Here is a 57,671-nt window from a genome sequence, read left to right on the forward strand (position 1 = left end):
ACCGAGTCGGCCGAGGACGTCGCGGCCCTGCCGGTCGACATCTCGCCGTCGGCCTCCCCCGGCGCCTCCGCTTCGGCGACGCCTTCGCCCCGAGCCCCGGCACCGCCTGCCCCGGCGCCCGCGCCGGGCGGCACCCTGTGTGGGGCGTCGTTCGCCAACGAGGGTTCCACCTATCGGGACGCGCTTGCCCGTGAGGACGGGCTCTTCGGCGGCCTGGACATGGTTCGGGTCTTCTTCAGCGGCGCACCGCCCGCGTGGCCGGGCAGCCCGGCCGACATCCCCCGGCGCACGGTCAACGTGTCGTTCAAGTTCAACGCCGCCGACGTCATCGCGGGCAAACACGATGCGGCGATGCGCACCTGGTTCGCCGGCGTGCCACGCACCATCGACGTCTACTGGACCTACTACCACGAGCCGGAAGACAACATCCGCGACGGCGAGTTCACGGCGGCCCAATACCGCTCGGCGTGGCAGCGGTTGCGCGGCCTGGCCAACGAAGCGGGCAACGCCCGGCTGCGTTCCGCGCTGGTGCTTATGGAGTGGACCCTGCGCCCGGCTTCGGGACGCAACTGGCGTGACTACTATCCGGGCAACGCCACCATCGACGTGCTCAGCTGGGACGTCTACAACCTTGAGGCCGAAAAGGGCCGCTACACCGCCCCGGCCACCCTGTTCGGGCAGATCGTCACCATCGCCCGCGGCGAAGGCAGGCCCTGGGCGGTGTCGGAGTTCGGGTCACACCTGGCCACCGGCGACACCGGCGCCGCGAGAGCGGCCTGGCTGGCCGATTCCGCCCGGTACCTGACCGAGCAGAAGGCCGTCTTCGCCGCCTACTTCGACCTCGACTGGGAGACCGGCGACTACCGCCTGCGCGACGCCGCCGGCCTGGCCCAGTGGAAGGCCTTCTGTAGCCGGTGACCGGCTCCGCCCGTGCCTAGGGTGGGTTCATCAGCCCCCGCGGCGGCGATCTTCGGCCGAGATCGCCCCCGGCACCGGGGCCGGGCTGGGTTTCAGCGAGGTCGCCGGCAGCATGAACCAATGCCGGTGCACGCAAACGGTTCTCACGAAAGGCTCGCCGCCTTGCGTTGACGGGAGCACGAACCTGTTCAGGACCTCGGCCGGCGCGATGCAGGTGGGATCGGGGCACTCGGTAAATTCCATGGTGGGCCTCCTGGTAAGGGAACTCGCATCCCATTAGGCGGCCCTGGCCCGAAGCCGTCTGTGGCTTACTACGCATAGCGTTCGCACTGTCCCGAACCCGACGCCCGCAGTCCATTGTGGACTGTTGACGCCCACCCCGGAGTGGGATCTCACCTTAGCGTTCGCTAAGGTGAGGGTGGCTCCTCGATCAGGCAGCCCACTTTTCGCCCGGACGGGCAGCCCGAACGGCTGTGCCCCAGCTCCGCGGTCCTTGTCTGACGCTGCTCGGGGGTTCTCTCAGATGTCCGCACCTATGGTCTTCGCCCAACGTTTGCGCGGGGTGGCCAGTTCACCCGTCCGCGACCTGCTTGCCCTGATCAGCCGGCCCGAGGTCATCTCGTTCGCGGGTGGGCTGCCGGCGCCGGAGCTGTTCGACCTGGACGGCCTGCGGGCGGCCTTCGACCGGGTGCTCTCCGCCCCGGACGGACGCCGGCACCTGCAGTACGCCCCTACCGAGGGCAACGTCGATCTGCGGGAGCTGGTCGCCGGACGGATGACCGTGCGCGGTCTTCCCACGGCCGCCGAGGATCTGCTGATCACCACCGGATCGCAGCAGGCGCTCACCCTGATCGCCACCGCGCTGCTCGACCCCGGCGTCGTCGTCGCCGTCGAGGAGCCGACGTATCTGGCTGCGCTGCAATGCTTTCAGCTCGCCGGTGCGCGGATCGTCACGGTGCCCTCCGACGACGACGGCATCGACCCGGCAGCGCTGGAAGCCGTGCTGCGCACCGAATGGCCCCGGATGCTCTACCTGGTGCCGACCTTCGCCAATCCGACCGGCCGTACGCTCACCCCGGCCCGGCGCGCCGAGGTGGCCGATCTGGCCGCCGCCCACGGCACCTGGGTCGTCGAAGACGACCCGTACGGCGAGCTGCGTTACCGCGGCGAGCCGGTGCCCGCCCTGGCCGCACAGCCCGCCGCTGCGGATCGGGTGCTGCACCTTGGCAGCTTCTCCAAAATCGCCGCACCCGGGCTGCGGCTGGGCTGGGTGCGCTCGCCGGCTTCGCTACGGCCCGTGCTGACCGTCGCCAAACAGGCCGCCGACCTGCACACCTCCACCATCGACCAGGCCGCCGCGGCCGAATACCTGGCCACCACCGACTTGGACGCGCACGTGAGCGGCCTGCGCGATGCCTACCGCGCCCGCCGCGACGCGATGATCGCGGCCATGCCGCACACCGCGCCGCCTGGCAGCCGCTGGACAGACCCGGACGGCGGCATGTTCACCTGGCTGCGGCTGCCGGCCGGCTCCGACAGCGCCGCCCTGCTGCCGAAAGCGTTGCAGCGCAACGTGGCCTTCGTGCCGGGTGCCCCCTTCTACGCCACCCAGCCGGACCCAGCCACGCTGCGCCTGTCCTTCACCACCCACACCGCCGAGGAGATCACCGAGGGCATGCGCCGCCTGGCCGAAGCGTTCGCCGCGGCCTGACGGCTAGCTGTTACTTGCTCCGGCAATCAGGTCCACGCCCTGCCAGCTGGTGCCGATCAGCTCGCTGGTGCCGGTGATCCAGCCACCGGACCCATTGCCGCGAATGAGGTACATGTTCTTGTTGCTGGTACGGCGATACACCAGGTCCGCCTTGCCGTCGCCGGAGAAGTCGTCCGGGGTGAGGACCATGTCCATGTCGTAGAAGAGCGTGCCGATCTGCTCACTGGCGCCGGTGATCCAGCCACCGGCACCGTTGCCGCGGATCATGTAGAGGTTCTGGTTGCTGGTCCGGCGATATAGCACGTCCGGCTTGCCGTCACCGGAGAAGTCCGACGACGCGATGATCATATCCATGTCGTACCAGCCGGTGCCGATCTGCTCGCTGGCGCCGGTGATCCAGCCACCGGTTCCGTTGCCCCGCACCATGTACAGGTTCTTGTCGCTGATCCGCCGGTACAGCACGTCCGGCTTACCGTCGCCGGAGAAGTCGCCCGCGGAGGTAAGCATCTCGACGTCCTGCCAGCCCGAACCGATCTGCTGCTGCTGGTTGGTCCAGCCCCCACTGCCATTGCCCGTGATCATGTACAAACCCATGTTGCTGGGCTTGCGGAAGACCAGATCGTTGAGGCCGTCGCCGGAGAAGTCACCGGGCGCGATGAGCAGCTGGGTGTCCTGCCAGCCATTGCCGATCTGAGTGTTCACATATCCCAGCCCCCCGTTGCCATTTCCCTTGTTCAGGTACAGGTTTTGGGTGCTGGCCAGACGGAAGGTGAGATCGCCCAGCCCGTCGCCGCTCAGGTCGGTCCGGTTGGATGGGCACAGGTTCTTGCAGATGCTCGCGCCGTAGAAGTCGAGCGTGTCGATCACATCGGCGTAGTAGATGCGCGACGAGCACTCCCGGGGCAACACCTGGCCTGCGCAGGCGACCGCGTAGTCCCTATCTCCGCCCTGAAAGATGCCCTTGGCGATGACGGTGCCGTTGTCCGGATTGGGCAGCTCGAACACCGGCCCACCGCTGTCCCCCTCGCCGCCGCCGGTGAGACCGTTCACCTGGTCCGCCCGCACCAGCGGAAAATAAGGTCCATTGGAGGCAAGGATCTGCGTCACTCGCAGTCCGCACAGCACGCCGGAAACCGCCCCGGAGGTGCACAGCCAGTTGCCTTCAACGCTCGGCGTAGCCCCACTGACGATCTTGTACTGGGTGCTCAGGTAGGGACCGTCCCACATCCCGCCTTTGCTCCCGCCGTTGGCGTGTATCAGCCCTACATCGCGCGCGACAGATCGCTGTTCGAGGGTGCCGACGTACATGGTGGGGTTCGCGGTCCCGAAGGCGATCTCCTTGACTACCTGTTCGCCATCGTTGAGGGCACAGTGGGCCGCGGAGAGCAGCTTCTCCCGGCCACCCTGTTTGACGGCGAAACCCGTGGTGCACTTGGCTGTCCTCCCCCCGGCCGACCACTTGGCCTTGTCGTCCTGCCGGCTGAACGGGAGGTGAGAGGCAGCCCGATCCGGTCCAAACGAGACCGCGACGCCAAGCTTGCGCACGGTGTCCTGAGCCGCGACCGTGCTGGCCGCGCCCTTGCGCCGGGTGACCGACACCCCGCTCGCATCGGACTGTGGCGCGGCCTCAACGATTTCGGGGTGCTTGCTGAGCGCAAGCACCGCAGCGGCCAGCTCCTGCCTGGTGTACTTGGCGGGCAGGAGCTTCACCGGCACCCGTTGCCGGACCGTCTCGACGGCCGCCAGCACTTGGGACGGGACCTCTCCCTTCCAGTAGATCACCAGCTGCCTGGACTCGGGTGCGGCGATGGCGTTGCCGAACCCGGAGAACGGGGCGGACTGCCCCGCGGCGACGATTTCGGCCAGGCCCTGATTCATCACGCCTTGGTAGGTGAACAGGTCACCCCAGCTGGCGAATCCGCCCGGCACCCGGTCGCGGATGGACTGTTCCTTACCGGAGGGCACGGCTGCCACGGCGGGTGCCGCGAATCCGTGTGATGCGACCAGAAGCGTGGAAATCGCCACAGCTCCTATGAATAGTTTGCGGGCATTCCTGTTGCGTGACATAGCCCGCACCATACGTTTCCGCAACGGCCGCCGCTGCCCCCCGGACGGGGCGATGCTTCCATCCACATTGGATGGTGCGAACGCTAGCCACCATGTGCAGCCCCCTTGATCGCGTGAGAACCTGCGATCGAGCCTGCGCCCGCGCGGCGAACGGCACAGACTTTCCGGACGATCCCGGATGTGCGGGCAACTAGGCGAGCTCGACGAGACGGCGGTCGATGCGGGCCAGCTGGACACCGATCTGGTCGATCTCGGGTTGGCTGCCCAGCTCGGTGTGCAGGGCCAAGGCCCGCCGGTAGTGGTCTCGCGCGGGAATGAGGGCGCCCAGGGTGTGGTGGCTGCGACCCAGGCCGGTGTGGGCGCGTGCCTGCTGGTCACGGTCGCCGATGTCGGCGCTGATCGCGTAGGCCTCGGCGTGGTGGCGAACCGCCTCGACGGCAGAGCCCGCGGCGTGGGCCGCCTCGCCCAGACCGTTGAGCGCGCACGCCTCCCCCTGCGGGTCGTTCATCTCCCGCACGATGGCCAGTGCCTGCCGGTAGTGCTCGGTGGCCTCAGCGGGCCGGCCGAGGCCGACGTGGAAGAGCCCAAGGCTGTCAAGCGTTGCCGCTTCACCGTTCTGGTCCCCCAGTTGCCGGTAAAGGGTCAGCGCCTGCCGGAGGTGGTCGGCGGCCGGCTGGTTGCGGCCGAGCTTGCTCTCGGCGTGGCCGAGCACGTTGAGCGCGGCGGCCTCGCCGATGCGGTCGCCGACCTGCCTGCACAGGGCGAGCGCCTGCTCGAGCAGCTCGACGGCTTCCAGGTGCTGACCCAGCCGCACCTTGATGACGCAGATGTTGGCCAGCGTGGAGGCTTGCGCGACCAGGTCGCCGATCTGCTGGTTGAGGGGCAGGGCGAGTCCGTAATAGTCAAGCGCCGGCAGGTAACGCCCGAGCCGTTCGCTGAGCACGCCCAGGTTGGCCAGCGCGCGGGCCTGGCCGGCCGGGTGATCAGCCCGCCGGAACAGGGGCAGCGCCTGCTCGAAATGCCTGGCCGACAGCTCATAACGGCCGGTCCACATGAAGACGACGCCAAGATTGGTCAGCGCCTGTGCATGGGTGGCCGGGTCGCCGAGCTGCGCGGCGGCGTGCACCGCGTGGCTGTGTACGGCGTGGGCGTCGGTATGGTACCCACCGTTGAGGTAGCGGAAGAGACATTCGGCCAGCCGCGTGGTGTGGGTGGGCCAGCCCTGCGCGGCGGTGTACGCGGCGACGGCGACCAGGCTGGCGCGTTCCACGTCCAGCCACCGGCGGGCGGATTCGGGGTCGGCCACGACCGGAGCCGGATCTGCCGCCACTGCAACAGAAGGCCGGCGGTGCGCCTCGGCCGGATACATGCCGTCCATCGCGGCCGCGGTGGTGGCCAGGTAGTAGTCGAACAGCCGAGTCAGCGCGGCTCGGCGCTCAGAAAGGGAGTCTTCGTCGGCCCCTCGCGTGACGGCATAGCTGCGGACCAGGTCGTGCAACAGGTACCGGCCAGGTGTGCTTCTTTGCAGCAGATGGTTGCGGCACAACGCTTGCAGCCCGGCTTGGGCGGATCGAAGGTCCACACCCGACAGTGCGGCGGCCGCGTAGGCGTCCAGGTCCTGACCCGGGTGCGAGGCCGCCAGCCGGAGCAGCCGTTGCTGAGTGGCCCCAAGGTGTTGGTAGGAAAGGTCGAGGGCCAGCTCGACGGCGGAGTCAAGACGCCGGGCGGCATGGCGCTCGTCGAGCCGATCCGCGTGGTCGGTCAGGGTCCAGCCGGTGGTGGTGCGGATGTGCGCCGCCACCAGCCCCAGCGCCAGCGGCAGGCCACCGCAGCGGTGGGCTATCCGGGCCGGCGCGGTGGGGTCGGTGCCGATGCCGACCTCGGGCGCGGCCGCCTTCAGGAACTCCAGCGCCTCATCGGGGGTGAACACGTCCACCGCCACGTGGGTGGCGCGGGGCAGACCCGTAAGACTGCGGCGGCTGGTGACCAGCACCGGGCAGCCCGCCGTCTCGGGCAGCAGCGGCCGCACCTGGTCGGAGTCGGCGGCATTGTCCAGCACTATCAGGGTCCGGCTGCCCGCGAGCGTCTCCCGGTACAAGGTCTCTCGGGCCTTCAGCGCGTGGGGGATCTGCTGGCCGGGCACGCCCAGCAGGCGCAGGAAACCGTCGAGGACGGCGGCCGGATCGGCCGGCGGCTGAGCCGGGTCGGGATGGAATCCGCGTAGGTTGACAAACAGCACCCGATCGCAGTGATGCTCCTGGGTGATCAGATGTCCGGCGTGGATGGCCAGTTGGGTCTTGCCCACCCCCGCCATCCCCTCGATTGCCGAGATGACAACGGTGCCACCGTCGGAGAAGCCGTGCCGCAGCGCACGCCTTAGCCTGTCCAGCTCGGCGTGGCGGCCGGTGAACTCGGCCAGCCCCCGCGGAAGGCAGTCCTGGACCCGAACCTGTGCCGCCGCAGCGACTTCCCCGCCGATCACCCGCAGCGCCTGCTGCCACTGCGTCACGTAGCCCGTCTCCGGATGCAGCGCCTGCACGACCGCGAGCACCAGCTCGGTGTTGACCCGCCGCCGGCCGGCTTTGAAACAGTCCGCGACCGTGGTCCGCCGGGCCAGCTCACCCTCCGGCCGGCCCGCCTTTCGCCAGGCGTCGTTGATCCGGTCTTTTATCATCTCGTACGAAGGGTCGCCGGCCCAGGTCTTCAACAACCTCAACACCTCGACCAGCTCGTCGAGCGTGCTCGCGGGGCCCGGATCCGGCACCGCCACGAAAGCGCGGCCCGATCGCCATACTGCCATAGCTCAATCACCTAACCACACGATATCGCGCAGGAGGCCGCATGTATCAAGCCTTGCTGCTGATCGGCGTCGGCGGAGTTGGAAAGTCAACAGTGGCTGACGCGATCGGCCGTGTCCTGACCGCCGCGGGCACCGCCGTCGCGGTGGTCGACACCGACGCGCTGGCTCAATTCGGGCCGCCACCGACCAACGCCGGGGTTCCGGTGACCGGCTTTTACGACGGTCTCAAATGCATCAACCTGGCCGCGCTGTGGGCCAACTACAAGGCCATCGGCGCCCGTCACATCGTGGTCTCGGCGGGCATCGACACCGCGGCTTGGCGATCGCGGTTTGCGGCCAGCCTGGCCGGATGCACCGTCCAAGTGGTCCGGCTGGTAGCCGCGCCCGACACCGTTCGCGCACGCCTGCGCGGCCGCGATGGCGGATTGAAACTCGAACGGCACCTGACCGCGCTGACCGAGCACGAAGCCATCCTCGATGCCGCCCGCATCGAAGACTTCGCCGTAGTCAATGAACGCCCGCCCGATGTTGTGGCCACAGAGATAGTCACCCGCGCCGGCTGGATCGGCTCACTGAGCGCCTGATGGGACCGACCTAGTCGAGCATTTACGACAGTGAATTTATGGCGGACACTGTCCATTGTCGACATTCACCCCCGTCATGGAGGACACATGCGTCCTTACCTGGCCAGGCTGTCCGTGGCCTTCGTCGCCACTTGTGGCCTCGTCCTCGGCCTGTCCGGCCCAGCCAACGCGGCAGCCGCCGTCAACTACGTCGCACTCGGAGATTCTTACTCCTCCGGTGTGGGCGCGGGCAACTACATCGCCTCGAGCGGCTCCTGCAAGCGAAGCCCCAATGCCTATCCGGCGCTGTGGGCTTCGGCCAATGCCCCTACTACCTTCACCTCGGTCGCCTGCTCCGGCGCGACCACGGCCACGGTGATCAATTCGCAGCTGTCCGCGCTCTCGGCGACCACCACGTTGGTCAGCATCAGTGTGGGCGGCAACGACGCCGGCTTCTCCAACGTCATGAGCACCTGTGCGCTTCAGGGCGAACAGGCCTGCCTCAGCGCGGTCCAAGCCGGGATCACCTTCGCGCAGAACAGCCTGCCGGGCCTGCTCAACAACACGTATTCGGCCATCCGCGCCCGCGCCCCCTCCGCGCGCGTGGTGGTTCTCAGCTACCCGGTCTTCTACCAGCTCGGGACGTTCTGCATCGGCCTGAGTGAGACTTCCAGATCGAGAATCAACGATGGTATCAACATCGTGGACAACGTCATTCGCGACGCGGCGGGCCGCTATGGCTTCGTGTTCGCCGACGTTCGATCGATCTTCGTCGGGCATCAGTTGTGCAGCGGTGGGACCAAGTGGCTGCACGCCGTGAACTTCCTCGACATCAGCGTCTCCTACCACCCCACCGCAGCCGGACAGTCGGGCGGTTTTCTGCCCACCTTCCGCAACGCGGCAGGCTGAGCCCCAGCCAATCCCCGAATAGTGCGGATCGCGGCAAGAGTGTGCCGCGATCCGCATTGTTTGTGTCGCGTCAGGCGGCGGGCAAGACCTCGTACACGTCGCAGAAACCACTGCTGAAGCGAAGACGCGCGAACTCGCCCAGGTTTGCTGCCGGTTCGCTGATGCTGCGGTCGACGAACAGCCACCGCACGCCGTACTGGTCGCGCAGCCGGCCCAGGGTCTGTGCCGAGGGGGTGATGAACGCCGCATCGTTGACGGCGAGCAGGTCCGGATTCCAGTAGGGGACATAGAAGTGAGAGCTGCCGGACTCTTGCGCGGCCTTCAGTGTCTTGGCCTGGTATCCCCAGCCTTCGATGAGCACCCGCCGCTCGCTGAACGCGGTGGCCGTGAACCTCACGTTGGCGCAGTCTTCTTTGAAAAGACAGTGAGCGTTGGTAGCCACCACGTCCGACGGTGCCGAGTGGTCCCGGATCCACCGGCCCGCTTCGCGAGATCCCTGGCTGACGTGACTTGGCAGATTCGGCTGCCATTGCGTTTCCATGGCCACCTTGACCGGCCTGACCACGCGGTCGTGCAGCGCCGTTTCCAAGCCCATGCCCATACCCATGGCCAGCAGGAGAACCGGTGCGGCGGCGCGGGTGCGCGCGGATCGGAACAGGAAAACGGCCGCGGTGATGACCAGGAGGACAAGCACGAGGTACGGCCAAGCCAGCGCGATCATGACCGATCGGCGGCTGCCCGGCACGTCCATGACCCTAGGCATCACCGAGCTGCCCAACCCGCGCAGGACGAGCACCGCGAACAATCCGGTCGCGGCCGCGATCGAGGCCGGAACCACGAGCCGCCGGCCCAGGCCGGATCTGGTGACCATGGCGGCGAGTCCGACCACGGCGGCGATGCTCAGATATGGCCGCATGCCTTGGAAGAAAGCGTCCTGCGACAGGCCTGGGTGGCTGAACAGCAGCGCGGCTGCTGTCCCGGCCACGCCAATGCCGACGAACATCAGCACCTCTGGTCTCCTGGCCGCGTCGCGTCGAAGACCGATCAGCCCACCCCAGATACCGGCCCAGCACAGCACAGAGATCCCGAGCATCATCACCACGGCCGACGACAGGGGACTCGCTCCCGGGAGCACGCGCGTCGGCGCGGCAAACCCGGTCACGTACAACAGCTGCAGCGGCGGCCAGTAGACCAGGCCGGAAGCTGACCCGCCGAGGAGGACGAGCATCGAAAAGGCCGCGCTCGCCAACGCGATCCCAGTGGCGATCAGCGCCACCCGAGAGACCTTGCGGCGCAGCAGGCCAACCGCGAGCACGCAGCCAAGCCCGGCCAGAAGCAGCGGAATGAAGGTGGCCTTGGCGCCCGAGACCGCCACGAGCAGCACAGTGAGCGCCAGCCACGCCGCGGCGCCGCGGATCTGCGCCCCCAGCAGCTCCACCAGCAGCAGAACGACCGCCGCGAACAGCGCCGCGGCCAGGGTGATCGGGGGACCGAGCCACAACGTGGTGCGCAGCAGTGAGGCGTCCAGGACGCTGTCGAAGCCGATGTCCGAAAGCTGGTTGCTCACCAGCCATTTGAAGGGGTGCGGAGCGAGCACGAAGAAGGTCACGAGCAGCGCCACCGGCCCGGTCCACCAGGCTCGCGTGAGCCTGCGGGTGATGGCGGGAACGAGCAGGGCGAGAACGGCGAAGTAGGGCAGCAGCGAGAGCCGGCGCAGGAGGAGGAACGGTTCGATCCCGGTGATCCAGCTCGCCGCCGCCATGTCGGCGAAGACGAACCAGTGATACTTCAGCGGGCCCTCGGGCGCGTAGGACACCATCGGCGGCATGTGGTGTTTGAGTTCTCCGACAATGGCCAGGTACCAGGCCGAGTCGGTATCGGTGAAGGTGTATCCGACGCTGTCGACGGCGGACTCGCGGAAGAACGACGCCGTGATGTAGACCATGAACAGGCCCAGCAGAAAGCAAATCGCCCACGAGTGCCACATCGGTGCGCGCCCAGCAGAACCGGTGGCGCGCCAATACCGGCGCAGCCCTGGCGCGATCCCAAATGACAGCATCGTCACCAGCGGCCACACGAGCACGAGCAGCGGGACTCCGACGGCGCGAGCCGGGATGTAGGTGAGCACTTCGAGCGCGATGCCCAGCGCCGTGCCCGCGGCCGCCTCCTCACCGAACGCGTGCACGCGCCTGGTGATCGACCGCCAGATCAGCGTGCCGGGAATCGTGACACAAAAGGCAAGGTAAACGACAAACTTCGCAAGGTCCGCGTAGGGAACGCCAAAGTAGTTAAGCGTCACGAGCACGAGGCTCAGCAGCAGCGCAGCAGGCACCCAGCCGGTCCGCCACCAGGGTGGCCTTCCCGCTGAGCTGGGAATCGCGATGCCTGCCGTTCCTCGATCAAGAACAGGAGGAAGCAGTGTCGTGACCAATTCAGGATCCTTTGCCGGGCTTTGCGAGGGATGAGCCGACAGACTGTAGCGCGCCAAGGATCTAGCAAACGTTGCTGCTCAGGTGGCAAAGATCACCATAGTGCGTTGATTATTATTGGTGACTACGTCTGCGATGTCAATTCGGCAGGAAACGGTTCAGCACGGGACTTCGAAGTCCACCCCGATCGTGGACCGGACCGCCACGCCGTTTCCGCTGCGGCCAGGCTTGTCGCTGCGCACCATACGGTCGGAGCGCTTCTTCAACTCGGTCAGGAGCTCTTTGCGTGGGATTTCCGGCCAGAACCCGACTGGATGCACCGAAGTGGCGGTGCCCCATACGTTTTCGTCCTGTGGCAGCACTTCCTCGACGAACTCGACCGGAGTGGCGTTGTGGCTGCCGTGGTGGCCTACCTTGTAGAAGGTGGTGCGTGCCAACAGCTCCCGTGCGTCCGGATCGGACATTGCCGCGTTCCAGGTGCCCCATTGCGCGTCGCCCGGGAAGAGCAGGAACGCTTCCCCGAATTCAAACATAAGCATCAGACTGGTACCGTTGACCGCCTTGTCCAGCGACACCGCCGTGGCAAGGTCGTCATCGCGCATCATCGATACCGCGGCCGCCTTGATCTCCTCTGAAACCCCGCCCTCGTAAACGGATTCATAGTCGGCGGGCGAGAGGGTGAAGCTGCGCGCGAAGGGCCTGTCCGGCGCGGAGCCGGCAGCCGGGCCGCTCCCGTTGCCGAAGCGCAGATACGACTGTCCCGCCGGCGGATCCATGTCGCGGATCACTTCCGGATCGCGTGACGGCCCGAGCACGTGAACGGTCAGGTTCTCGCAGCCCTGCGCGACGATGCTCTTCGTGTTGGTGGTGCTGAGGAAGCGCCGCACCGGGTTGCCGCGGAAGCCGCTGTGCAGGGTCTTCATCGCGGCCTCGTTGCTGAGCGAGTTGGCCGCGAGCGCGCGCAGCGCTTCTATCCGGGTTTTGCCTTCCCGGACCCCACTCCAGCGCTGGTTGAAACCGGGCTGCTGGAAGGCGAGTTGCAGGCCGTGGGCGAGGCGGCTTTGGCGATTGCGAATCACCGCGGCCTGTTTGTCTTTCGGGTCCTCGGTCCACGGCAACCAGACCTCGCCGACGGTGACATCGCGCCACGCCTCGGCCTCGAATCCGCTGACGTGGTCCTGGTGGCGATGGGTGGCGATGACCACGTCCAGGGTCGGATCGCTCCCCTCCTCGGTGATGTCCTCGATGATCTGCGCGACCGCGACTTCGGGTTTCCAGCCTTCGCTCGGATAGCCGGCCTTGTGCGCCCCACAGTCGACCAGGACCCGAAAGGGCGTGTTCTGCTCGCGTGGCAGCTCGAGGAGGAAACAGTCGCCGAAGCCGACGTTGTACATCCTCACCCGCACATGCTCACGCATCGGAACTCCTACGCGAGGGGCGCGCCAGATGCGCTGCGGTGATCTTCGCGCGCCGCGACATTCTTGTGGCGTAATAGTTTTCGTCGCTCCACGGCTGCAGCGCGTCGCGTTCGTCAAGCTCGCCCGCGTAACGCTGGAACTCTTCCACGCGCTGGGCGGCCACAGCCCGATGGGTCTCGTAGGTCAGGTGGGGTCCGGGCAACGGCCGGGCGGCAACGTAACGCACGCTGCCGTCCGCGGCGAAGACGACCGTGGTGCCCGCGCGCAGGACCACACCGCCGATCTCCAGCCGCCGCGGGTCGCCCTCGGGCGGGGTCTGCACCCATTGCGCCACCAGCTCGACCAGCAGCTGGCCGTTCTCGTCGAGGTGGAAGCTCGGGTGGAAACCTTGCAGCGACAGGTTATCGGGCAGGGTGGGATCGAGCTGCAACGCGGCGGCGTTGGCCATCGCGAAATCGTGCAGCTGCAGGTACCCAGATGAAGGACGGCGTTTCCGCTCGCCCCCTTCCACCACGTCGAATTGGCTGGCCAGCACCTCGGTGACGACATCGGCGGGAATGCTCGCGTTTTCCAGCTCCCGGGGCCGTTCCAGCCGCAGCGCCTCCTCGGCGAGCGACGACACCGCCGGGGCGTAGATGCCCCGCACCCGGAAGGCATCGATGAACGACACCCGCCGCTCGAACTCGTCGCGCGGATTGAGCTCGAAGTCGGCGGTGACGATGGCGCGCAGGTAGTCGCCGAACGTCACGTCCACCGGTGGCAGGTATTCGAACGCGCGCAAGCACATCGTGAGCACGTCCTGCGCGGCGTTGGCGGCCTCCCGGGTGGCCAGCGTGACCAGATCAGCCTGCAGCTCGCCCTCGGGCAGGATCCCGGAGCCGCCGGTGACCGCTAGGACCAGTCCGGCGGTGCGATTGCGGTAGATGCGGAAGAAGGCGTCGAAGACCGAAGCGACCAGAATCGATCCGCGATCGTGCGGCTCAAGCACCTCGGTGTACAGCCGCGGGTCGGGCGTGGCCTGGTCGAGCCCGGTGGCCGAGCGCAGCGCCTTGCCCGAGCCGGTGGCATAGCCGAATTGGCGCGCCAGCTCCAGCAGCCGCCCCGGCTTGGACAGGTCGGCGCGGGTGGCCCGGATCTGGTCGTGCAGCACTTCCGGAAAGCTGAAATGCTGGAAGATCGCGACGATGTCGGCGATCGCCTCGTGGAAGGCAAGCACATCGCGGTTGGTCGGCGCGTTGAAGTGCCTGCGGAGCCGATCGATGATGGCGTGCGTGGTTTCGTGCGCCACGATGTCGTGCGACAGGCAGGTGAACACGGTCTGCCCGGGCAGGTTGGGGCCGGGGTCGTCCAGGTCTGCGGTGAAGTAGCCGAAAAGCAAACTAACCGTTTCCGGGTCGTAGAAGGCGTTCTCGCCCTCGAACGCGTGCGGCAGCACGGTGAGCTTCTGCTGACGCCGGAAGGAGAAGGGCCGCCCCAGCGCCCGCTCGAAATTCTCGATCACCTTCATCACCACCGCGTAGACCATCTGCTGATGGAAACGCGGGTCAGAATCGGAGGGATCGAGGCCGCGCTGGATCAGCACATCGGGGTCGTCGAGGTTGATCGGCGGGTAGTAGACGTCATCGGTGGCGTTGTAGTCGACCACCTGCACCAGCCGGCCCTCCGGGCCGGGCTTGACGTCCTCGTTGACGACATCGACGACGGCGAGGTTCCCGGCTGCGCGCCGCAGGCTCGGATCGAAAGCGAATATCTTCAACGGGCGCCGCGCGGGTGGCTGTATCCCCGGGACGAAGCCCTCCAGGGACTCGCGCCCGTACACGGCCTGCTTCTGTTCCACCGGCCCCTCCCCTTCCCTCGCCAAGCTGTCAGCGCGTGCTGGCCGGCTCTGGGTGGCGCGGCAGCACGGTGAGGACCCGCTCGATGTGGTCGCGGAACTCGGCCATGAAGGTGGTCAGGAAGGTCTTGGTGGCCTGGCTGGTGACTTCACCGTTGCCAGGGAACAGCTCTGGCGTGTATTTGAGGTAGGCCTCGGGTGCGGTCATCTGCCGCGCGTTGCAGAAGCTGAGCACGGCGCGCAGGCTCTGCTGGGCCACCGCGGTGCCGATCTCGCCCACCGAGGCGCCGATGACGGCTGCCGGAATGTGGTCGAAGGCGTTTTGACCCCACGGCCGGGAGGCCCAGTCGATGGCGTTCTTCAAGGCCCCCGGAATGGAGCGGTTGTATTCGGGCGTGATGAACAGGACCGCTTGCGAGCGCCGGATGGCTTCCTTGAGCGCCACCGCCTCCGGCGGGTAGTTAGCGTCGTGGTCGGGGCTGTAGAGCGCCAAATTGCCGATTGGGATCTCGGTGAACTCCAGATCGGCAGGCGCGACCTTGAGCAAGACCTTGGACAGCTCTCGATTAATGGACTTCGATGACAGGCTGCCGACAAAGTAGCCGACCTTGTACGTCGTCATCACTCTCCCCCTCACGGCGGTCGTCGCCTCCCAGTGTCGCTCACAGCAGGCCCGCGGCGTGCCGAAACGGAGGTTGTCAGCCGGCCCGCACCGTGCTGAACGGGTCCGGTGGGCCGGCTGGACGGGCAGCAGCCCGCAAAGGCCGGCGCCCGGTTTCTGCCGAGCGCCGGCCTGACTTCAATCAGTTGCGGATAGCGCGGTTCAGAGCTTGCCCGCGCCGGAGCCCGCCATCACCGACGACTTGACGGTGGCGACGTTTTCCGCCGTGTAGCCGTATGGCAGGGCCGCCACGGATCCGTTGACCTCACATGGCCCGGAGTTGGTCAGCGAGTTGTTGCGCGCCACCAGCCTTCCGGGGTCGGAGTCGGCGTAGCCGCTGGCCGACCAGCACGCCTGCTGCACGTTTTCGAAGACGTTGCCTTCGACGAGCACTCCGGCGTTCATCGTGGAGGCGATGGCGTAGGAGTCGGCGTTGTTCATGATGTTGGTGTAGTAGTTGTTGAACACGTGGATCGTCTCGCCGAAGCGCACCCGCGGGCTGCGCTCGAAGGTCCGCTCGAACCAGTTGTGGTGGTAGGTGACCCGCAGGTGACCGACGTCCTCACCGGCGTTTCCGTCGGAATGGCCGACCAGCGAGTTCTTCCAGTGATCGCGGATGATGTTCCACGAAACCGTGATGTAGTCACCGGCGTGGGTGATGTCGATCATTCCGTCGTAGACATCCGGGTTGCTCTCGATGGTGCTGGACATCGTGTTGTGGTCGATCCAGATGTGGGTGGCGTTTTCGATCTGGATCGCGTCGGTACCCAGTACCCCACGGATGTTCATGTTCTGGATGATCACGTTGGCCGGGGACATGTCCTCGATGTTGAGGGTGGTTCCGGAGATGCCTGAGCCGCTGCCGACTCCCCGGATCGTCTTGTTGGCCGAGATTTCGACGGTGCCCGAACCGCTGAGCATGCCGTTGACCAGAATGGTTCTGGTGCCGGCGGCCTGCGCCTGAGTCCGGAAGTCGGCGAAGTTGGTCACGGTGACCGTAGCCCCGCCTGCGCCACCGGTGGTGCCACCGGCTTGCGTGGCCCAGCCGACGATCCCGCCGGGCGGCGGCGGGCTGGTCGGCGGCGAGGGCGACACCGAAGGCGAGGGTGATGCCGAGGGTGACGCCGACGGCGATGGTGGGGTCGGCGGCGACGTGGTCGGACTCGGGCCGGCCGCATCGGTCACCAGAACATCGTCGAAGGTGCTCGCGGTGTAGTTGGCGAGCAGCCCCACCCGCCCGGTGGTGAAGGAACTGTCCGAAGTGGACACCACCTGGGCGCCGTTGACCGAGCCGACCAGTGAACTGCCGGTCGCGCTCAGGGACAGGTTGTAGAACGTGCCGGTCGCCGTCGAGAACGACGCCGAGGCCAGCGTGGTGGTCGCGCCCTTGCGGATCTGCACCGAATTCGGCGTGAGCACCAGCGCGTAGAAGTTCGACGTGCTCTGCACCCGGGCCGCGATGCCGACCCCGCGCGAGGCGTTGCTGCTGAAGGCGTTGGCCCGTGCCCTGGCCGACACCGTCACAGTGGTCCAGGACGCTGTACCGGCCTGTGCCTTGGCGCTGGCGCTGCTGCCCGACTGCGAATAGGCACCGGACGATACCGCCCAGGTGCCACCCGAGGTGCTCCAGCCGTTGGCGTTGCCGTCGTTGAAGTCATCCGAGAACAGCGTGGCCGCGTTCGCGGCCGCGCCAATGGTGACGACCAGCGCGGTGACAGCCGCGCTGACGCCCGCGGCCAGGGCGAGGCGGGGCCGCCTTCCCAGCCGGCGGATGGGGACGTGTTGCGCTTCCTGCACTGTAGGACCTCCCTGCGTTGGAATGCGCTTTCCCACCAACGTAAGAAGATAACAATAAACCCGTCAATGGGTACGATTTGCAGCTTTGTTGCATCGACTCCGCCCAAACACCAGCAGCCGACACATCGGTCGGCCCTGATATCGTCGCTATTGTCGGTTGTGGAGCGCTGCCCGGACTCCTCCAATTCGCAAGATTGACCCGATTCTATGGCAAGCGCTTTCCCGACACCACTCACTTTGTCGCGCGTTGGCGCGCAAGGACGGCGTGACGCGTCAGCTGCTCGGGCGCGCAGCGTGGACAGCGGTGATCGCATAGGCCATCGCGAACACGGCGTAGATGATCAGTGCCTGCGGCATGAAGACGGTCGTGTCGCCGACCGTCAGCTCCTCGAAGCTGTTGAGCACGCTGAAGGATTCCTTGGTCAGCGCATAGATGAACCACATCGGCGCGTGCTCGCCCACGAACATCGATCCGGCAGGAGCTTGCGGATCGACGGAGCCCACGCGTGGCCAGAATTCCACGATGACAGCCACATCGAGAGCCACCAGCCATGCCAGAAGCCCGCCCAGCATCGCGCGGACGCCGCGCCTGCGCTGGGCCGCGTTGGCAGCGAAGAAGATCAGCACGAAAAGCGCAGGTGACCACACGACGATCCCGATCAGAATCTGGTGCAGGTGGAACTCGCTGCCCACCAGGCGCGGCGCCGCCAATAGCGACACGGTGATGGACAAGCCGAGCGTCACGGCCAGCGCCACCGGGCCGGCGATCACACTTCGGGCGCCCCACCACCGGCCGGTCAGGTAGGCAAGCAGCACAAACACGGTCAACAGCGTCCAGGCCAGCTCCGCGGGAGCGATGGCAAGCGCCGGAGCAATCAGCTGCACCACCGCCACTTCGAGCACGAACATCAAACTCATCAACGTCAAGGGGCCGGCTAGGAGAAATGCCGCGGTCCCCGTGGTGCGCCAAGTCAGCCCGATCGCCGGGGCGTGCGCCGGGCGGGCGAGGGCCAGACCGGCCGCAAACGAGACGACCTTTAGCGGCCTACGTTTCGCGGCAAGGAAATCCAGCTCGGCCAGCCACTCCTGGCGCATCTCGGATTGCTCGGGCCATCGCCGCGCTGCGGCGTTGACCAGCGCCCGGCAAAAAGTGAGCATCATGCTGGCCGCACCACCTTCGCGATCGACGGGGAGGTGGCCGTGCTCTGGTGCAGCTCGGCCAACCGCTGCCGGGCCTGCTCAGCCCCATCTGGAGTGAGCAGGTAATAGCGGCGCACCGGACGGCCCAGGCTGACCGGGTCGCCCTCCTCCCACTGCGAGCTCACCCATCCGGCGGTCTGGAGCCGTTGCAGGATCGGATAGATGGTGCCGCTGCCCAGACCGGACTGCTCCATCAAGTCCACGCCGTAGCGCGCAGCATCCACATCGGACAGAAACACCGCCAGCACCTTGGCTATCGGAATCGTCAGCCGCATGAGACCACTCTATCGACTTTCGACATAGGGTCAAGCCCTGATCGGTTCGAAGGCCACCAGCGGTGGTTGTAGGCCATTTGTAGACCTGGTGTTGCCAGTTGGTTGAAGCTGTGCGCCATCGACGAATCGACATTCTCGATGTTGTAGGGCGATCCGCCGCGGCTGCGGCGATCCGCCATGCCAACCAACGGATTGGGGAGTCAGTTGAGCCTCAGACTCACACGGAGCCGTGCCGCGGTGATCGCGGCCGCCTTCCTCGCCATCACCGCGTTCGGGCCGGTAGCGCCGGCCAACGCGGACAACTATTCGGGCCAGACCGGCGACACGGGATGCACCGGGCTGAACGAGGCGGACAACGCCACGCACAGCTTCCATTACGTGGACCTGACACAGCACATGACCGATGCCACGAACTGGGCCCGTACCAACAATCTGAACCCGACCGACATCAACACCACCTACGACTCGACCCTGGACAGTCTCACCGACGTGGTGGTTCGCGACGTGCATTACGTGGACTACTGCGGCTACGACTGGCTGCAGCCCGGTGGATCCGGTGTCGTGGGCCTGGCCACCTGCGACAGTTTGAGCCCTTCCGGCCAATGCGAGCAGCACACCGTTCGCTACAACCTGAACTTCACCGAGTCGACGCCGCAGTCCAACGAACGCGGCCTCGCCTGCCATGAGCTCGGCCACACCCTGGGGCTTCAGCACACCACCGGCAACACGTGCATGCAGACCGGCTATCCCAAGCCGGTCAACGACTACTCCAACCATGACCGCACCCACATCGCGAACAACTACTGATCGGGGAGACCATGAGAATCAGAAAGTTCGGCTGGGCCGCGGTGGTCGCGGCGGGGTTGCTCGGTCTGGTGGCGCTGGGTGTCTCAGCGACCCCCAGCGACCGTGACGCGGCCGCCGATTCCGCCTACCTGTTCGGTCACCTGCACGCTCGCAGCCACTCGCTGGATGCGATGTGGTTCGAGTCGTCGCTGGCCGAAATGCTGCCCTCGCAGCAATTCAGCGTCAACGGCGCACCCGCCGCCAGCCGCACCAGCGCTCTGGTCATCGGGCAGATCGCGGACGTGCGCGCGGGAAGAGGGTTCTCTCACAAGAATGACGCGCCGTCGTCGACCGAGGTCGGCTTCAACTCGCCGCAGGCTTTGTGGCGCACCGTCGAGGTGACCGTCTCGGTCGAGCAGGCCTGGGGAAAGGTTGCCGGACAAGACAAAGTCACCTTCGCCGTCGTCATCGACCGGGGCGCGAACGCCACCGCCGCGATCAACGGCCTGCGCTCGCTGGGACGCATCGTCGTCTCGCTGGACAGGCAGGGGCGCTACGCCTACTCCCCCGGCCTCTACTCCATCAGCCACAGCGGTGACCTGTTCGGAACCGTTGACGCGCAAGGAAACATCCAGCTGCCGGTGATGGAGAACGGCGCTGGGTTCATGAAGGGCCTCGACACGGTCGCGGAGCTGAGCGCCGAGGCCGCGAAGTCACCACAGTCCATAAAGATCGATCTCACCGATGGCGTACCAGCCCGTTGGTAAAACTGAGGGAGGGACACATGTTCGCATCGCTGCCGCATCCCCGGCGCAGGGTGATCGCCCTGTTCGCCGCGATCGCCACGGCCACCGGCACTCTGGCCGGGGCGCCGGCCGCGCAAGCCGCTGACCGGCCGGCCTTCAGGATGCCGTTCATCTGTGACCAGACCTGGGTGGGCAACAACTGGAACGGGCACAGCCCCGCCCACTCCATCGACTGGAACCACTACGACGCTAACGGCAGCCCCGACGACTTCGGCCGGCGGGTCCTGGCCAGCGCCGGTGGCACCGTGCTCGACTCGTACTACTCGACGACCACCGGCTACGGCCACGTGATCGTCATCGGCCATGGCGATGGCTGGCGCACCCGATACGCACACCTCAGCGAGCGCCTGGTCGCCGCGGGCGATACGGTGAATCGGGGAACAGTCATCGGCAAGGTAGGCCAATCGTCGGCCATCTACAACCTCTCCCCGCACCTGCACTATGAACAGATCCACGACGGCAACGTGGTGGTGTCGGTGGTCCAGGGTGTCAGGTGGTCCGATTTCCTCAAGCGTTCCCAGACCAGCAACAATTGCTAGCATCGTTAGTCATCGCAGACGGCCCGGCGCTCATCGCCGGGTCGTCTGGCTTGCCGCGACCGACCGGAGCGCACCCGACATGACCGATGGATGGCAGTGGGACACCTCCCTCTTCAGCGGTTCCGCCGCGTACTACGAGCGCGGCCGTCTTCCTTACGCGCCAGGCTTCGTCGAGACCCTGACCGCCCTCGCCGGCCTGGACGGCACCGGCAGGCTCCTGGATGTCGGCTGCGGCCCCGGAATCGTGACGCTCGCTCTGGCCCCGCGTTTCGCCGAGGCCGTCGGGCTCGACCCCGATCAGGACATGCTGGCCGAGGCGGCAAACCAGGCTTCACGCCGTGCCGTGACCAATGCGCGCTGGCACCTGGCCCGCGCCGAGGACCTACCAGCCGGCCTGGGCCAGTTCCGCGTCGTCGTATTCGCGAATTCGTTTCACTGGACCGATCGGGACGCGGTCGCCGCGACCGTGAAAGACATGCTCGAGCCCGGCGGCTGGTTCGTCCACATGAGCGATCTCAAGGACGAGTCGGGAGAATCGGTGCCGCAACCGCCGCCACCACCACCCGCGCCGCCCGTGGCGCCCTACCCGAGGATCCGTGACCTGGTCCGGCACTATCTCGGCCCGGTGCGCCGCGCGGGCCAGGGAACGCTTTCCCACGGCAGCCCCAACCGCGAAGACCTCGTCCTGGCCCGGGCCGGGTTCGAGAACTTCCAGCGGCACGTGGTGCCGGCCGGGCAGGTGATCGAGCGCAGCACGGACGACGTGGTGGCTTGGGTGTTCTCACGGTCCGACTCGGCGCCGCACCTGTTCGGCGACAGGCTGGCCGAGTTCGAGCGGGACCTGCGTGCGCTGCTGGAGCAGACCTCGCCCGGCGGCCGTTTCGCCGAATATCTGCCCGCGACAGAGATCATGACCTGGCGTAAACCGTAGCTCGCCGGAGCCGAAGCTCCGGCGAGCCCGCCGGCGGTGTCAGCCCTTGACCGGGATCGCTTGCGACTTAAGGGTTTGTATGGTCGAGGACTGCGCCGCGGTCAGCGCGTCCACCAGGGTTCCCTGGCCGGAGACGGCCTTCTTGAAGCCGTCCGAGGCGTTGGCGTAGGTGGCGGTCATCGTCGGTCCCCAGGTGAAGTCCGGCGTGACCTGCTTAGAGGCCTGCGCGAAGACCTCGTAGATCTTCTGATCGCCATAGAACGCCACGCCCTTCGCCAGCGCGGGCAGACCGGCCCCGGCCACGGTGGCCGGGTAGAGGTTGGCCTTCTCGTTGAGCAGGCTCAGCGCCTCGTCGCTGGTGTTGAGCCAGAGCGCGAACTGCGCTGCCTCGTATGGGTGTTTCGAGCTTTTGAACACGGCAGTGGAAGAGCCACCCCAGTTCCCGGCCACCGACTCCCCGGCGCTCCACTGCGGCATTGGGGCGACCCGCCACTGGCCGGAGGTCTTGGGCGCTCCGGTCGCGATCGAGTTGGCACCCCAGACCGCTGATATCCAAGTCCATGCCTGGCTGGAGTTGTAGGCGTTGTCCCACTCGGTGGTCCATGGCGGCACCGTCGAGACCAGCTTGCGGTTGATCAGATCCTGCCAGTATCCGGCGACCTTTTTGGTCTTGTCGTCGGTGAGGTTGACCGTCCATTCCTTGCCGTCGTTGGCGAACCACCGGCCACCAGCCTGCCAGGCCAGCCCGGCGAACTGGTTGATGTCGCTCTGCGAGAAGTTGGTGATGTAACCGCCTGCGGCGCGCACCTTCTCGGCCGCGGCCGCGTACTCCGCCCAGGTCTTCGGGATCTCGATACCGTGTTGCTGGAACAGGTCCACCCGGTAGAACATCGCCATCGGCCCGGCGTCCTGCGGCACGCCGTATGCGGCGTTCTGATCGCCCAGGCTGACCTGATTCCACGTCCACGGCACGAACTTGTCCTTGGCCTTGGCCACGATGTCGCACTTGCCCAGGTCGAACAGACCGTCCTGGACGCGGAAGCTGGGCAGCGCGTCGTATTCGATGTGGCCCAGGTCGGGTGCGTTGCCGGCCTTGAGCTGGTTGAAGAAGTTCTGGTAGGTGCCGCCGTTGCCGTTGGGGCCGGTCTGCACCTTGACCTGAATGTTGGGGTTCTTGGCGTTCCAGACCTTCACCACCTCCTCGATGCCCGGAATCCACGAGGTGTAGGTCAGGTTGACCGGCCCGCCTGCCGACGGTGCGCAGGCGGAGGCGGCGGGTTGGCCGTCATCGCCGGAGGAGCAGGCGGTCAGTGCGAGCGAGGAGATCAGCAGGGCGCTGACCGCTCGGAGGGTGGCGCGCATGGGTTTCCCCTTTTGTCGAAGGTGTGGAGGAGGGACGGGCGGGTTACTTCATGGCTCCGGCCCCGAGGCCGCTACGCCAGAACCGTTGCAGCGAAAGGAAGGCGACCACCAACGGCGCGATCGACAGCAGGGATCCGACGATCACCAGACCGCGCAGCTCGGGTAGCTGGTTCACCTGGGTGTTCCAGGAGTACAGGCCGAGGGTCACCGGGAACAGCCGCTCGTCGCTGAGCATGACCAGCGGCAGCAGGAAGTTGTTCCAGACGGCAACGAAGTGGAACAGGAAAATCGTCACCAGGGCCGGGAACATCAGCCTGGCGGAGATGGCGAAGAACGTGCGCACCTCACCGGCCCCGTCGAGCCGGGCCGCCTCCAGCAGCTCGTCGTCGACGCTCGCGGCCGCGTAGATGCGCGCCAGATAGACGCCGAACGGGTTGACCAGGCTGGGCAAGAACACCGACCAGAACGTGTTGGTCGCCGCGAAGTTGCTGAAGAGCAGGAACAACGGCAGCGCCAGCGCGGTGGCCGGAACCAGGACGCCGCTGAGCACCACGTTGAACAGGATTTCCCGGCCCGGGAAACGGAATTTGGCAAGCGCGTAGCCACACATGGCGGCAAACAGCGTGCCCAGTAGCGCGGCGCCGCCGGTGTAGGCCAGGCTGTTGGCAAGCCAGACAAGGAATACGCCGTCTCGATAGGCCAGCAGGTCGCCAATGTTGTCGAACAGCCGGAACTCGGCGAACCACAGCGGATCGGTGTCGATGAACTGCCCACGGCTCTTGCTCGAGCCGACGAAAAGCCACCACACCGGTACCAAGAAATAGATGGTGCAGACACCCATGACAAGCATGGCGGCTGATCGGGAAAGCAGGCTCTCCCGGGTTTTCGGTGCGGCAGCGGGGCTCATTGGATCCCCCTGCGCTGCACGGTCTTGAGGAACGCGAAGGACAGGACGAAGGTCGCCAGGGCCAGGACGACGGAGAAGGCCGCCGCCAGATTGAAGTTGGGGATCGATGAAGTGGAGTAGACGGTCAGGTTGGGGGTATAGGTGCTCGACACCGCCGAGCTGAAGCTGCGGAACACCTGCGGCTCGGCCAGCAGCTGAAGTGTCCCGATGATGGAGAAAACGGCGGTGAGCACGATCGCCGGGCGAACCAGCGGAATCTTTATGGCCCAAGCGATCCGCAGATGGCCCGCGCCGTCAAGGCGCGCCGACTCGTAGAGCTCGGCGGGAATGGCAAGCAGCGCCGAGTAGATGATGAGCACGTTGTAGCCGACGTAGACCCAAGTCACGACGTTCGCCATCGCCCACAGCACCAGGTCGGCCGACAGCAGGTCGACCGCACCGGTGACCGGCTTGAACGGGGAAAGGTTGGGCGAGTAGAGGAAGCCCCACATGATGGCGGCCACGACACCCGGCACGGCGTAGGGCACGAAGAAGGCGAGCTGGAAGAACCGCCGTCCCCTGACCAATCCGGAGTCCAGCAGGAGCGCCAGCACCAGGGCCAGGCCGAGCATGACCGGCACCTGCACGACGCCGAAGGCGAGCACGCGCCCCACCGACTGCCAGAACGGGGTGTCGGAGAAGACCCGCTCATATTGCGCCAGGCCGCCGAAGACCTCATGGGCCGGGCCGAACGTGCCGGTGCGCCGCACTACATAAAGGGATTGCCCTATCGCGTACCCGATGGGCACCAGATAAAACAGCGTGAACAGTAATCCGAACGGCATCACGAAAATCAGCACGGCCCGACGCCGCGTTCGTGTCATGGCCCCGGCTCCTCTCGCACCACAGCGACCGCGCCCGCGGGCAGGCGCAGCATGCCGTCTACCCGCTCCCCGGTCACCAGATCACGACCGGTGACCGGGTGCTCGGCCTCCTTGTGGCCGTGGTTGATGACGAAGACGTAGCGGTGGCCGCCGCCGCTGCGGTGCACGACTTCCAGCGAGCCGTCGCTTTCCGGCCCGCTTGCGGTCACACCGGCCTCGCGCATGGCACGCCGCAGCGTGTCGCGAAGATCGGCCGGTGCCAGGGCGGTGGCGAGGTACCACGCTTGTCCTGCGCCGTAAGCGTTTCGGGTGATCGCGGGCACGCCAGCCAGCGGCCCCTCGGCGTAGCGGTCGACGATCTGGGCCGTGGTGGCGCGAAGCCGTTCGGTCCACAGCGCTGCCCGGGCGCCGCTGCCCAAGGCGACCTCCTGACCGGGAAGCAGCGGCGCGAACTCCTCGGCCACCACGCCGAGCAGGTCGCGGAAGGCGCCCGGGTAGCCGCCGAGGCGTACCCGGTCGTGGCGGTCGACGATGCCGCTGTAGAAGGTGACCACCGCATGGCCTCCGGAGCGAACGTAACCGGTGATGGCGGCGGAGTCCTCGTCGGAGACCATGTGCAGGCACGGCACCAGCACCGCTCGGTAGCGGCTCAGGTCCGCGCCGGGGGCGACGAGATCGGTGGTGATTCCCAGCTCGCGCAGCGCCCGGTAGGCCGCGTGCACCTGGTCGAGATAGCGCACGGCCACCGAGGGCCGCGCCTCGGTGTCGGTGGCCCACCACGACTCCCAGCTGAAGACGATCGCGGCGTCGGCTTCGACGGTGGTGCCCGCGACCTCGGCCAGCCGGGTCAGCACGGTGGACAGGTCGAGGACTTCACGCCAGAGCGCGGTTGGTGTTCCGGCGTGCGGAAGCATCGCCGAATGGAACTTCTCCGCGCCCTGCGCCGAGGCCCGCCATTGGAAGAAGCAAACGGCGTCCGCGCCGCGGGCCAGGTGGGTCAAGGAGTTGCGCACCATCTGCCCGGGAGTCTTGGCCATGTTGTACGGCTGCCAGTTCACCGCGCCCGTGGACTGCTCGGCGAGCATCCACGGCCCGCCGCCGGCCAGCCCACGGGTCAGATCGGCGGCGAAGGACAGCTCGGCGACCGGGTCGTCGAGCCGGTGGTCGAGGTAGTGGTCGGTGGCGACGAGGTCCATCCGCGGCGCCCAGGTCCAGTAGTCCAGATTGCGAATGTGAGCGGTGATCATGAAGTTGGTGGTGATCGGTGCGCTGGTGTGCTTCCGCAGCACCTGTGCCTCGGCCAGATAGTGCTCCAGCAACGCATCCGAGCTGAACCGGTGGAAGTCGACCAGCTGGGCGGGGTTGCGCACAGATAGCGCCAGGCGGGGCGGGTCGACCTCGGCCCAGTCGTGGTAGCGCTGGCTCCAGAAGGCCGTGCCCCAGGCGTCGTTGAGCGCCCCGAGGCTGCCGTAGCGCCGCGCCAGCCATACCCGGAAAGCCTCGGCGCTGGTGTCGTCATAGCACAGCGCGTTGTGGCAGCCGAGCTCGTTGGAGACGTGCCACAGCGCTATCGCCGGGTGGCTGCCGTAACGAAGCGCGACCTGTTCCACGAGGGCCAGCGCGTGCTCGCGGAACACCGGAGAGCTCGGGCACCACGCCTGACGGCCGCCGAAGAACCGGCTCGTCCCGTCGGGCGCGACCGGCAGCACCTCTGGATGCCGACGGGTCAGCCAGGGCGGCGGCGAGGCGGTGCCGGTGCCCATGTTGATGCGGATCTGGTGGTCGTGCAGCAGCTCCACTATCCGGTCGAGGTCGGTGAAGTCGTACTCCCCCGGGCGTGGTTCCACATTGGACCAGCCGAACACGTTGATGGCGACCAGGCCGACGCCGGCCTTGCGCATCAGCGCCATGTCCTCGTGCCAGACCGGCTCCGGCCACTGCTCGTAGTTGTAGTCGCAGCCGAGCACGATGCCCGTCCAGGGCAGCGGGGTGGAACGCTCTGGCATCAACTCCCCCAAAAAGGCCGCAGTGTGTGCACGTGCACACATCGTGGAACGCGGTTATATCGACGGTTGATGTGTGAACGTGCACACATTGGCATGGAATACCGCCCACGGTCAAGAGGTGCCGCTACAGTGATCCCGTGCCCAAGCCTTCGCCGCCGAAGCGGGCGACCGTGCACGACGTCGCCGCGGCCGCCGGGGTGTCCCGCGGCACGGTCAATCGCGTGCTCAACGGCGGCTACGTCTCGGCCACGGCACGCACCGCCATCGAGGCGGCCATCGCCAAGGTGGGCTACGTGCCCAACACGGCCGCACGCAACCTCGTGCGCCGCCGCTCCCAGGCCATCGGATTCCTCGCCATGGAGCCGCATTCGCTGCTGCTGGAGGATCCCAACATTGGCGCCATCATGCTGGGCGCCAACGAGGTGCTGTCGGTGGCCGACCATCAGATGGTCAGCCTGGTCGTGGACTCCTACCGCGACACCGAACGCGTCGGTCGCTACCTGCGCGGCGGATTCGTCGACGGCGCCATCATCGTGTCCGCGCGCGCCCACGACCCCATCACCCGGCTCATCACCCAGCTTCGCCTGCCGGCCACCTTCGTGGGCCATCCGCCCGACCTGCACCACAGCATCCCGTTTGTGGGCATCGACAACGTCGGATCGGCCCGCACCATCACGCAAAGGCTGCTGCAGACCGGAAGACGCCGCATCGGCATGATCGCCGCCGCCCTCGACCGCGACTCCGGCGCGGACAGGCTCACCGGTTTCCGCCAGGCGCTGGGCGACCGCTTCGACCCCAGCCTGGTCGCGGAGGTCCCACTTTACGACTATTCCAACGGTGTCAAGGGAATGCGCGTGCTGCTGGACAGGGAGCCGTTGCTCGACGGGGTGTTCGCCGCCTCCGACGCGGTCGCCGCCGGCGCCCTGGAGGTGTTGCGCGAGGCGGGCCGTACAGTCCCCGGGGACGTCGGCATCGTCGGCTTCGACAACAGCTCCTGGGCTATGCGCACCCAGCCGCCGCTGTCGACCGTGCACCAGCCCGCACGCGAGATCGGCCAGAACGCGGCCGAGCTGGTGCTCAATCAGGTACGCGGCACCGAACCGGCCGCCCGAAGCATCCTGCTCGACACCAGCGTGGTCTGGCGCGACTCCGCCTGACCGCTCCCGCCATCGACCTAGTCAGTGAGGGCATTGCGGCTTATCTAGGCGCATGGGTCGATAACGCTCCACGATGGGCCAGGCCAACAAGGTCGGCTCACAGTCGGAGGGAAGAAAGTGTCACCAGTGAAGAAGCTTCTCGCGCTCCTGAGCATTCCGTTGCTCGCCGCCAGCCTGACCGTCGCCACGACGGCGGCGCCTGCCCATGCGGCGCTTGACTACCAAGGCACCTTCACACTTCAGACCGCCGGGGGCTGCGCCCAGGTGCAGAACAACGGCAGGACAGCCAAGACGCCGATCCAATTGGGAACGTGCGACGGAAGTGCCGCCCAGCGCTGGGCCATCTTCAAGGAGGATGGCTCTTTCCCCAGGTACTGGATTCTCGCTTACGGAGGCGAGCAGCCCCTGAACATGTGCATGGACAAAGGCTCTCAGCACATGTGGATCTACAACTGCAACGGCAGCTACCACCAGAAGTGGAGCCGGGCCGACTCCTCTTTCGCCACCGCGCAGTGGATTCGCAGCGAATGGGATGTCTTCAAGTGCGCCGGATTCAAGCCAGGCTCCTCCACGCTTGCCCTGCGGGACTGCCTTGTCCTCAACGGAGAGAATGCGCCGGACTGGATGTGGCAGCCGGTCTGACCGGCCCTGAAAGTTGAATGCCAGCGCCGTTCCGGCTGTAACGATATCGAATGATCGACCGATTTCCCGGTAACTGAAGGGAGTTCTCATGCGTCGATTCGGTCCGATATTGCTGGGATTGGTGCTGGCCGGGACATCGGTGGCGGCGGTTAAGCCGGTTGGGGCTCGCGTCTCACCCGCCCGGGTGAGCGCGGCCCTTTCCGCCCGATTGTCCACACCCGGGCCCATCGCGGTCTTCGTTCACGGCACGAGTGTCGCGGCGGCACAGCAGGCGGTGGCATCCGCGGGGCTGACCCTGATCACGACCTGGAACAAAATTGGAGTGGCGGTCGCCCGCGGCACCGCCGCTCAGATAGAAGCGGTGCGCACCCAGCCTTCAGTGACCTATGTGGAGGGTGATCAGGCGATCGAGCTGCACCTTTCCACGTCACATCTGGCCACCCGGGGCGAGCAGGCCCGCACCGCTCTGCGCGACGGGCAGGCCCGTCCCCTCGACGGGCGCGGGGTGTCAGCGGCGATCATCGACACCGGGGTGGACGGCACCCATCCGTTTTTCCGAAACCCCGACGGCACCAGCGCGGTCAAGCTCAACCTGAAGAACATCTGTGGTCCGCTGGCCGACCTCGGCCTGCCCTTGCCGCTGCCGAATGACTCGTGTTTCCTGGATCTGACCGCGATCAATGACACCGACACGCTTTCGGTGGGCGGACATGGTACCCACGTGGCGGGGATTGTTGCCGGCCGTGACACGGTGCTCAGCGACGGGACAAGGGTGCACGGCGCTGCGCCGGCCGCCACTCTGGTCAGCCTTTCGGTCGGGGCCGGATTGAGCATCTTCGGCGCGGACAGCGCTCTGAACTGGGTGCTGGACCACCACCAGAACCCGTGTGCGGGTTGCCCTCCCATCAAGGTGAGCAACAACTCTTACGGGCCGAGCGGCGGCGGCGCGTTCGACCCCGAGTCGGCCACCACGAAACTGCAGCGGGCCCTGGCCGCGGCGGGTGTCATGACCGCGTGGGCGGCCGGCAACGACGGCCCGGCCAACAACGCCACCAACCCGCCCGGCCAGGATCCGACCCCGGGCATCGTGATGGTGGCGTCCTACGACGACCTCGCCACGGGGACCAGGAACGGGACGGTGTCAGACTTTTCCAGCCGTGGCCTGCCCGGCAGTCCCGCCACCTACCCGGACATCTCCGCTCCCGGATCGAACATCACCTCGTCGTGCCGGCTCTATCTGGTGATCTGCTCCACCGGCCTGGATCCGCGCAACGGCCCCGATCTGCTCGACATCGGCACCTTCAACACGATCAGCGGCACGTCGATGGCGACGCCGCATATCGTCGGCATCATCGCCCAGCTGTTCCAGGTCTCTCCCAACGCCACCCCGGCGGCGATCGAGAACGCGCTCAAGGCCACCGCCTACAAGTTCAGCAACGGTGCGGCCTATGAGCCCGCTGGCTCATACACCACCTCGGTGGACAAGGGCACCGGGCTCGTCGACGTCTACGCGGCCGCGCTGAGCCTGGGCGCGGCTGCGGCCTGAAAATTCTTGAGGAGCCGTTGCGCTGCAACGGCTCCTTAGTCGTCATTGCTGAGTGGGTGGCAAGATGATCGGTAGGTGTCCCAGCTTTCTTTGCAGCTGTTCAAGCTCGGCTGTGGGCAGCCCTGTGTGGGCATAGCGCTCGGCGAGCGTCTCCGCCGCGGTGGGCGTGTCGGAGACGGCACGACCACGGCGAACAAAGCGGGCACGCCGAGTCGCGCTGGCCCAGCGTGCAAGCCAGGTGCGGCGCGCGGGGCGCGGGCGTGTGGTGCGGCGAATGCTGACATCCACGCAGGGGGGTTACCCACGGCGTAGCAATTTAAATCAATCGACCGGGTGAATTTAAACCTCGGCATGAGCAGCGGTCCAACAAGGAACACCCCGTTCCGGCGGACACGGGGGAATCTGCCGGAATGGGGTGTCGTCTCTAGAGTATCGGCGTGCCCGCCCGGCCGCCAGCCCCGAGATGGCATGCCCTCCCCTCGGCGGACAGGTCCGGCTGATCGCGCAGCGCGGCGGCGATGAGTGGTGGGGGCGGTGATGCCCGAAGGAGGATCGGGTGCCCCGCCGATGGCCACGCTGACCAGCCCCGCGATGGGCCGGGGGTCGGCGTCTCCGCCCGCCGCGTGCCGCCGGTTGGCTACATTGCCAGGGGTGGAGAGCAAAAAGGTGACAGTTTCCGGGCGGGTGCAAGGGGTCTACTTCCGCGACACGTGCCGCCGGATGGCGCTGGCCGCCGGGGTACGCGGATGGGTGCGCAACCGGCCGGACGGCACTGTGCAGGCGCTGTTCGAGGGTGAGCCCGACGCCGTGGAACAGATGGTGGCGTGGGCACACACCGGCCCGCCGCAGGCGGCGGTCAGCGCGGTCGAGGTGACCAGCGTGCCCGCCTCCGACCCGGTCGGATTCCGGGTGGTGGGCTGAACGGCGGCGAAGGTGTCGGCCGGGTGTGTGATGCTCACGAGGTGATGGTCGATTTCGAAGCCGAGTTGTGGATCTGGGATGCGCGGCGCGATGACAGCTGGACTTTCGTCAGTCTTCCCGCCGAGGCATCGCAGGAGATCCGCGAGCTTGCCGACGGGCCTCGCCGCGGCTTCGGTTCGGTGCGGGTGCGGGTCACGGTGGGTGGCAGCGCCTGGGCGACGTCGATTTTTCCCGACCGCAAGAGCGGCTGTTATGTGTTGCCGGTCAAGCGATCGGTGCGCCGCGCCGAAGGCCTGGAGGCGGGTGACATCGCCGCGGTGCGGGTCGAGACGGTCGACCTGTGAGCGGGCGTCAGGGGATGGTGACCCCATAGGCGGCAAGGATCTCGGCGATCGGCTGGTAGAAGGTGGTCCCGCCGGTGGTGCAGTTGCCCGATCCGCCGGAAAGGATGCCAATGATCACGCCGGTGGCGGCGACGTAGAGCGGGCCGCCGCTGTCGCCGGGCTCGGCGCAGATGTTGGTACGGATCAGGCCCGTGACGCTTCCCTGGGCGTAGTTGACGGTCGCGTTGAGCCCGGTGATGACGCCGCAGCGCACCCCGGTCGTGCTGCCGCTGCGGCAGACGGCCAGGCCGATGCTGGGGTTGCCGGCCCGCAGGATGGCGACCTGACCCGGATACGTGTAGACCGCGCTGGGATGAGCCACCGAGGTGTTGGTGTAGCGCACGATCCCGTAGTCGTTGCCGGGGAAGCTGGTCCCTGTCCGGGTGCCGAGCACGGTGGTGTGCGCGGCGCTGTCCCACCAGGTGACGCCGGCGTTGGTGCAGTGTCCCGCGGTGACGAAGTAGGAAACCGAGCCCTGGCGCACGTTGGCGCCCAGTGAGCAGCGGCTGGCGCCGGTGTAGACGGCCTGGCCGCCGGCGATGAGGATGCGGATCTGGCCCGGTTCACGGCGCACCGGGTAGTGGCGGGCCAGCGCGGCGAACTGAGCCGCGGTGACGGTCTCGTCGGCGAGGACCTCGATCCTGCCGGTGGCCGCGTCACGGCCGAAGGCCAGGCCGGGCAGGCCCAATGACGGGGCGGCATCCGCCGGCGCGGCGGGCAGCAGGACCAGGGCGAGAATGGCCACGAGCAGGCGGTGTCCCATGCGGACCTCCCGAATAGAGTTCACAGATATTTACATGCATGAACCCCTCGCGCAAGATGCGGCCCTTGGCAGGAGGGCGGTTAGCGTGATCTCCTGAAAGCCGGGAGGGCCGCATGGATTACCAGGTGCTCACAGCGCAGCAGGCCGAACAGTTCGTCGAGCGCGGTTACGTCGCTATTCGCGGATGCTTCACGCGGGAGGCGGCGCAGGAGTACACCGCCGCCATCTGGACCCGTCTGGGTTACGCGCCAGACGATCCGGGCACGTGGACGCAGCCGTCGGTGCACATGCCCGGCCATCGTGACATCGACATCCGAAAGTTCGCGCCCAAGGCCTGGGGCGCTGTCTGCGACCTGGTCGGCGGCGCCCAGCGGATCCAGCCCTACCGCTGGAACGACGGCTTCATCGTCAACCTGTCCGAGGGCGCCGACAGGCCGTGGCAGCCGGCCTCACCGGCCGCGCCGGGCTGGCACAAGGACGGCGACTTCTTCCGCCACTTCCTCGACTCCCCCGAGCAGGGGCTGCTGACCCTGGTGCTCTGGTCGGAGGTGCGACACCAGGGCGGAGCGACGTTCGTGGCCGCGGACTCGGTCGGGCCGGTGGCCCGGTTCCTGGCTGAGCATCCCGAGGGCGTCTACCCGCCTAGCATCGCGTGGACCGGTGCCGAGCCGCAGCCGGCGACTTTCGCGTGGGGCGATCTGGTCGGGCAGTGCGGCGACTTCGTGGAGGCCACCGGCGAGGTGGGCGACGTGTACCTGCTGCACCCATACATCCTGCATGCCAAGGCGCAGAACGTGCTTCGCGTGCCGCGGTACATCACCAACCCGCCGGTGCACCTGGTGGAACCGATGCGCTTCGACCGTGCCGACCCCGCCGACCTGTCGTTGGTGGAGCGGGCGGTGCTGCGCGGGCTGGGTGTCGACCACTACCCGTTCACCGCGCGCGGGCCGCGCGAGGAGCTGGTGCCCGAACGGGTGGCCATGCATCGGTCGATGAAACAGGCTGAGCAGCAACGCCTTTCCGCCGCCGGAATGGCTTAGCGACACCTCACCGCGACTCAGTCCACAAGTGCGCCGCCGGTCAGGTTGACCACCGTTCCGGTCATGGTGCCGGCGCGGTCTGAAGCCAGGAACGCGGCCATCTCCGCTATCTCGGACAGCGTGGGCAGCCGCTTGAGCATCGTGCCCGGGGCCAGCCCGCCTTCGAGGAATTCCTGGACAGACAGACCTGCCGCCGCTGCGGCCGGTTTGAACAGGTCCTTGGTGTAGGAACCGGCCGACGGCGCATCGACCACCGCGTGCGGGCGGATGTCGATGACCCGGATGTTGCCGGGCGCCAGCTCCGCGGCCAGAAGCCGGGAGAAGGTCTCCTTGCCGGCCGCGCTCACGCCATGTCCCAAGATGCCGCCTATCGCCAGTTTGGCGCCCGGCTCGGACAGGGTCAGGATGACGCCTGGACGCTCGCGACCCATGTGCTGGGCGACCGCCTTGCTGGTGATGAACAGCGCCCGCAGAAAGCCGTCGATCGGCCGCATGAACTCCTCCAGTGAGAGGTCCGCCAGCAAGGTCCCCTGGTCGTGCATGACGCTCACCGCGTTGAGGGCGATGTCGATGCTGCCGGCCGCCGCCGCGACCGCGAAGGCGTGCTTTTCCACCGCCTGCTGATCGAGCACGTCGACCTGTGCGGTCTCGGCCTTTCCGCCCGCGGCGGCGATGTCACGCGCCACGGCGTCGAGCGTGGCCTGCGTCCTCCCGGCGAGGAAGACCCTTGCGCCCTCCCGGGCGAACACCCGTGCGGTGGCACCGCCGATGGCTCCCCCGCCTCCATAGATCACAGCGTTCTTGTTCTCCAGCAGCAAGCCACTCATGTGCGTCCTCCAGCAGATCTGGGGCCTGGTACGGCCATCCAGCGAACCGTAACGCAGATGGTTGTTAAAAACAATCTAGTTTAGTTGTAAATAACAACGGACCGCTGTGGTATTTTCGAGAAGACTGGACCAGGAGAGTGACCATGCCCACCAGCCGTAGCTACGGGGACTCATGCGGGATCGCCCGGGCCCTCGACGTCGTCGGGGAGCGGTGGGCCGTGCTGGTCGTCCGCGAGCTTCTCCTTACGCCCCAACGCTTTTCAGAGCTGCGGCAGGCGCTGCCCCACGTCAGCTCGAACCTGCTCGCCGACCGGCTCCGAGAGCTTGAGCAGCGTGGGGTGATCCGCCGCAGGGCGTCTCCAGCGGAAGGCCCACGGGTCTACGAGCTGACCGAATGGGGTCGCAAGCTGGAACCGATCCTGCTGGCTCTGGGCGACTGGGGCATCGATGCCCCGCAGCCCCCGGCACCGGCCGCGCTCAGCGCCACCTCCGTGCTCATCTTCCTGCAACACGCGGCCCGCCTCGACCCTGCCGCGCCGCCCACGACCTGCCGCCTCGAGCTCGACGGTCGGGTTTGGACGGTCCGCCTCGCGGCCGGCCGGGTTCAGGTGCAGCCCGGTGAGCCGACCACGGCAGACGCCTCGCTTCGGGCGGAGCCCAAAACGCTCAGCGCGCTGCTGGGCAATCCAGCGACACTCAAGGCCGCATGCGCTGACGGCAGCGTCGCCGTCGTAGGAGATCTGTCGGCCATCGGCCGGATGCTGCGCGGGGTCACCCAGCCGTGGCACTCGACTGAGCACAGGTCGCACTGACGCCTGTTATTTTGTTCCGTGCCTTTTGCTGAGACCCCTCGATTGGTCATCCGGCGATTCCAGGCCACCGACGTGGCGGCGTTCGCGGCCTATCGGTGCGATCCCGAGGTGGCCAGGTACCAGTCGTGGTCGCCTGCCATGACGATGCAGGAGGCTGCGGCGCTCGTCGACGAGTTCGCCACCGGCGACCCGGACGTTCCGGGCTGGTTTCAGTACGCCATCGCGATGCGGGCGGCCGATCCGGTGCTGATCGGCGATGTCGGCGTGCATCTGCACGAAAACATGATGCAGGCCGAGATCGGCTTCACCCTCAACCGGCAGCACCAGGGACACGGCTATGCGACCGAGGCGGTGCAGGCCATGCTGCACCACCTCTTCGCCTATCGCCGGCTCAAGCGGGTCTCGGCCGAGTGCGATGCGCGCAACAGCGCCTCGGCCCGGCTGCTGCAACGCGTTGGCTTCCAGCGCGAAGGGCTGCGCCGGCAACACACCTGGATCAAAGGCGAGTGGACCGACGATCTGCTCTTCGGTCTGCTCGCGGCCGAATTCCCAAGCGCGCCTTAGCCTTTCTCGCCTCAGGCGTAGCTGAACAACGGCGGGAAGACGAACACGACGATCCAGGCCCACGCGGCGTACACGGGAAGATAATTGGTCTGCCAACGCTCGAGCGCAGCGAACTGTCCACGCCGGCGCAGGAACTTGAGCAGAAGCCACGCCGACCAGGCGAGGTTGGCCAGCAGGATGACGTTCTCGCCGAGCGCGGCCGCCTTATTGGGTGTGGTGCCGTAGTCGGCGATGCGCCCGGTGATCTCTATGAGCACCAGCACGTCGATGGCCAGCGCGCTGACCACCATCGCCAGCTGCAGCCGGTCGAACAGGCCGGGCGGGGCCAGCGGATCGCGGGCCGACAGCGAGTAGAGCAGCAACCCCAGCACCACGACCAGCAGCAGGTCGAAAAGGATCAGGGCTTCACGTTCCACGTTGATGCCGTTGCTGGTCCAGATGATGGCCACCAGGAAGGCCAGCAGGACCGCGGTGAACAGCGGCGTGAACAGCCGGGTGAGCACCGGGGCGATGTTCTCGACCACGCCCTGTTTGGCTTCCACCAGCCATCCGGCCACCACGACCCCGGCCATCGCGCCGCAGGGAATCAGCCATTGGCTGACAAACGTTTCCGGAACGATCCCGATGGCCTCGAAAGTGCCGAACATGAACGCCGTGAGGACACCGCCGCCGAGGGCGATGAGCACAAAGTAGACGAACCACTCGCCGGTGAAGCGGATGAAGTCCATCCGTTTGCGAGACGAGCGCCATTCGTCGGCCACGTAAGCCAGCCCCACCACCAGCCACAGGGCGATGGGCAGGTGAATGGTGGTGAGCACCACCGACTGCGACTCGTCGCCCAGCGGATAGATGTTGGCCGCCACCGCGCCGAGCGCGAACAAAGCCACCAGCACAGCGATCAGCGCTGCGCTGGCCCGGCGACGCCATGCCAGGAAGCCCGCCAGCCACGGCATCGCGAACAGGCTGAAGTTCAAGGCGTAGAACTCGCCGTCGTGTTGCATGCTGATCCCGAACAGCGCCGGCACCTTGATGGACACCGCCGCCCCGGCCGCACAGCCAACCATCACCAGCAGGTCGCGCGGTGGCCGCTTGCCCGCCGCCGGGCTGCTGGTGTCACCGGTCAGCACCAGCTGCTTCCACAACCGTTCCGAGTGCTCCCGGGCGAACTCACGGGACAGCTCGTCGAGGCTGCCCATTCGCTTGACAGCGACCAGGAACGCCTCATCAGCGCTCAGACCGACCGCGACGAGCTCGTCGACGGAGCCACGCAGGTGGTCTTCCAGCTCGTCCGCGTCGGCCGGCTGCAGCTCCCGGCGGCGCTGTACATATTGACGCCACTGCGCGAGCTGCGCCTCCAGCCCTTCCTGACCCTCCGGCGCAGTCATGCCGCACACTCCAGTGGGATCGCGCGCAGCGGCCCGTTAGCGGCCAGGCCGAGCCAGATCTCCTTGAGCGCGTCCACCACGGTGTCCCACTGGCGGCGCTGCTCGGCCAGCTCGGCCAGACCCTGATCGGTGATGCGGTAGTACTTGCGCCGGCGCTCGCCGGTCACCGCCTGCCAGCTCGCCTCCACGTGACCGTGGCGCTCAAGCCGGTGCAGCAACGGGTAAAGCAGCCCCTCGGTCCACTCCAGCTCGCCACCGGACAGCTCATTGATCCGCCTGAGGATGGCGTAGCCGTAGCTCTGCCCCTCGGCCAGGATGCCCAGAACCATCGGCGTTGCCGAGGCGGCCACCAGATCCTTGGTGACCTTCACCAGACCCACCCCACAACCCTAGAAGTTTGATGCATAGTACTGCTAGGTAATCTTGGGCGCAACGAGTCTCCGTGGCCGGGCAGGCGAGGCTTGCCCGGCCACCGGGTTGCCTCAGGAAATGGTGCAGGCGCTGGTGTTCAGGGTGAAAGCCGATGGCTCCGGGTTGGCTCCGGTGGCTGTGCCGTTGAAGCCGATCTGCACCGAACCGCCGGGTGGGATCGTGGCGTTCCAGTCCAGGTTCGTGGCGGTGACCTCTGGGGCCCCGGTGGCCTGTGCCCAGGTGGCACTCCAGCCCTGGGTGAGGCGCTGCCCGGAGGCGAAGGCGAATCGCAACACCCAGCCATTTATTGCCGTGGTACCGGTATTGGTGATCTTCACCGTCGCGGTGAACCCGCCGCCCCAGCCGCTGGTGCTATAGGCGACATCGCAACCGCCGGCCGAAGCGGTGGTGAAGGTGACCGTCGCCGAGGGCGGCGAGAGCACACCCGCGCTGTCGCGAGCGCGGACGCGGAATGAGTAAGAGGTGTTCGGGGTGAGCCCGGTCAGGGTCGCGGTGGTGACACCGGCGTGGGGCGTCACCGACACCGCTGTTTCGGTGGTGCCCTGGACGCGGTAGACGACGTAACCGGTCAGCGGGAACGACCCGGGTGTGGACGCGGTCCAGGTGAGGGTGGCGCCGGTGGTGGTGACGCCGGAGACCGCGAGATTGCGGGGCGCGGTGGGCGGGGTGGAAGTTGGCGTCTGAACGGTGATGTTGGCCGTGGGACCGAGCATGCCGGTCGTGTCCACCGCGCGCACCGCGATGGAGTAGCGGGTGCCCGGGGTGAGGCCGGTGATCGAGCAGGCCAGCGGGTTCACGCCGACACAGACGTAACCGATCGCATTGACGAGCACCTCGTACCGGTTGATCGGGTTGGTGCCGGGCGTCGCCGCGGTCCAGGCGACGCTGACGCTGCCCGGGGTGAGGGCGGTGACAGCGAGGTTCTGCGGCGGGCCGGGCGGAACTGGCGGGATGGTCGGGCCGCATGGGTGATCGTTGATGGTGAAGTTGGTGGGAGGCGGGTTGGTGGCGCCGGTGTAGGTGCCCGCGAAGGACACCGGTCTGGTGCCACCGGGGAACAGCGGGCCGGCGCCGCTGGTGAAGAGCCAGACGAAGCTTGTCGTCCACCGGTTGCCGTTGCGCTGGAATCCCCACTCCGGGTTGACCTGCTGGCTGTCCAGCAGGGTGAAGCCCAGGGTCCACTCCTGCCACGGACCGGTCGACAGGTTGGTCATCTCGACCGAGGAGAAGAAAGTGCCACCACCCGAGCTGTTCGGCACGTACCGCACCGAACACATTGGACCGTCGGTGTAGGACAGGGTGCGCACGCTGGCCGGCGCGGCTGCCGCCGTGTTGCCCGCGGCGTCGGTCGCTATCACGGTGAAGGTGTAGTTCTGGTTCGGGGTCAGGAATCGGATGGTGATGGTGTTGACGTCACCGGTGGTGCTCTCGGTCCAGGTTTGGCCGTTGAGCAGCCCCCGGCGCACGAGATAGTTGGCGACCCCGACGTCATCGGTCGACGGCGTCCAGGTCAAGGTGACGCCGAAGGGCGTGACATTACTGAAGATCGGCGTCCCGGGTGCGGTGGGCGCGGTGACGTCATCGGCCGCGTTCGCGGCGGCGGGCGTCACGGCAAGCCACAGCACGGCGCATGCCAACATTGCGGTGGCCTTGGTCAGGCACGACATGGTGAGTCTCCCGAGGGATAACTGATTGGCGATTCGCCTTGCGGCACAAGGCGATCTGACGAGGAGACACCATCCGGCCGAAGACCGGTCACCCCAGGCGTCACCACGCGCACCCAGCTCCCTAACGCGTGTCGATTATAGGAGACGACCGAACCGCTCTTGAGCCAGCATCGACCGACCACTATGGTTCCGCCCATGGATCAATCTGCACCGGCCGCCCGGCCGGCTCCGGGCAAAGCCGCCAATGTCGTGCTATGGGTGCTGCAGGTGCTGCTCGCGGTCGCGTTCATCGTCCCGGTCTACCGCAAGCTCGCCAGCGTGCCCGAATCGGTGCAGCTGTTCGATGACATCGGCCTGGGTCAGTGGCTGCGATATGCGGTCGGGCTACTGGAACTGGCCCTGGCCATCGGGCTGCTACTGCCCCGGTTCGCCGGGCTGGCAGCGGCGGGCCTGGTCGGGGTGATGGCCGGAGCGGTCGCCACGGAACTGTTCTTCGAAACGGGCAACTGGGCGCTTCCGGCGGTGCTGCTCGTCATCGCCGCTCTGGTGGCCTGGGGGCGGCGTGACCGGATAGCCGCGCTGCTGCGCCGCTGACGCGATCACGGCCTGCCGCGGAATCGGTCGACCGAGTGTATTAGGTGTTCATCCATCGGCGGCGATTGTCCATTCGTTCACATCTGTGGCGACTGCGGGCGCTAAACGGCGGAAACCACTGACGCCCAAACCTATTTATCTCTATGGTTTCGCCATGACCGAAGGTACCGGGGACGCAAGCTACCGGCGCGGTGTCGCCCGCATACCAACATGGAGTGAATACTCCGTCGAGGTCGACATCGAGCCGGATCCGAGTCCCGGTGTGCGTCCCCGGCCGCCGTTGCGGCAGCGGCTGAGCAACATGCGCACCGGCAGCGGCTGGACGATCGCCGGAAGCGCGGTGTTGCTGGTGTCGTGGGTGGCATGGGCGTCGGAGATCGGTGTCGACCAGATAGCAACGTCGGGGCTCATGCTGGCGGTCATCGTCGGCGTGGCGATCGGCCTGTTCGGGCTTTGCCGGCTGATCGGCAGCATTGTGCTGGAAGGGCTGATGAAACGCACCCGCCGCGGCGCGGTGCTGTCCCACTTGGCGATCGGCCTTTTCCTTGCCCTGGCGGGTCTCTCGCTGCTCCAGCACACGCAGTGGGCCACGGTCAGCTAAATTCGCTGGCAAAGCTGGGCGGTGGGTGGGTACGGTGCGGCCGTGGCCATCGAAGCGGCTCCGTCCGCGCGCGGCTTTATCCGTTCCCACAAGGCTTTTGCCAGGCTGTGGACGGCTCGGACGGTGTCGTTCCTTGGCGACAGCGTCGGTCTTGTCGCGCTGTTGCTGTATGTCGCCAACGACACCGGGTCGGCGCTCGCGGTGGCCATGCTGATGCTGGTGGGCGACTTCGCGCCGCAGCTGCTCAGCCCGATCGCGGGGGCCATCGCCGACCGGGTCGACCGGCGCCTGGTGATGATCGCCTGTGAGATCGGGCAGGCCCTGGCGGTGCTGGCGATCGCGATTACCCTGCCGCCGCTGCCGGTGCTGCTGATTCTGGTGGCCCTGCGCAGCGTGCTGGCCACGGTGTTTCAGCCCGCCTCGCGGGCGGCCGTGCCCAGCCTGGTCGCCGACGCGCACCTGCCGCGCGCCAACTCGTTGATCGGCGCGGGCACGCATGGCCTGGACGTGCTGGGCCCGCTGGTGGCGGCCGCGTTGCTGCCGGTGCTGCACATCCGCGGGCTGTTGCTGTTCGACGCGGCCACCTTTGCGGTTTCGGCCTTGTTGCTGGTGACCTTGCCCCGGCTGCCGCGCCCGGTGCGCGAGGTGCCCACCACGGTTTTGGGCGATGCCGCCGAGGGCCTTCGCTATCTGTGGCGGCACAAGGTGATCCGGGTGGTGGCGCTGGGATTCTGTGCGATTGTCGCCTTCAACGGCGTCGATGACGTGGCGCTGGTCTTCCTGGCCAAGGACGCGCTGCAGCAAGGTGATTCGGCGGCCAGCGTGCTATACGCCGGGGTCGGCGCCGGGCTGATGGTCGGGTTCGCGGTGGTGGCCCGCTGGTCGGGCCGGGTGCCGATGGTGGTGCTTCTGCTGATCGGCTACGGCGTCTCGTCGCTGGGCAATCTGCTGACCGGGCTGGCGTGGGCTCTGGTGGCCGCCTTCGGCATGCAGTTCGTCCGCGGGGCGGGCATCGCCGCCACCGACACCGCGCACAACACGCTGATTCAGCGCGTGGTGCCCGAACCGTTGCTGGGCCGGGTCTTCGGCAACCTTTACGGCGCGGTCGGGGTGGCCGCGGGCCTGTCCTACGTGCTCGGCGGGCTGGTGCTCGACGCCACCGGTCCACGGTTCACGCTGATCGCGGCGGGCGCGGGCGGCCTGCTGGTGACCGTCGTCGTGGCCGCCGTCCTGCCCGGACGGCTGCGCTCCGAGGCCGTCCATTTAGGACCGTCAGCGCAACCCGTACCATGAGATGGTGCGTGATCTGCTGCGATCCATCTGGGAGGAGCCCCGCCCTGCGGGCGCTCGGGCGCCGGCCTGGCGCGACGGGGTGCTGGTCGGGCTGCTCGCGATAGCGGTGACGCTGGAGGCGCTGCTGCGCACCGACCTGCCGTGGCGCGCGATTTCGGTGGCGCTGACCGCCGGGCTGCTGCCGACCCTGCTGTGGCGGCGCAGCCGGCCGCTGCTGATGGTGGTCATTCTCTTCAGCGTCTCGACCCTGGCCCCGCTCTTCACCGGCGGCGTGCCGGCCGAGACCTACACGATGGTCTTCGCCCTGATCCTTCCGTATTCGCTGGTGCGCTGGGGGTCGGGCCGCGAGACGGTGATCGGCTCGGCGATCATGCTGGTCAAGATGGTGTTCACCGCCGCCGTCGGGGTGCTGACCGTCGCCGACACCATCGGTGGGCTGGCCGTGTTGAGCACCGCCTGTGCGCTGGGGGCGGCCATCCGCTACCGGGGACGGGCCCGCCAGCGCGAGCTCGACCAGGTCAAGCTGCTGGAGCGGGAGCGGCTGGCCCGCGACCTGCACGACACCGTCGCCCATCACGTGTCGGCCATGGCGATCCGCGCCCAGGCCGGGCTGGCCACCGCGGCGACGCATCCGGACGCCGCGGTCGAGGCGCTTCGCGTGATCGAGGCCGAGGCTTCGCTCGCCCTGACCGAGATGCGCTCGATGGTGCGGGTGCTGCGGCACAACGAGCCCGCCCAGCGGGTGCCCAGCCCGCGGGTGGGCGATCTGGCCGGGCTGGCCGGCGACTCGCGCACCGGGCCGGCCGTCGAGGTCACGCTCGAGGGTGATATCGATGACCTTCCGTCGTCGTTGGGGGCCGCGGTCTATCGCCTGGCCCAGGAGTCGGTGACCAATGCGCGGCGGCACGCGCGCCACGCCACCCGCATCGAGGTCAGCGTCGCCGCCGACGCGACATCGGTACGCCTGCATGTCAGCGATGACGGCGAGACCGGCCCCACCCGCTCGCCCGCCCCGGCCGGGTTCGGGCTGACCGGCATGATCGAAAGGGCCGGGCTGCTCGGTGGCACGTGCGTGGCCGGTCCCAACCCCGATCGCGGTTGGACGGTGACCGCTGTGTTGCCGCGCAACGGTTCTCCCGCATGAGCATCCGGGTGGTCGTCGCCGACGACCAGGAGATCGTCCGTACCGGACTGATAATGATCCTTAATGCCCAGCCGGGCATAGAGGTTGTCGGCGAGGCCGCAGACGGCAGGCAGGCTGTCGAGCTGGCCCGGCGGCTGCGCCCCGAGGTGTGCCTGTTCGACATCCGCATGCCGGGTCTGGACGGCATCGAGGCCACTCGCACCCTTGCCGGGCCAGGCGTGGCCGACCCCATGGCGGTCATTGTCATCACCACCTTCGATCTCGACGATTACGTGTACGCGGCGCTGCGGGCCGGAGCACGAGGGTTCCTGCTCAAGGACGCCGGCGCGGCCCTGCTGACGCAAGCGGTGCACGCCGCCGCCAACGGCGACGCGCTCATCGCCCCCAACGTCACCACGAGACTGCTCAAGGCTTTTGCCGACGGGACACCGGCCACGCCGCCGCGACAGCCCCTCGACGCGCTGACCGACCGGGAGGAGCAGGTGCTCGCCGCGGTGGCGCGGGGGCGGACCAACACCGAGATCGCCGATGAGCTTTACATCAGCCTGAGCACCGTCAAGACCCACATCGCGAGCCTGATGAACAAGCTGGGCGCCCGCAACCGGGTCGAGATCGCCATGTGGGCCTACGAGACGCATCGGGTCAGAGGCGCGGCCTAAAGTACGCCTCGGCTCCCCCACTATCGGCCAGCACGGCTCGGGCCCAAGTGCCGATGAGCCGCGGCCGTCCCAGCCGTCACGATCGGGCGGTGACGAAATCGACCGCCAGGCGCGACTGGCTCATCATCATCGGTCTGCTTCTGCTCGCCCTGGTACCCGCCACAGCCGGCGCCTTTCGGGTGACCGAACTGAGCACCGGCCCTGAGCTCACCCCAGACAACGCCCGGTTCGTCAGCGAACCGATTCCGGTCGTGGTGCACATCGTTGGCGCCGTACTGCTTTCCGTACTGAGCCCGTTCCAGTTCATGTCCGGGCTGCGCCGGCGCAGGCTGCGCTGGCACCGCCTCGCCGGATGGATCATCATCCCCAGCGGGCTCGCCGCTGCGCTGAGCGGGCTCTGGATGACCGTCTTCTACGACCTTCCGGCCTTCGACGGCGCAGCCGTCAACGCCATGCGCCTGGTCGTCGGCAGCGTGATGGCGGCAGCCTTCGTGCTGGGCTTCGCCGCTATACGCAGAGGCGACATCGCCCGGCACAGCGCCTGGATGATCCGCGGCTACGCCCTGGGCATGGGCGCGGGCACACAAGCGCTGACCCACCTGCCGTTGCTGTTCACCGGCACGCCCGGCTTGACCGCCCGCGCCATCGCGATGGGCGCCGGCTGGCTGATCAATATCGTGGTAGCCGAATGGGTTATCCGCACCAAACTGCCCAGACCCAAGCGCACCACCCCGGCCGAGGCTGTCGTCAATGGACTCGCCCACCGATGAACGGATCAGGCGAACCTGCCCGGTCTGTTGCGCAGCTGATCCCATCCGCAGTCGTTGATCTGACAGCATCTTTGTGCGAAGGCCTGGACACTTCTGCGGTGGACGATGATAGTGCCCTGATAGCCGAGCTCGCACAGGTGGCGCTGGTGTCGGTAGCGCCCGACGAGCTGATGATTTTCGACGAGACCGCCGAGGAATACTTCACCGATCCGGAGGCGGCGCTGACGGCCAGCGGCCGCGACGCGGCTGTCGGGTTTGGACTCGAGCTGGCAATGATCACGCCGATCGCGCTGTCGGTGGGTTCCGCGGTCATGCAGGCCGTGGTGGGCCATCTCGCCGGCCGCGCGCTGGACGCGGGCCAGACCGGCCTGGCCGCGCTGGCCCGGCGGGTGTTCAAGCGGCCCGCCCAGCAGCCGGACCTCACTTTGACAACGGCGCAGGCGCAGCAGGTGCGCGCCACCGCGTTCGAACGGGCACGTGCGCTCGGGTTGCCCGATGCGCAGGCCCATCTGCTCGCCGACTCCTTCGTCGGCGCGATTGCCACCGCCGGATGACCACCAGGCTGCGTCCCAACGTCCTGGCGCATCCCTCGCCCACCACCGGACGTTTCCTGCTCCTCGTCGCCGCCCTGGCCAGCGCCGGGCTGCTGACCGGCTCATCGTTTTACACCATCACGCACCAGGCCGAATTCAGCGCAGCGATGAAGACCTGTCTCGCCGCGATCAGGGGCCCCGAAGCAACGTCGACGGAGGAGATGTTGGCGCGCGCGGCGCTGGTGACCGAGTGCCTGGCGCCTCAGCAAAGACTCGACGCCATCTACAGCTTGGCCGGGGCGGTAGCGATCGGTGTGCTTGGCCTCATCGTGATGCTTTTCGTGCCCATGGTTTTGCGACGACGCCGCCGGTTGCGCCCGGCCGGGCCGAACATGGCCGCGGCGGTGGCCAGGGTCGGGGAGTTGGCGGCCGAGACCGGGTTACGCAGAGCGCCGACGGTCATGGTGGGCCCAATGGGGCACCGGGACGCGTTTGTGTTCGGGTTGCCTGGCAGGTACCAGATAGTGCTTCCGATGGCGCTGATGGTCAGATGGCGAAACAGTGAGCTCTTCGATCCCGTTGTCCGGCACGAGATCGCTCACCTGCGCCGCCACGATGTGCTCATGGCGTGGCTGGCCGCTTCGGTGTGGCTGGCCGCCCCGGCTATTTTCGCTGTGCTGTTGGTGCCGTTGATGCTCCGATTGGACGCCTCTTTCATTCTCCAATACTCGTGGCGGATGGGTTTGCTGATCGGCCTGGTTTGGCTGGTACGCAGGCAGCTCCTGCGCTCGCGCGAACACGATGCCGACCTCCATGTCGCGCGGCAGATGCGCGACTGGCGTCCACTGTGGAGGGTGCTCTCCGCAACCGCAGCTCACTCCCAGGTATCCTGGCGCCGGTGGATCTCCAATCATCCGGGCGCGGCGCATCGGCAACAGGTCCTCGTCGATCCGGCGACCGGGCCGGGAGTGTCCTTTGTCGACGGTCTGGTCGCCGCATTCCTTGCCGGGCTTCTTTTTCCAGTGCTGGTGCGGGCGGTCGGCGCGGTAACAGACTTCAACTTGGCGCCCATCGTGGCCGCCTTGGCCACCGGGCCATTGCTCGGGCTCGCGGTGGGCGCCGGGCTGTGGCGGCAGGCGCTGATCGATCACGCGGCCGGCACCAGGCGCTGGCCGGGAGGCGCCGTGATTGGTGTCGTCACCGGCCTGCTGCTGGCATACTTCACCGAATTCGCCTCCATCATCGGTGATGACGCTCCGGTCAGCTGGCCCACTATCGCGCTGACCGTGGTGGTGGGCGCCGGCGCGGTCCTGCTCAGCGCGAGCACTGGACGGCTTTGGGCAGACGCCGCCGCAGGGCTGCCCGCCGGGCGCACCACGTGGACGATCGGCGTGGTCGTCAACGCGCTTTTCTTCGGTATCGCGATCTGGCTTCTCGGCTTTCTTCCGGTGTACCTGGACGTGTTTACGACCGCCGGCGTCGGGCTGGCCTACCCGCTGGTGATCCTTGGCGCGATCGTCGCTCCGATCGCCTATCTGGCGATCATCCCGGCCGTGGTCACCATGTATGCCTTGGTGGCAAGGCGCAAGAAGGCGGATGTTCCGGCGTGGCTCATCGACAGTGCCCACACCGGCATCGCCGACGTGGCCCGCAAGCCTGGTCTCGGCGCGGTGCTGGCCTGCTCGGTGGCAGCCGGCTTGGTGGCCGCCGCCGGAGTTCTGATGCACCGGTTCGCGGTCGGCCCGCCGGTCGACGATACCGATTCGCTTAGCCGCTATCTGGTGTGGCTGAGCGCGGGAACCCTGGTGGCCCTTGCCGTTTCGTTCGCTTCCGTGGTGATGATTCCGCGCTCCGGCGGCGCCATCGGCCTGGTCGCGGGCGCCGTCACCGCGATCACCGCCGGGCTTTTCATCGTGAGCATCAACACCTTCGGCTTCGGCAACATCCTGGACCTCAAGTTCTGGTGGACCACCACGCTGGCGATAACGGCGCAATGGTTCCTGGGCTACCTGCTGATCCTCCCGCTCGCCCTGGTGACCTGGTTCGCGCCTTGGCGAGACGTGCCGGGCTGGCTTCACACCACGGTCAGCCTGACCGCGGCCGTGACGACGGCGACTCTGGTGGCGGGCGTCGCCATCGCCGCGTCGGGCTAACCCGAAACGGCCATGTATCAAAAGCTTCCCGGCCGGCTCTGGATAGGCAACGAGCCGATTGAGGGAGCACACGATGAACCGACTTGCGCCGTTCCTGGCCGCCTTTGTACTGATCTTCACGAGCGCCGAGTCCTGCGATCCGAACCACCCGCCGGCGGGCGGGACCATGACGGTCTCGGCGGTGGGGACGCCCTGTGCCGACAGCGATCTGACGTGCTATCGGCCGTTCCAGATCACGGTCGACGGAAGAGGTTTCACCTCCGGCTCCCGGCTGAAGGTGTTCCTGCCGCCGTCGGACCAGACGGCCGAGTTCACCGGATTCGTCGTCGGCGGCCTCCCGCTGACCGTGGGCGCGGACGGCACCTTTCATGTCCAGGCCCGCGTCAACAAATGCCGCACGGTTACCCGTCCGCTCGGCCTCAGGCCGTCGCTGTTCGTCGTGGCCGACGACCTGTCCGGCACCCGGCAAGCTTTCGCCTTCGCCCCCACCTCGACGGTCATCTGCCAGCCGCCATACGCGGTTCTGGAGCGAACGGGGCCATGCAATCCCACGATCCTTTGTCCGCGAATGACCAACGACAACGCCACCACGGTCGGACTGCATTGGCAGCCGCCGTCGGTGCACAACGGCTTCTACCGGATGCGGTACTGGGTGGCCGACGACGAGGCGCACTACACCGAGCACACCTTCGGAGGCGATGTCCGCGACGTCGCCGTGCACAACCTGAGTCCAAACACCACCTACGCGTTCACCATGCAGAACTGCACCGAGGCGCCGCTGTTCGGCAAGGACAGCTGCGCCCAGTGGCAGACCGTCGGGGTGGCGGCGCCGAGCTGAGAATCGGCGGCGGCTGGCGCATGGGCGGGCTGTGCCGCGATGATGGCCGCGTGTGCAGTCACGGATCGTCACCGCAGAGGCCGACGCGACCGGGCATGGCGTGCAGCCGTGCCTAGGTCGGTCGGGGTAAGGGCTACGGTCCGCGACATCGCCGCGGAGACCGGATTGTCGATCGCGACGGTGTCGCGTGTGCTCAACGGGGCGGCCAACGTCGCCCCGCACACGCGTGATCTGGTGCTGCAGGCGGTGCAGCGACGTGGGGACAAAGGCCCGCTGCGCCGCGGCGAGCTGCCGCCCACGGGCGGCGCGGTATACGTGCGGTGCCCGTATATGCTCACCGACTACTTCGGGCTGATCGTCAGCTCGATCGCGGAGACCATCGAGCTGCATGGGCGGCAGATGGTGCTCAACGCCGGGGAGGCCGCGCAGGGGGCGGCGGTGCTGGCCGGGCTGGGTGAGCGGCCGGAGCTGGCGGGGGCGATCCTGATCCTGCCGCCCGAGCCGCCGGAAGACCTGGTCCGGCTGCGCGATCGGCAGTTCCCGTTCGTGGTGATCGACCCGCGCACGCCGCCGCCGCGGGACATCGTGACGGTGTCCGCAGCGCATTTCTCCGGGGCGCGGCGCCTGATGTCGCACCTGGTGGAGCTGGGGCATCGCCGGGTGGGCATCATCGGCGGGCCGCCGGAGTGGCTGGCCAACGACGCCCGCATGGCCGGGTACGTCGCCCCGCTCGCCGATGCCGGCGTGCTGCCCTCGCCGGAGCTGGTACGCCACGTCTCCGAGCCGAACACCGAGAACGGTTACCGGGCCGCGGGCGAGCTGCTCGACCTTCCGCACCGGCCCACGGCACTGGTCGCGTTCAACGACAAGATGGCGGTCGGCGCTCTGGCCGCGGCGGCCGAGCGTGGGCTTCGCGTGCCGCACGATCTTTCGGTCGCCGGCTTCGACGACATCGATGTGAGCCGGGCGACCTCACCGCTGCTGACCACGGTGCGCCAGCCGTTGCAGGAGATGGGCCGGATGGCGGTGACGATGCTGATGCGGCTGCTGGATCGGCACACCCTGGAAGCGGTGCACGTCTCGCTGGGTACCGAGCTGGTCATCCGCGACTCCACCGCGCGCGTTTAGTTTCATTTTGTTACAACGCTTCCGGGCCGGTCACGGCTGCCTCCGCATGCACGCTCGAGGTCTTGACAGGAAAGAAAGTTACATATTTCATTGCTGATAGGTGACCTCGCATTTTGTTTCATTTGTTACATCGGTCTCCCTGAGTACCTAGAACCTCCGTGCCGGGTCGGCGGCCCGGGTCCCGGCGCGCTCCAACTTGTCGAAAGGAGGGTCCCGCGTGTTCCGTCCCCGATCAGCGTGGACCATCGCCTTCGCCGCCGCGCTCCTGGCGGCTGGCACCGTGATCGCTACCTCCGCACAGGCCGCCAACGAGACCGTCGGCGTCTGGCTCACCACCACCTCCGACTCCGGTGGCCGCAATGTCACCCGTGGCCTGCAGCAGCAGGCCAACATCGCCTTCGGCCCCGCCGGCGGAAGCGCCAGCCACACCATCAACGTCAACGAGGGCACCACCTATCAGGTCTTCGAGGGCGGCGGCGCGTCGATCACCGACACCACGGCCTACCTGCTGCGCGGTGGACCGATCAGCGCGGCCACCCGCGACCAGGTGATGAGCAAGCTGTTCTCCCCCACCGCGGGCATCGGATTGTCGTTCGTGCGCAACCCGATCGGCGCCTCCGACCTGTCCCGGCCGGGCATGGTGTCGCTCGACGACACCTGCTGCAACCTCAATGACTTCGGCGCCAACGGTTACGACACCAACGTGCGGCTGCTGACCCAGCAGGCCAAGCAGCTCAATCCGGCCCTGCGCATCAAAGGCGTGCCGTGGAGCGCTCCGGGATGGATGAAGGACAACGGCCGGATGGACCAGATGGGCTGGCTCAAGTTCGAGTACTACCCGATGTACGCGCAGTATCTGGTCCGCTATATCCAGAGCTACCAGGCCATCGGCGTGCCGGTGAACTACATCTCGGTGCAGAACGAGCCCAACTGCTGCCAGGCGGGCAACCCGACGGCGATGACCTATCCCGGGATGAGCTGGAACTCCTCAGGCCTGACCGAGCTCATCAAAAACCATGTCTACCCGGCGTTCCGGGCCGCGGGCATCACCACCAAGGTGCTGATCCACGACTGGAACTACGGCGATTACGCGAACATGAGCGCGCCGACCCTGGCCGACACCGGCATCCGCAACGACCCGCTCTTCGGCGGCATCGCTTGGCACGGCTACTTCGGCGACCCCGCCGTGGGCAGCCAGGTGCACAACCAGTACCCAGCGGTGAAGCAATTCAGTACCGAACACTCCGGGGGTACCTGGATCGGCAATCAGCACAACGAAGACCTGGCCGATATCGTCAACTACGCCCGCAACTGGAGCGGCAGCCTCGTCAAGTGGAGTCTGGCGCTCAACCAGAACATGGGCCCGCACAACGGCGGCTGCGGCACGTGCACCGGCCTGATCACCGTGCAGGAGGGCGGCTCGCGCGCCGGGCAGGTCGACTACACGATCGAGTACTACACCACCGGGCACCTGACCAAATTCGTCAAACCGGGCGCCGTGCGCATCGACTCGACGGCCAACGGCACCATCCAGAACGTCGCCTGGCGCAACCCGGACGGGTCCAAGGCGCTGATCGCCCACAACGGCGGCACCTCAGCCCAGTCGATGCGGGTCAACTGGAACGGCCAGTCCTTTGTGTACACCATGCCCGCTCGCACCACCGCCACGTTCACGTGGCAGAACAACACCTCCACCCCGCCGACCTCACCGCCCCCCAGCAACCCGCCCGGCGGCACCAGCCCGATCGTCGGCCTGGCCGGCAAATGCGTGGACGTGGCTGGAGCCGCGACCGCGAACGGCACCGCCGTGCAGCTTTACACCTGCAACGGCACCACGGCACAGTCGTGGACCCGCAACACCGACGGCACCCTGCGCGCGCTGGGCAAGTGCCTGGACATCAGCGGGCCCAGCACCGCCGACGGCACGGTGACCCACCTGTGGGACTGCCACACCGGCACCTCCCAGAAGTGGACCTACAACGCTTCCACTCAGCAGTTCGTCAACCAGTTCGCCAACAAGTGCCTCGACGTCACCGGCAACAACTCCGCCGACGGCACGCGCCTGCAGATCTGGACCTGCACCACCGGCGCGAACCAGAGGTGGACATTCTCATGAGGCCACGCGTTCTCATCACCGCACTCACCGCGTCATTGCTCGCCGGGCTCGGCACGGCCGTCGTGGTCGTGCTCGGCGTCCCGGCGGCACAGGCCGCGGTGGTGTCCGGGACCACGTACACGGTGGTAAATAAGGCAAACGGCAAGTGCGTGGACGCGCGCGCGGCGGCCAGCGCCAACGGCACCGCGGTGCAGCAGTTCGCCTGCAACGGCACAGCCGCGCAGCAATGGCGCTTCGACGCCACCAGCGGCGGCTACTTCCGGGCCGGCACAGCGCCCAACGTCAACCAGGTATGGGACGTCTCCAACGTCTCGACCGCCGACAACGCCGCGATTCACCTGTGGCTCTATGGCGGCGGAAACAACCAGCAATGGCAGCCGGTGCAGGAGGCCGACGGGGCCTACCATTTCGTCAGCCGCCACAGCGGCAGGTGTCTGGACGTGCCCGGCGCCTCGACCGCCGACAGCGTGCAGCTGGTTCAGTTCACCTGCAACGGAACTGGAGCGCAGTCATTCTTCCTCAATCCCGTCGGCGGCCCGCAGCCGACTCAGAGCACCGTGCCGCCTAACCCCGGCAACCCCGACCTCGGCCCGAACGTGCGGATCTTCGACCCGTCGATGTCCGCGGCGACCATCCAGAGCCAGCTGAACACTGTCTTCAATGGACAGCAGACCAACCAGTTCGGCCAGCAACGTTACGCGCTGATGTTCAAACCGGGCAGTTACAACGTCAACGTCAACGTCGGTTTCTACACGCAGGTGCTGGGTCTGGGCCTGTCGCCGGACGCGGTGAACATCAACGGCGCGGTGCATGTCGAGGCCGACTGGTTCCCACCCAACAACGCCACCCAGAACTTCTGGCGCGGAGCGGAGAATCTGTCGGTGACCCCGACCGGCGGCACCGACCGCTGGGCCGTGTCGCAGGCTGCGCCCTACCGGCGCATGCACGTGCGCGGCAACCTGGTCCTCGACGACGGGGGCTGGGCCAGCGGTGGCTGGTTCTCCGACGTCAAGGTCGACGGTCAGGTGAATTCGGGCTCCCAGCAGCAATGGATCTCCCGTAACTCTCAGTTCGGCAGCTGGGCCGGCTCCAACTGGAACATGGTGTTCGTCGGCACGCAGGGCGCGCCGGGCAACACCTTCCCCAGCCCGCCATACACCAATGTCGGTGCGACGCCGGTGGTGCGGGAAAAGCCCTTCCTTTACGTTGACAGCAGCGGCGGGTACCAGGTCTTCGTGCCTTCCTTGCGCAGCAACAGCTCCGGCACCACCTGGGCGGCCGGCACCGCGGCGGGAACCTCGCTGCCGATCAGCCAGTTCCACATCGTGAAGGCGGGCGCGACCGCCGCCTCCATCAATGCGGCCCTGGCCGCCGGGCAGAATCTGTTGTTCACCCCGGGCGTGTACCACGTCAACGACACCATCCGGATCACCCGGCCGGACACCGTCGTGTTAGGACTCGGGCTGGCCACCATCGTCCCCGACAACGGGGTCATGGCGATGTCGGTCTCCGATGTGGACGGTGTCAAGCTGGCCGGCCTGCTGATCGACGCGGGCGGCACCAACTCGGCCACGCTGATGCAGGTAGGCCCGGCCGGCTCGGGCGCGAGCCACGCCGCCAACCCGACCTCGCTGCACGACGTCTTCTTCCGCATCGGCGGCGCGGGCGTCGGCAAGGCCACCACGAGCCTGGTCATCAACAGCCACAACGTGATCGGCGACCACACCTGGATCTGGCGGGCCGACCACGGCTCGGGCGTCGGGTGGAACAGCAACACCGCCGACACCGGGCTGGTGGTCAACGGCAACAACATCACGTTCTACGGCCTGTTCGTCGAGCACTACCAGAAGTATCAGGTCATCTGGAACGGCAACGGCGGGCGCACCTACTTCTTCCAGAACGAGATGCCCTACGACCCGCCCAACCAGGCGGGCTGGATGAACGGGACCACCCGCGGCTACGCCGCTTACAAGGTGGCCAACACGGTCACCAGCCACGAGGCGTGGGGCCTGGGCAGCTACTGCTTCTTCAACGTCAACCCGGCCGTGGTGGCCGAGCGGGCGTTCGAAGTGCCGGCCTCGGGCACCCGTTTCCACGACATGGTGACCGTCTCGCTCGGCGGAACGGGCACCATCAACCGAGTGATCAACAACGTCGGCGGGACGGCCAACTCCGGCACCAACGTCGTGAACCTGGTCAGCGGCCCGTAAGAGCGCCCGCGCGACCACCAGCAAGCCCCCGCCGTCCGGCGCGAGCACAGCCCGGGCGGCGGGTGATCTCCGCCAGGCAGGGGCATTGCGACGTGTCGATAGTATCGACTATGCGTAGCGTCATCGGCGATGCGACGCAGGTCGGTCGGATGCCCCTACCGGGAGCGGAGCTCGACATATGGACTTTCGTCTGCGCAGGATACTGGCGAATCTGCTCCGGGCCGCCGCGTTGGTGGCGATCATCGTGGCCACCTTTATGGTGGTCAATCACCGGGCCGGTTGGTGGATCCTCATCGCCGCCGGGCTCAATGCCCTCATCCTGTTAGCCATCGAATTCTGGCAGGCGCGCAAGTCCGACTGGTCCGGCTGGCCAAGCTCACGGCACCGTCTCCTGGTGCCGCAGGAGTTGCCACCTCAGATCGGCAAAGTCGTCGGCAGGCAGACCGATCTCGACAATCTGGAAGCGGCGCTGCACCAGCGTTCCCACGGTGGCCCCTTGGTCATCCAGATCACCGGACCGGCCGGGATCGGCAAGACGGCGCTGGCATTGGCGGCCGCGGACAGGCTGGCCGGCAGATTCCCCGACGGCCAGCTCTACGAGATGCTTGAGGGCCGCTCCGCCCGCGAGATTCTCGGCGACATGGTGGGGGCGTTGAAGGGGCCGCGCGAGGCGATCGACGCCAACGAGGCTACCGCCTGGCGGGAGCTCACCAGGGGCAGGCGATTCCTTGCCATCCTCGACGATGCGGCCGATTCCCAGACCGTCAACCAGCTGCTGCCGGCACGCGGCTCAAGCGCCATTATCGTTACCTGTCACCAGTTTCTCACCGACGTACGCACCGACGCCCGCATCGACCTGCGCCCGCTGGAGCCGTCGGAGGCGCTGGATCTGCTGGATTCCATGCTCGACGATCCGCGGCTGAAGGACGAACCGGCTCAGGCGCAACGGATAGTGGACATCGCCGCGGGGATTCCGCTGGCGGTGTGCCTGACCGGCGCGGCGCTCGCGGTGCGTCCACAGTGGAGCCTGGATCTGGTGCTGCAGCGGGTGGACCGGCTCGCCCCGTTGCCCGGCGGCACGCTCGACGTGTGTTATGCGTTGCTCACCTCACCGGAGCGCACCGCGCTGCGCCAGCTGGCTCTGCTTACCACCGCCGAGTTTTCGCCGTGGCATCTGCAGGCGATGCAGGGCATGACCGAGAGCGAAGCGTGGCAGATCGCCGATCGCCTCGCCCACGCCGGCCTGGTCGAGCGGCGTACCAAGGATGTCGCCGGGGTGCCCACCTTCCGGATGCTCGAGCATGTGCGCTCCTATGCGTTGCGGCGGCTCGGCATCGAGGTGCCGCTTGCCGAGCAGGACCGCGCGAAGGCGTTGCTCACCGCCGCGCAGGAGGCACGGGCAAGCAAGGACCCGGCGGCATTGCTGCGCGCCAACGTCTATACCAGGCTGGAAAAGGGGCAGCTGCTCGACGCGCTCAACGGCGCCCGGGATGTGCTCGCCTTGGTCAGGGCCCAGCGGTCCAGCAACGCCCGCCGTGACGAGGGCCTCGCCTTCGCTGCGCTGGCTGAGATTCATGCCGAGCTCGGTTCGATCGAAGAGTCGTGGGATCTGGCCATGTCCGCGCTGCGGCTGGATGAGCGTGAGGTGACGCCGCGCGCGCTGCGCTGTCTCGGCACGCTGCAGTTCATGATGTCGCCCAACGGCGACGCCCAGGAAACCCTGCGGCGGGCGCTGGCCGCGGCGAACAAGGCCGCGGACCGCCCGGAGCGGGTAAGGATCCTGCGCCGGCTCGCCGTGGTCCAGGCGCATCTGGGCCGGTTCAAGGCCGCCGACGCCAGCATCCAAGAGGCGATGGAGTATTGCCATGAACGCCAGGCGGCCGGCCATCGCCAGCTGGTGGGCGTGATGTGGGCCGAGGCCGTCGTACGCACCCTGCAAGGTGCTACCACCGAGGCGGCCGGTCTGCTCCACTTCGCCCACGTGCTGGCCGGTCAGGGCGATCTGCGGCTGTGGCGGGGCTGGATCGACCACCAGCGCGCCTATGTCTGCCAGCTCTCCGGCGACTATCTGGATTCGCGGCGCTTCGCGTTGCAGGGCACCGACACCTTCACCGATCTCGGGCACCGCTACGGCGCTGCGCACTGCCGGCTGCTGGGCGGCATGACCCTGCTGAAGATGGGCCGGGCACGCGATTCCCTTGCCCTGCTTGAAGAGGCTCTGGCCACCTTCGTCACGTGCGGGGACATGTCGGCCAACGCCAGGGCCGCGATCGCGCTGGCCGAGGCGCAGCAGCAGCTGGGCAACAGGGGGCAGGCCAAGCGCCATCTCGTGCTGGCGGTCAGCAGCCTGGAAAGCACCGGCGACTGGGAGGAGGGAAACAAAGCCCGGCAGATCCTGCGCGGCTTGAAGAGGTGGGGCAACGGATCCTGGACCGGCGACCCAGCCCTTGCTGTGCGATCGATGAGCCCGGCGCAGTAGGCGGCCATGATGACCAAACCTTCGGGGCGACAAGGAAATTGGCTGCGCCAACGGATGCCCTCACCCCGGGTGCTGATCGCGGCGGTGCTCGCGGGGGCCATCGCCGCGTCAACCTTTGTCCTGGGCCTGGACGATCCGAACGCCAAGCAGGTCTGGGAGTCGATTCTCATCGGGATCGGCACCCTTTTCGCCACCCTGCTGCTCGAGGAGGTGGTCCGGGCGGCGGTCAACCAGCTGAGCCGGCCCGAGGCCGGTCCCATCGCCACCACGCCGGGCGAGGGGATCCGCAAGGGGGCATCGGTCAGCCGGTGGGACAGGCACCGGATGCGCGCGCTCACCAGCCGCCTGGGACGCCGCTTGCGCGACATTCGCCGGCTCAGGTGGGTGGTCCGGCCGGAGATCGCGCCGCTGCCCGGCCAGCAGGCCGTGCTTCGCCAGCGGCCACAGGTCATCGAGGAGCTTTATTCGGTACACGAAAAACTCAGCAGCCAAAGACCGTCACATCGCTTCTCCCGGCTGTCGCACCGCCGTCGTGAGCAGATCGCGGGCTCTCGCCCACTGATCATCTTTGTGCAAGGCAAACCCGGATGCGGCAAGAGCGAAGTGGTTTGCGCGGTGGCGCATCAGGTGCTCGACCGATACTCCGGCGGTGTGGTCTACATCGACACCCGTACCGTGGGCGCGGCCAAGCCCGCGTCCGAGGTTCTGAAAACGTGCCTGGAGGCGCTCAAGTGGCCCGAGCGCGAGATTCCGCCGCTGCCGGCCGACCGGTTGAAGCTCATGCGATCGCTGACCGCGCATCGCCGGATCCTGTTCGTTTTCGACGATGTGCGCCATCAGAACTATCTCTGGGAGATCCTGCCGATCGGTTCCGGCTGCACCGTTTTCGTGACCAGCGATCGCGACCTCGGGGTGAGGATGCCCGGCACGGCCTGCTACGAGCTGGCTGAGCCCGACATCGATGAGGGGCTCGACATTCTGCGGGCCGCTGCTCAGCTGCCCGAGGAGACCAGGTCCGAAGCGGCTGCGGAGATTGTGCATTTCTGCGGGCGGCTGCCGCTGGCCCTGCGTTCGGCCGGGGAGCGGGTCGCAGCGGGCGCGGACCTCAATGACATCGCCGACATGCTGCGTGACGAACGCACCCGGCTCGATCTGCTCGACACCGAAAATCGCAAGGTCAAGGACAGGATTTTCAGCGAGTACCGGCGGCTGCTGCCCGCCGAGCGCGCAGCGCTGCAATGGCTGACCCTGGTGCCCTCCTCCAGCTTCCAAGCCCGTGCGCTGCATCTGCTGTCGCAGGTGCGGCCCGAAGAGGCGGAGAACACCCTCGCCTATCTCGCCGAGGTGCGGATGCTCGATGTCATCGACACCCCACGCACCCCTTCAGCCGTAAGGTACCGCTTCAACCCGCTGGTGAGACTGCTTGCCCAGCAAGACTTCCAGGTGCCGAAGGTAGAGCGGCGCAAGGCGCTCGAATTTTGGGACAACGACCTGCTCAAGACCATCGAAGAACGTCTGGTCGACCACGACTCGGATTCCGTCGACCATCCGGCAGCCTCCTGGCTGGACATCATCCGCGCCGAATACCCAAGCGTGCTACGGGTGATCCGGCTCGCCTCGGCCACCCAGCGATGGGCTACCTGCTGGAAAATCGCGGCCCGCGCGGGCGGCTGTGTCGTGGGTGGAGTCGACATCGCCCAGGCTCTGGCCGCCCTCGAGCTGGGCGTACAGGCCGCGCAACGGGACAACAGCCCGCTGGGTGAGGCCGACACCCTGCTGGCCAAGGCGTCCATGCTCATTGAAGTTGAGCGCTACCAAGAGGGGTTCGCCGTTCTCGACAGAGTCGCCCGGCTGGCCGACAGCATGCTCGCCAAGCTCGCTGACAAGAAGACGCCATGGCAGGTAAGGCATTGCGTGGTCCACCGCAAACGCGCCGAGGCCTACCTGCAAGCGGCCGCCTACGATCAGGCCGGAAGCTCGCTGGCCTACGCACTGACCTGGGCGTGTGAGGCCAACGACCCGGCCGAGAAGCGACTGCTCAAGATCCTGCGCGCCGAGCTGCATCACATCGCTATGACACCGCTGCCCTCCGAGGAACTTAGCGACGAGCGCCTCGATGACATGAGCCGGTACCGCTACCACCTGATCCAGTCCGAGCTTGAACGCCGCCAGCTCAACTGGTCTTCGGCCGGGCAACCCCTGCTCAAGGAGCTCAGGCTCAGCGACGGAGAT

Annotated in this window: 49 protein-coding genes (2 of these 49 only partly in view); 30 read left to right on the top strand and 19 right to left on the bottom strand. The window is 67.3% G+C overall.

What is annotated here, in order from left to right; translation table 11 throughout:
* Window positions 1–918, top strand: the 3' portion of a protein-coding gene (locus tag Rhe02_RS02660) for a glycoside hydrolase family 26 protein (RefSeq protein WP_203906410.1). It extends 135 nt beyond the left edge of the window; 918 of the gene's 1,053 nt are visible here — the last part of the coding sequence; its start codon lies off the left edge, out of view; it ends in the stop codon at window positions 916–918.
* A gap of 30 nt (window positions 919–948) precedes the next feature.
* Here the strand turns inward: Rhe02_RS02660 and Rhe02_RS02665 are convergent, their stop codons facing one another.
* Window positions 949–1,161, bottom strand: a complete 213-nt coding sequence (locus Rhe02_RS02665) for a hypothetical protein (protein WP_203906411.1) — start codon at window positions 1,159–1,161, stop codon at window positions 949–951.
* A 280-nt stretch (window positions 1,162–1,441) separates the two neighbouring features.
* Here Rhe02_RS02665 and Rhe02_RS02670 point away from each other — a divergent pair, with 280 nt between their 5' ends.
* Window positions 1,442–2,629, top strand: a complete 1,188-nt coding sequence (locus Rhe02_RS02670) for an aminotransferase-like domain-containing protein (protein ID WP_203906412.1) — start codon at window positions 1,442–1,444, stop codon at window positions 2,627–2,629.
* Between the two features lie 3 nt (window positions 2,630–2,632).
* On the opposite strand, the gene Rhe02_RS02675 is transcribed toward Rhe02_RS02670, so the two are convergent.
* Both Rhe02_RS02675 and Rhe02_RS02680 read right to left on the bottom strand, forming a co-directional pair.
* The gene (locus Rhe02_RS02675) at window positions 2,633–4,696 is read right to left on the bottom strand and encodes an FG-GAP-like repeat-containing protein (RefSeq protein WP_203906413.1); all 2,064 of its coding nucleotides are present in this window, start codon (window positions 4,694–4,696) and stop codon (window positions 2,633–2,635) included.
* 190 nt (window positions 4,697–4,886) lie between these two features.
* Window positions 4,887–7,496 carry an ATP-binding protein gene (locus Rhe02_RS02680; RefSeq protein WP_203906414.1) on the bottom strand — a complete coding sequence of 870 codons (2,610 nt, stop codon included), beginning with the start codon at window positions 7,494–7,496 and terminating at the stop codon, window positions 4,887–4,889.
* A 41-nt stretch (window positions 7,497–7,537) separates the two neighbouring features.
* Between Rhe02_RS02680 and Rhe02_RS02685 the strand changes: the two genes are divergently transcribed.
* Window positions 7,538–8,080 carry a P-loop nucleotide/nucleoside kinase family protein gene (locus tag Rhe02_RS02685; protein ID WP_203906415.1) on the top strand — a complete coding sequence of 181 codons (543 nt, stop codon included), beginning with the start codon at window positions 7,538–7,540 and terminating at the stop codon, window positions 8,078–8,080.
* Window positions 8,081–8,167: 87 nt separating this feature from the next.
* Entirely contained in the window at window positions 8,168–8,968 is an 801-nt protein-coding gene (locus Rhe02_RS02690; RefSeq protein ID WP_203906416.1) for an SGNH/GDSL hydrolase family protein, read from the top strand.
* A 70-nt stretch (window positions 8,969–9,038) separates the two neighbouring features.
* On the opposite strand, the gene Rhe02_RS02695 is transcribed toward Rhe02_RS02690, so the two are convergent.
* The 7 genes from Rhe02_RS02695 to Rhe02_RS02725 all read right to left on the bottom strand — a co-directional run bounded on the left by Rhe02_RS02695 (window position 9,039) and on the right by Rhe02_RS02725 (window position 18,582).
* Window positions 9,039–11,300: a hypothetical protein gene (locus Rhe02_RS02695; protein ID WP_203906417.1), complete on the bottom strand. Its 2,262-nt coding sequence runs from the start codon at window positions 11,298–11,300 to the stop codon at window positions 9,039–9,041.
* A 255-nt stretch (window positions 11,301–11,555) separates the two neighbouring features.
* A complete protein-coding gene (locus Rhe02_RS02700) occupies window positions 11,556–12,815 on the bottom strand; it encodes a ComEC/Rec2 family competence protein (protein WP_203906418.1) in 1,260 nt (419 codons plus the stop codon).
* Window positions 12,808–14,652 carry a gluzincin family metallopeptidase gene (locus tag Rhe02_RS02705; RefSeq protein WP_203906419.1) on the bottom strand — a complete coding sequence of 615 codons (1,845 nt, stop codon included), beginning with the start codon at window positions 14,650–14,652 and terminating at the stop codon, window positions 12,808–12,810. Before Rhe02_RS02705 ends, Rhe02_RS02700 begins: the two co-directional genes overlap by 8 nt.
* Window positions 14,653–14,680: 28 nt before the next feature.
* Window positions 14,681–15,271 (bottom strand): NADPH-dependent FMN reductase, encoded by a 591-nt coding sequence (locus Rhe02_RS02710; protein ID WP_203906420.1) that lies wholly within the window; start codon window positions 15,269–15,271, stop codon window positions 14,681–14,683.
* 201 nt (window positions 15,272–15,472) lie between these two features.
* Window positions 15,473–17,107 carry a polysaccharide lyase family 1 protein gene (locus tag Rhe02_RS02715; protein ID WP_239123241.1) on the bottom strand — a complete coding sequence of 545 codons (1,635 nt, stop codon included), beginning with the start codon at window positions 17,105–17,107 and terminating at the stop codon, window positions 15,473–15,475.
* A gap of 273 nt (window positions 17,108–17,380) precedes the next feature.
* Window positions 17,381–18,268, bottom strand: a complete 888-nt coding sequence (locus tag Rhe02_RS02720) for a hypothetical protein (RefSeq protein WP_203906421.1) — start codon at window positions 18,266–18,268, stop codon at window positions 17,381–17,383.
* Window positions 18,265–18,582 (bottom strand): PadR family transcriptional regulator, encoded by a 318-nt coding sequence (locus Rhe02_RS02725; RefSeq protein ID WP_203906422.1) that lies wholly within the window; start codon window positions 18,580–18,582, stop codon window positions 18,265–18,267. Before Rhe02_RS02725 ends, Rhe02_RS02720 begins: the two co-directional genes overlap by 4 nt.
* A gap of 204 nt (window positions 18,583–18,786) precedes the next feature.
* Between Rhe02_RS02725 and Rhe02_RS02730 the strand changes: the two genes are divergently transcribed.
* From Rhe02_RS02730 to Rhe02_RS02745, 4 genes are all read left to right on the top strand, one after another.
* A complete protein-coding gene (locus Rhe02_RS02730) occupies window positions 18,787–19,389 on the top strand; it encodes a zinc-dependent metalloprotease family protein (protein WP_203906423.1) in 603 nt (200 codons plus the stop codon).
* An 11-nt stretch (window positions 19,390–19,400) separates the two neighbouring features.
* Window positions 19,401–20,135: a hypothetical protein gene (locus Rhe02_RS02735; RefSeq protein ID WP_203906424.1), complete on the top strand. Its 735-nt coding sequence runs from the start codon at window positions 19,401–19,403 to the stop codon at window positions 20,133–20,135.
* 17 nt (window positions 20,136–20,152) lie between these two features.
* Window positions 20,153–20,713 carry a M23 family metallopeptidase gene (locus Rhe02_RS02740; protein ID WP_203906425.1) on the top strand — a complete coding sequence of 187 codons (561 nt, stop codon included), beginning with the start codon at window positions 20,153–20,155 and terminating at the stop codon, window positions 20,711–20,713.
* Window positions 20,714–20,792: 79 nt separating this feature from the next.
* A complete protein-coding gene (locus Rhe02_RS02745; protein WP_203906426.1) occupies window positions 20,793–21,644 on the top strand; it encodes a class I SAM-dependent methyltransferase in 852 nt (283 codons plus the stop codon).
* 39 nt (window positions 21,645–21,683) lie between these two features.
* Here the strand turns inward: Rhe02_RS02745 and Rhe02_RS02750 are convergent, their stop codons facing one another.
* Genes Rhe02_RS02750 through Rhe02_RS02765 form a run of 4 tightly spaced genes read right to left on the bottom strand, consistent with a single transcriptional unit; the run spans window position 21,684 to window position 26,782 of the window.
* A complete protein-coding gene (locus Rhe02_RS02750) occupies window positions 21,684–23,006 on the bottom strand; it encodes an ABC transporter substrate-binding protein (RefSeq protein WP_203906427.1) in 1,323 nt (440 codons plus the stop codon).
* 43 nt (window positions 23,007–23,049) lie between these two features.
* The gene (locus Rhe02_RS02755) at window positions 23,050–23,913 is read right to left on the bottom strand and encodes a carbohydrate ABC transporter permease (protein ID WP_239123242.1); all 864 of its coding nucleotides are present in this window, start codon (window positions 23,911–23,913) and stop codon (window positions 23,050–23,052) included.
* Complete coding sequence (locus Rhe02_RS02760) at window positions 23,910–24,776, bottom strand: carbohydrate ABC transporter permease (RefSeq protein ID WP_203906428.1); 867 nt, start codon at window positions 24,774–24,776, stop codon at window positions 23,910–23,912. The genes Rhe02_RS02755 and Rhe02_RS02760 overlap by 4 nt, the downstream gene beginning before the upstream one ends.
* Window positions 24,773–26,782 (bottom strand): beta-galactosidase, encoded by a 2,010-nt coding sequence (locus tag Rhe02_RS02765; protein WP_203906429.1) that lies wholly within the window; start codon window positions 26,780–26,782, stop codon window positions 24,773–24,775. Before Rhe02_RS02765 ends, Rhe02_RS02760 begins: the two co-directional genes overlap by 4 nt.
* Window positions 26,783–26,919: 137 nt before the next feature.
* Here Rhe02_RS02765 and Rhe02_RS02770 point away from each other — a divergent pair, with 137 nt between their 5' ends.
* From Rhe02_RS02770 to Rhe02_RS02790, 5 genes are all read left to right on the top strand, one after another.
* On the top strand, window positions 26,920–27,939 hold the full coding sequence (locus Rhe02_RS02770; RefSeq protein WP_203906430.1) for a LacI family DNA-binding transcriptional regulator: 1,020 nt from the start codon (window positions 26,920–26,922) through the stop codon (window positions 27,937–27,939).
* A 126-nt stretch (window positions 27,940–28,065) separates the two neighbouring features.
* Entirely contained in the window at window positions 28,066–28,581 is a 516-nt protein-coding gene (locus Rhe02_RS02775) for a ricin-type beta-trefoil lectin domain protein (protein ID WP_203906431.1), read from the top strand.
* 88 nt (window positions 28,582–28,669) lie between these two features.
* Entirely contained in the window at window positions 28,670–30,127 is a 1,458-nt protein-coding gene (locus Rhe02_RS02780) for a S8 family serine peptidase (protein WP_203906432.1), read from the top strand.
* A 651-nt stretch (window positions 30,128–30,778) separates the two neighbouring features.
* Window positions 30,779–31,048, top strand: a complete 270-nt coding sequence (locus tag Rhe02_RS02785; protein WP_239123243.1) for an acylphosphatase — start codon at window positions 30,779–30,781, stop codon at window positions 31,046–31,048.
* Window positions 31,049–31,089: 41 nt separating this feature from the next.
* Window positions 31,090–31,392, top strand: a complete 303-nt coding sequence (locus tag Rhe02_RS02790) for a DUF1905 domain-containing protein (RefSeq protein ID WP_203906496.1) — start codon at window positions 31,090–31,092, stop codon at window positions 31,390–31,392.
* Between the two features lie 7 nt (window positions 31,393–31,399).
* Here Rhe02_RS02790 and Rhe02_RS02795 read toward each other — a convergent pair whose 3' ends face one another.
* Complete coding sequence (locus tag Rhe02_RS02795; RefSeq protein WP_203906433.1) at window positions 31,400–32,194, bottom strand: S1 family peptidase; 795 nt, start codon at window positions 32,192–32,194, stop codon at window positions 31,400–31,402.
* Between the two features lie 113 nt (window positions 32,195–32,307).
* On the opposite strand from Rhe02_RS02795, the gene Rhe02_RS02800 reads away from it, so the two are divergent.
* Entirely contained in the window at window positions 32,308–33,234 is a 927-nt protein-coding gene (locus tag Rhe02_RS02800; protein ID WP_203906434.1) for a phytanoyl-CoA dioxygenase family protein, read from the top strand.
* Between the two features lie 17 nt (window positions 33,235–33,251).
* Here Rhe02_RS02800 and Rhe02_RS02805 read toward each other — a convergent pair whose 3' ends face one another.
* Window positions 33,252–34,061, bottom strand: a complete 810-nt coding sequence (locus tag Rhe02_RS02805; RefSeq protein ID WP_239123244.1) for an SDR family NAD(P)-dependent oxidoreductase — start codon at window positions 34,059–34,061, stop codon at window positions 33,252–33,254.
* A gap of 143 nt (window positions 34,062–34,204) precedes the next feature.
* Here Rhe02_RS02805 and Rhe02_RS02810 point away from each other — a divergent pair, with 143 nt between their 5' ends.
* A complete protein-coding gene (locus Rhe02_RS02810) occupies window positions 34,205–34,873 on the top strand; it encodes a winged helix-turn-helix transcriptional regulator (RefSeq protein WP_203906435.1) in 669 nt (222 codons plus the stop codon).
* 18 nt (window positions 34,874–34,891) lie between these two features.
* Window positions 34,892–35,437 (top strand): GNAT family N-acetyltransferase, encoded by a 546-nt coding sequence (locus Rhe02_RS02815; RefSeq protein ID WP_203906436.1) that lies wholly within the window; start codon window positions 34,892–34,894, stop codon window positions 35,435–35,437.
* Window positions 35,438–35,448: 11 nt separating this feature from the next.
* On the opposite strand, the gene Rhe02_RS02820 is transcribed toward Rhe02_RS02815, so the two are convergent.
* The 3 genes from Rhe02_RS02820 to Rhe02_RS02830 form a co-directional block, all read right to left on the bottom strand.
* Window positions 35,449–36,822, bottom strand: coding sequence for a permease prefix domain 1-containing protein (locus Rhe02_RS02820; RefSeq protein WP_203906437.1), 1,374 nt, complete (start codon window positions 36,820–36,822; stop codon window positions 35,449–35,451).
* Window positions 36,819–37,193 carry a PadR family transcriptional regulator gene (locus tag Rhe02_RS02825; protein WP_203906498.1) on the bottom strand — a complete coding sequence of 125 codons (375 nt, stop codon included), beginning with the start codon at window positions 37,191–37,193 and terminating at the stop codon, window positions 36,819–36,821. Before Rhe02_RS02825 ends, Rhe02_RS02820 begins: the two co-directional genes overlap by 4 nt.
* Before the next feature lie 111 nt (window positions 37,194–37,304).
* Window positions 37,305–38,921: a fibronectin type III domain-containing protein gene (locus Rhe02_RS02830; protein WP_203906438.1), complete on the bottom strand. Its 1,617-nt coding sequence runs from the start codon at window positions 38,919–38,921 to the stop codon at window positions 37,305–37,307.
* A gap of 195 nt (window positions 38,922–39,116) precedes the next feature.
* Here Rhe02_RS02830 and Rhe02_RS02835 point away from each other — a divergent pair, with 195 nt between their 5' ends.
* The 14 genes from Rhe02_RS02835 to Rhe02_RS02900 all read left to right on the top strand — a co-directional run.
* Window positions 39,117–39,515: a DoxX family protein gene (locus Rhe02_RS02835; protein WP_203906439.1), complete on the top strand. Its 399-nt coding sequence runs from the start codon at window positions 39,117–39,119 to the stop codon at window positions 39,513–39,515.
* A 154-nt stretch (window positions 39,516–39,669) separates the two neighbouring features.
* Window positions 39,670–40,116 carry a hypothetical protein gene (locus Rhe02_RS02840; RefSeq protein ID WP_203906440.1) on the top strand — a complete coding sequence of 149 codons (447 nt, stop codon included), beginning with the start codon at window positions 39,670–39,672 and terminating at the stop codon, window positions 40,114–40,116.
* A 42-nt stretch (window positions 40,117–40,158) separates the two neighbouring features.
* A complete protein-coding gene (locus tag Rhe02_RS02845) occupies window positions 40,159–41,409 on the top strand; it encodes an MFS transporter (protein ID WP_203906441.1) in 1,251 nt (416 codons plus the stop codon).
* A gap of 1 nt (window position 41,410) precedes the next feature.
* Complete coding sequence (locus Rhe02_RS02850; protein ID WP_203906442.1) at window positions 41,411–42,553, top strand: sensor histidine kinase; 1,143 nt, start codon at window positions 41,411–41,413, stop codon at window positions 42,551–42,553.
* Complete coding sequence (locus Rhe02_RS02855) at window positions 42,550–43,212, top strand: response regulator (RefSeq protein ID WP_203906443.1); 663 nt, start codon at window positions 42,550–42,552, stop codon at window positions 43,210–43,212. The genes Rhe02_RS02850 and Rhe02_RS02855 overlap by 4 nt, the downstream gene beginning before the upstream one ends.
* 89 nt (window positions 43,213–43,301) lie before the next feature.
* Complete coding sequence (locus tag Rhe02_RS02860; protein ID WP_239123245.1) at window positions 43,302–43,982, top strand: DUF2306 domain-containing protein; 681 nt, start codon at window positions 43,302–43,304, stop codon at window positions 43,980–43,982.
* Between the two features lie 98 nt (window positions 43,983–44,080).
* Window positions 44,081–44,536 carry a hypothetical protein gene (locus Rhe02_RS02865; protein WP_203906445.1) on the top strand — a complete coding sequence of 152 codons (456 nt, stop codon included), beginning with the start codon at window positions 44,081–44,083 and terminating at the stop codon, window positions 44,534–44,536.
* Window positions 44,533–46,668 carry a M48 family metalloprotease gene (locus tag Rhe02_RS02870; RefSeq protein ID WP_203906446.1) on the top strand — a complete coding sequence of 712 codons (2,136 nt, stop codon included), beginning with the start codon at window positions 44,533–44,535 and terminating at the stop codon, window positions 46,666–46,668. The genes Rhe02_RS02865 and Rhe02_RS02870 overlap by 4 nt, the downstream gene beginning before the upstream one ends.
* A 73-nt stretch (window positions 46,669–46,741) precedes the next feature.
* Window positions 46,742–47,506 (top strand): fibronectin type III domain-containing protein, encoded by a 765-nt coding sequence (locus tag Rhe02_RS02875; protein ID WP_203906447.1) that lies wholly within the window; start codon window positions 46,742–46,744, stop codon window positions 47,504–47,506.
* A gap of 108 nt (window positions 47,507–47,614) precedes the next feature.
* Window positions 47,615–48,634, top strand: a complete 1,020-nt coding sequence (locus Rhe02_RS02880; protein ID WP_239123246.1) for a LacI family DNA-binding transcriptional regulator — start codon at window positions 47,615–47,617, stop codon at window positions 48,632–48,634.
* A gap of 217 nt (window positions 48,635–48,851) precedes the next feature.
* On the top strand, window positions 48,852–50,750 hold the full coding sequence (locus Rhe02_RS02885) for a ricin-type beta-trefoil lectin domain protein (protein ID WP_203906448.1): 1,899 nt from the start codon (window positions 48,852–48,854) through the stop codon (window positions 50,748–50,750).
* Window positions 50,747–52,960: an RICIN domain-containing protein gene (locus Rhe02_RS02890; protein WP_203906449.1), complete on the top strand. Its 2,214-nt coding sequence runs from the start codon at window positions 50,747–50,749 to the stop codon at window positions 52,958–52,960. Before Rhe02_RS02885 ends, Rhe02_RS02890 begins: the two co-directional genes overlap by 4 nt.
* A 178-nt stretch (window positions 52,961–53,138) precedes the next feature.
* Window positions 53,139–55,439, top strand: coding sequence for an AAA family ATPase (locus Rhe02_RS02895; protein WP_203906450.1), 2,301 nt, complete (start codon window positions 53,139–53,141; stop codon window positions 55,437–55,439).
* Window positions 55,440–55,448: 9 nt separating this feature from the next.
* Window positions 55,449–57,671, top strand: partial view of an NB-ARC domain-containing protein gene (locus Rhe02_RS02900; protein ID WP_203906451.1) — the 5' portion only. Its footprint extends 678 nt past the window's final position; 2,223 of the gene's 2,901 nt are visible here — the first part of the coding sequence; it begins with the start codon at window positions 55,449–55,451; its stop codon lies beyond the right edge, outside the window.

It is taken from the genome of Rhizocola hellebori, from assembly GCF_016862955.1.
Lineage (GTDB): Bacteria > Actinomycetota > Actinomycetes > Mycobacteriales > Micromonosporaceae > Rhizocola > Rhizocola hellebori.

Excerpts from the sequence above, each read along its gene's own strand:
- Rhe02_RS02665 (WP_203906411.1), bottom strand. The coding sequence starts at position 1,161 with ATGGAATTTACCGAGTGCCCCGATCCCACCTGCATCGCGCCGGCCGAG.
- Rhe02_RS02670 (WP_203906412.1), top strand. The coding sequence starts at position 1,442 with ATGTCCGCACCTATGGTCTTCGCCCAACGTTTGCGCGGGGTGGCCAGT.
- Rhe02_RS02675 (WP_203906413.1), bottom strand. The coding sequence starts at position 4,696 with ATGTCACGCAACAGGAATGCCCGCAAACTATTCATAGGAGCTGTGGCG.
- Rhe02_RS02680 (WP_203906414.1), bottom strand. The coding sequence starts at position 7,496 with ATGGCAGTATGGCGATCGGGCCGCGCTTTCGTGGCGGTGCCGGATCCG.
- Rhe02_RS02685 (WP_203906415.1), top strand. The coding sequence starts at position 7,538 with ATGTATCAAGCCTTGCTGCTGATCGGCGTCGGCGGAGTTGGAAAGTCA.
- Rhe02_RS02690 (WP_203906416.1), top strand. The coding sequence starts at position 8,168 with ATGCGTCCTTACCTGGCCAGGCTGTCCGTGGCCTTCGTCGCCACTTGT.
- Rhe02_RS02700 (WP_203906418.1), bottom strand. The coding sequence starts at position 12,815 with ATGCGTGAGCATGTGCGGGTGAGGATGTACAACGTCGGCTTCGGCGAC.
- Rhe02_RS02710 (WP_203906420.1), bottom strand. The coding sequence starts at position 15,271 with ATGACGACGTACAAGGTCGGCTACTTTGTCGGCAGCCTGTCATCGAAG.
- Rhe02_RS02720 (WP_203906421.1), bottom strand. The coding sequence starts at position 18,268 with ATGATGCTCACTTTTTGCCGGGCGCTGGTCAACGCCGCAGCGCGGCGA.
- Rhe02_RS02725 (WP_203906422.1), bottom strand. The coding sequence starts at position 18,582 with ATGCGGCTGACGATTCCGATAGCCAAGGTGCTGGCGGTGTTTCTGTCC.
- Rhe02_RS02735 (WP_203906424.1), top strand. The coding sequence starts at position 19,401 with ATGAGAATCAGAAAGTTCGGCTGGGCCGCGGTGGTCGCGGCGGGGTTG.
- Rhe02_RS02740 (WP_203906425.1), top strand. The coding sequence starts at position 20,153 with ATGTTCGCATCGCTGCCGCATCCCCGGCGCAGGGTGATCGCCCTGTTC.
- Rhe02_RS02745 (WP_203906426.1), top strand. The coding sequence starts at position 20,793 with ATGACCGATGGATGGCAGTGGGACACCTCCCTCTTCAGCGGTTCCGCC.
- Rhe02_RS02750 (WP_203906427.1), bottom strand. The coding sequence starts at position 23,006 with ATGCGCGCCACCCTCCGAGCGGTCAGCGCCCTGCTGATCTCCTCGCTC.
- Rhe02_RS02755 (WP_239123242.1), bottom strand. The coding sequence starts at position 23,913 with ATGAGCCCCGCTGCCGCACCGAAAACCCGGGAGAGCCTGCTTTCCCGA.
- Rhe02_RS02760 (WP_203906428.1), bottom strand. The coding sequence starts at position 24,776 with ATGACACGAACGCGGCGTCGGGCCGTGCTGATTTTCGTGATGCCGTTC.
- Rhe02_RS02765 (WP_203906429.1), bottom strand. The coding sequence starts at position 26,782 with ATGCCAGAGCGTTCCACCCCGCTGCCCTGGACGGGCATCGTGCTCGGC.
- Rhe02_RS02780 (WP_203906432.1), top strand. The coding sequence starts at position 28,670 with ATGCGTCGATTCGGTCCGATATTGCTGGGATTGGTGCTGGCCGGGACA.
- Rhe02_RS02795 (WP_203906433.1), bottom strand. The coding sequence starts at position 32,194 with ATGGGACACCGCCTGCTCGTGGCCATTCTCGCCCTGGTCCTGCTGCCC.
- Rhe02_RS02800 (WP_203906434.1), top strand. The coding sequence starts at position 32,308 with ATGGATTACCAGGTGCTCACAGCGCAGCAGGCCGAACAGTTCGTCGAG.
- Rhe02_RS02805 (WP_239123244.1), bottom strand. The coding sequence starts at position 34,061 with ATGAGTGGCTTGCTGCTGGAGAACAAGAACGCTGTGATCTATGGAGGC.
- Rhe02_RS02810 (WP_203906435.1), top strand. The coding sequence starts at position 34,205 with ATGCCCACCAGCCGTAGCTACGGGGACTCATGCGGGATCGCCCGGGCC.
- Rhe02_RS02820 (WP_203906437.1), bottom strand. The coding sequence starts at position 36,822 with ATGACTGCGCCGGAGGGTCAGGAAGGGCTGGAGGCGCAGCTCGCGCAG.
- Rhe02_RS02830 (WP_203906438.1), bottom strand. The coding sequence starts at position 38,921 with ATGTCGTGCCTGACCAAGGCCACCGCAATGTTGGCATGCGCCGTGCTG.
- Rhe02_RS02835 (WP_203906439.1), top strand. The coding sequence starts at position 39,117 with ATGGATCAATCTGCACCGGCCGCCCGGCCGGCTCCGGGCAAAGCCGCC.
- Rhe02_RS02840 (WP_203906440.1), top strand. The coding sequence starts at position 39,670 with ATGACCGAAGGTACCGGGGACGCAAGCTACCGGCGCGGTGTCGCCCGC.
- Rhe02_RS02850 (WP_203906442.1), top strand. The coding sequence starts at position 41,411 with ATGGTGCGTGATCTGCTGCGATCCATCTGGGAGGAGCCCCGCCCTGCG.
- Rhe02_RS02855 (WP_203906443.1), top strand. The coding sequence starts at position 42,550 with ATGAGCATCCGGGTGGTCGTCGCCGACGACCAGGAGATCGTCCGTACC.
- Rhe02_RS02870 (WP_203906446.1), top strand. The coding sequence starts at position 44,533 with ATGACCACCAGGCTGCGTCCCAACGTCCTGGCGCATCCCTCGCCCACC.
- Rhe02_RS02875 (WP_203906447.1), top strand. The coding sequence starts at position 46,742 with ATGAACCGACTTGCGCCGTTCCTGGCCGCCTTTGTACTGATCTTCACG.
- Rhe02_RS02890 (WP_203906449.1), top strand. The coding sequence starts at position 50,747 with ATGAGGCCACGCGTTCTCATCACCGCACTCACCGCGTCATTGCTCGCC.
- Rhe02_RS02895 (WP_203906450.1), top strand. The coding sequence starts at position 53,139 with ATGGACTTTCGTCTGCGCAGGATACTGGCGAATCTGCTCCGGGCCGCC.